Here is a 56,567-nt window from a genome sequence, read left to right on the forward strand (position 1 = left end):
GCGCAAGCAGGGACCCATACGCCGCGGCGGATGTGGTGAATGGGACTCGTCGTTCCAACATCGCGCACCAACAACCGTTCGTGGTTATGAGTCCCTGCTTGCGCAGGGACGACACTGAGTATGTTGCGCGGCCGGTGAGTCGAACGCTCGCATTCTCGCGACATGATTTGTCCGAGTCTTGCATCTCGTTTCGCCGCTCCGAAAGCAGAGGGCGCAGGGAAAGCCGGGTGCCGATCGCACCCATGGGTCCCGCGTAATGAAAAGCGCGGGAGGTAGGACCACAGGTGTAACCGGGAACAACCCGGCTTTCCCTGCGCGATGGTTTTACCGGCTTACTTCGTGCTCTCCCCGGCGAGACTGGGCTTGCTTGTCACCGCCTTCGCAAAATGCTTTCGCACCTTGCGACGGACACCTGCCGCTAGGGCGTCAGGACCACATGACTTCACCGTCCGCCTCAATCACGCGTCGTCTGTCGTGACCTCGGCGTCCACCGCATCTCACCGCAACACTCCTGACGATGCGCATGACGATGCGCAGCGCCCCTCGATCGGGTGAGACGGGCGAACCATACATTGAGTTTCCCTTCCGGTAAACCGAAATATTTTCCTGCCGGGGCTTGCCATGTCGGGCAACTCAGTGCGCCGCTTACCGTCATCACGATACGGGAAGGCTCCCTTGGAGCGCCTGCCGGTCTCGGAGCCGTGAAAAACCGAGAGTGCTGGCCGCAGACTGCAGCGGGCCATCTATCGAAGGCCCTGCTGCGCGGGCGTCACTCCACTTCCTGGACGACCGTACGGGTCTCGGGATCGACCAGCATCACGCGTTCGCCGGAATATACGTAACGATACTTGGTCAGCGACGGCCCCCAATCGGCTGGCACAGCTTCGAGTTCGACATCGCGCGGCACGGGCGATCCAACGACAATCTTCTCCCGCGTCTCGACGGGTCGGATCTTGTGCTCGGTGACGTAGCTGTGGATCCGCGTGCGATATTCCGGCTCGATCTGAATGACCGCGGTGTGCCCGGCTCCCGTTGTGGTAACCCTGTCTTGAGCGAATGCGCTCGTCGACGCCGCCAGAGCGACGGCGGAAATCAGCAGCAGCTTCTTCATGGTGTCCTCCTCGCCGCTCCATGCGGCGTTTCGAGAACCCTTCAAGGATAGCAAATGTTCCTATTGGGACTGCCGGTGCTGTCGCTCGACTCCGATCCCACGCGGCGTTCTCGCTAGTTTCGAAACACGAGGCAGCGCCCACCGATTGCCTCCAGTCGCGCGCAGAGCTGGTTGGCTCGCTCGCGGGAGGTCTCGGCGACCCGAAGCAGATACCAGGTGGCCGAGCCAGGCCCGGCCATATGCGATCTCAGAACAAGCGGCGCGCGATCGCCGAGCACGGATGCAAACCGCTTCTGCAATTGCTGGTAGTCGGCGAGCACCCTTGATTGCGACGGGCCGCCGGCCAATTGAAGGCCCCAAGGTCCCCACGCAGCTTGCTGCGCAATTGTCGCGGGCTCTTTTGGGCTCGCGGGCAATGCCCTGACGACATGCCGCGCACGATGTCGCCGCAGGCCATGGCGGCATCCGTGTGGACGCGATCCTCGACCGAACCCTGCGCCCATTCCTCGGCCGACTTGCCGGTAATGATCCTGACATAGGCGCGCGTTTCGCCCGGCAGGTTGCCGCGTCCCGCCAGCCAATCCTGAACACGCCGTGGGTCGCCATTGTAGGCGGCCGCCGCGAGGCCAAGATTACCGAACTGCGCGCGCAGCTCGCGGAGCCAGCGCGCCGATTCCTGCAACGCGGGTAACGGCTCGAACGGATCAGCCAGACCGCGCCAGCGCGCAGTTCCGGGCATGAACTGGGCAATGCCCTGGGCGCCAGCCCGGCTGACCGAGCCGGCATCGAAATTGCTCTCCTGCCAGATCAGCCGGGCGAAGAAATCCGGCGGCAGGCCGTTCCTTAATGCAGTCTCCTCCAATGCCTTGCAATATTGTTGCGGCCCATCGAGCTTTGGGTCCGGTTGCAGTGGCGGCGGAGACGGAGAGGATGCGGATTGACGCTCCAATGCCGATCGATCGGCCTCCGCGTTGTTCTCTCCGATATCCGGCTTCGGACGAGATGTTTCCGCCTGCGCCGGCTCGGCGCGTTGCGCGGCCGGCGTCACCGCCGGGTTGCCGACCGGTTCGGCGCCTGCGACGCGGACGAGCAGCAGAAGACAGGCCGAGGCGATGGCCGTTCGTGGAAATCGATGAATCCGCCACGGCCCGAAACTCGACTGCATGAAGCGATCATCAAAACGGAGACGTGTCCGCCCGGATCATAGCATCGGCACCGCTCGGCGGGCAGAGAATTTGGATGGGATCCGCAGCTCCGTCGCGCGGATGCGGCCACCTAGTGGTCGGACAGGCTGCCGACGATCGAGGCGCGGCGGGACAGCTCGATCCAGTTGCCGTCGGGATCGAGGATCATGGAAATCCGCGCGACCTCGCCGAGCGTCACCGGCGCGAGGCCTTCGCGCACGCCCTTGGCGCGCAGTTCCTCATGCACGGCGTCGATGTCGGCGACCTGCAAGGTGATGTAGCGCCAGCCGCGCGCCTGCCGAGTTTGATCGACGCTTGCGGCGCGATCTTCCCTGAGCAGGATCAGGCTGTCGCCGAGGCGAAACGCTGGGCCGCCCGACCATGATTGCTCGGCGAAGCCGAGGACATCGCCGTAGAACCTGCGGTGCGCGGCGAGGTCGCGCACCGCCATTGCGACGGCGATCCCGGTGATGCCGTCATGTCCGGGTGCGACCAGACAAACGCTGTTGCCGTCGGGATCGGCCATGCGCTGCGGCGCCGTAACGCCCTCGCGCGCAACGATCAGCTCGCGATAGCCGCTCGGTGCCGCATCAGGCAGCGGCTCGACATGATGGTTGAGCTTGATGACTGAGCCGTGCGCGTCGTGCCGATACTGCTTCTGCCCGCGCCGAATCGGCAGCACATGATCGAAGCGGAGCCCGGCATCCTGCTGCCAGAAATGCAGCATCGGCTTGAGATTGTTCGTCGAGAGGCCGATGTCGATCACATTCTTCGCGAGTTGCATTTGCCTGCCGCCCTCACACATAGTCTCCGCAACGGACCCGACTAGCTATGCGAGGATCAGGTCACTACGCAAGCACCAACGATCCGCGATCCTGAAGCTGTTGCTTTTCGCGGGTCGGCCGGCTGGCCGAGGCGCCCGTTTGGAGATTGTTGTATTGGCGCATTTGACGCGTTCTCTTCACGCGAACGGGTGTCCACTTCCTTCGAAAGCGCTCTAAGATCACTCGATGCAGTGAGGACCGAAATGCCTGCGAGCCTCGTTCAGACCTTTCGCGCTTTTGCCTACAATAATGCCTGGGCCAATCATCGCCTGCTCACGGCATGCGCCGGTCTCAGCCAGGCGGAGTTCGCGGCGGCGCGGACCGGGTTCTTCCCGAGCCTGCAGGCAACACTGAACCACATCCATGTCATCGATCTCTTCTATGTCGATGCGCTCGAGGGTGGCTGGCTCGGGCCGGCGGCATGGGCCAATGAGGTGCCCCACCCGTCGGTCGCGGCGCTGCAAGCCGCGCAGGCTGCGGTCGACCGGCGCCTGATCGCGCACTGCGAGGCGCTGACGGCCGGGCGGCTCGATGACGTCGTCAAGGTCAATCGCGATACATCGGTACAGACCGAGCGGCGCGACCGCCTGCTGATGCATCTGTTCCAGCATCAGATCCATCATCGCGGCCAGGCTCACGCGATGCTGTCCGAAACCACGGTCAAGCCGCCGCAGCTCGACGAATTCTTCGCCGCCGGCGAGGCCCCGCTCCGGGAAGCCGAGTTCACGGAGCTCGGCTGGAGCGAGGCCGCCGTGTGGGGCGGCTGAGGACGAGGTTCCGCTCACAATGGCCGTGCGGAGGGGTTCCCAATTCGGAACGAGGTCTTGAAACGGCCCGTCGCCACGCTCACCTGACGGTGTAACGTGGGGAACTCAGTACATGCCTTTTGCCAATCACCGGGGCCAGCGCATCCATTACACCGTCGAAGGATCCGGGCCGCTGATCGTGCTGCAGCACGGCCTGCTGCTCGACGCCGCGAGCTGGAAGCAATGCGGTGTGGTTGACGCGCTTGCCGATCGCTTCCGCGTGGTCTGTGTCGATTCGCTCGGACACGGCTTGAGCGACAAGCCCGCCGATCCCGAATTCTACGATCAGGCGCAGCGCGCCGGCGACATCGTTGCCGTGATCGACGATCTCGGCGACGAGCGCGCCCATGTGGTCGGGCATTCGATGGGCGGCTGGGTCGCGGTCGGCGTCGCCCGGTTTTCCCGGCGCGGCTGGCATCGCTTGCGATCGGCGGCTGGGACTTTCTCACCGGACTGCCGCGCGGCAATGCCGGCCCGCTGACCTATGGCGCCTTCATCACCTTTGCCCGTCGCACGGTGCCCGAGCTTGCCGAATGGGTGACGCCCGATCTCGAAGGCGGCGTGCGGGCCTGCTTTGACGCGCTCGGCCAGGTCGACGGCGCCAGGGACGCCGTGCTGTCCTCGCGCGTGCCGGTGCTGCTGTGGAACGGACAGGACGACGGACCGCATGCGCCGATGCAGCGTTTTGCCGCAGAGAACGGCCTGTATGCGATGTCGGTCCCGGGCGATCATCTCGGCGCGCTCTTGCAGCACGGCGCAGCGATCGGCCGCGGCATCGGCTCGTTCGTCGGGCGCGGCTAAACGGGCTCCGGCATCCCTGCGAGCAGCTTGTCGAGCGTGATCGGGTATTCGCGTACACGGACGCCGGTCGCATGATGAACCGCGTTGGCGACCGCGGCCGCGACGCCGCATATGCCGAGCTCGGCGACGCCCTTGGCCTTCATCGGCGAGGACATCGGATCGGTCTCATCGAGGAAAATCATGTCCTGGTGTGGAATGTCGGCATGGACCGGCACCTCATAGGCGGCGAGGTCGTGCGTGGCGAACAGGCCGTGACGCTTGTCGACCACCAGGTCTTCCATCAAGGCCGCGCCGACGCCCATGGTCATCGCGCCGATCACTTGGCTGCGGGCCGCCTTCGGATTGAGGATGCGGCCCGCCGCGCAGACCGCGAGCATCCGCCGCACGCGGATCTCCGCGGTGTCCGCATCCACGCCGACCTCGACGAAGTGAGCACCAAAGGTCGATTGCTGGTAGGTCTTGGCGAGATCGCCGTACTCGATGGCGTCCTCCGCCACGAGATCGCCTCCGGCTGCCGCCTGCGCCAGTGACACGCTGCGATTGCCGGACCGAACCAGGCCGTCGGCAAATACCGCCTCCGCGGAATTGAAGCCGAGCTTCTGCGCAATGGCCTCGCGCAGCTTGACGCAGGCCGCATAGACGCCGGCAGTGGAGTTGTTGCCGCCCCATTGCCCGCCCGAGCCGCACGACACCGGAAAGTCGGAATCGCCGAGCCGAACCGAGATCTCCTCGAGCGGCACACCCATCATCTCAGCGGCGGTCTGCGCGATGATGGTGTAGGAGCCGGTGCCGATATCAGTCATGTCGGTTTCGACCGTCACCCTCCCCCGCCGGTCGAGACGAACGCGCGCGGCCGATTTGGTCACGAGATTGTTGCGGAAGGCCGCGGCAACGCCCATACCGATCAGCCAGCGGCCGTCGCGGACCTGGCCCGGTTTCGGATTGCGCTTGCTCCAGCCGAACCGCGCGGCGCCCTCGTTCAGGCACTGCACGAGCTGACGCTGGGAAAAGTGCCGCTGCGGATGCTCCGGATCGACCTGGGTGTCGTTCGTGATGCGCAGCGCGACTGGATCGATGCCGAGCTTGTCGGCAAGCTCGTCGACCGCGATCTCGAGCGCCATCATGCCGGAGCTTCGCCGGGCGCGCGCATCGCGTTGCCCTCGGGCAGATCGAGCGCGGCGAGCCGCGTCGCCGTCATCCGGTTGGCGCCGGCATAGAGCAGCCGCGTCTGGCTCACCGCCATCTCGGGCTCGCCGCCGCTGACATTGCCGGACCAGCTTTCGTGGCCGATCGCGGTGATCCTGCCGTCACGCTCGGCGCCGATGCGAATGCGCTGGATCGTGGCTGGACGATGCGTCGTGTTGTTGAACATCAGCGGGCGTTGCAGCGCCACCTTGACCGGACGGCCTGCCGCGCGCGCCCCGAGCGCGGCGAGCAGCACGTCGGCGCGCAGGAACAGCTTTCCGCCAAAGCCGCCGCCGATATAGGGCGACACCAGACGGACGTTCTCCCAGGGAATACTAAGGGTCTTCGCCATATCCTCCGCGCCCCAGGCGATCATCTGGTTGGAGGTCCAGACCGTGAGCTTGTCGCCATCCCAGGCCGCGATCGACGCGTGCGGCTCCATCATCGCGTGGCTCTGATCGGGCGTGGCGTAGGTGGCATCGAGTTGCACCGGCGCCGCCGCGAAGGCGGCGGCAAAATCGCCGACCGCGGTGTCGGCCGGGCCGCCGAACGACGGATGCGGTGTAATGGCCTTGTCGCGCCCGGCGGCAAGATCGAACCGGCCGTCACCCTTCACGTAATCGATGCGGACCAGTTGCGCCGCGGCACGGGCCTGCTCGAACGTTCCGGCGACGACGATGGCGACGGCCTGATGGTAATGCGCGATCTCGGGTCCGCCGAGCAGCGGCGCCGCGTTGCGTTCGCCCTTGCCGAGCTTGCCGGCGTTCTCGGCCGTGACGATGGCGAGCACGCCGGGCGCCCCCTTTGCCGCCTCAAGATCGATCGCCGCGATCCGGCCTTTGCCGATGGCGGATCCGATCACGTAGCCATAGGCCTGGTTGGCCACGACGTCGTGTCGTTCATAGGCGTAAGGCGCGGTGCCGGTGGTCTTTAGCGGTCCTTCGATCCGGCTGGTCGGATGGCCGATCACCTTGAGCTGGTCGATCGGATTGAAGGTGGCGGGATGTTCAAAACGCATGATCTAAGCCCTTGATCTTAGCCCCTGGCCTCGCGCAGCACCGCCGCCAGCGCTCGCTCGGCGAGTGGCAGCTTGTACGCATTGTCCTTGGTCGGCTTTGCATCGGCGAGCAGCCGCGCCGTGACGGCCTTGGCGCCACGCGGCAATTCGGCTTCCGCCGCCTCGACCCGCCACGGCTTGTGCGCGACGCCGCCGAGCGCGACGCGGCCGGTGCCGTCGCCCTGCACGATCGCGGCAACAGAGACCAGCGCGAACGCATAAGAGGCACGATCGCGCACCTTGCGATAGGCTTGCGTGCCGCCGACAGGTTTCGGCAGCGCCACCGCAGTGATCAATTCACCGGGTTGCAGGGTGGTTTCGATTTCCGGACTGTCGCCGGGCAGCCGATGCAGCTCCGCGATCGGGATGCTGCGCGCGGCGCCGTCCGGCCGTACGGTCTCGACCACGGCGTCGAGCGCGCGCATTGCCACCGCCATATCGCTCGGATGGGTCGCGATGCAGGCCTCGCTGGCGCCGACCACCGCATGCTGCCGGCTGAAGCCGCCGATCGCGGCACAGCCGCTGCCGGGCTTGCGCTTGTTGCAGGGCAGATTGGTGTCGTAGAAATATGGACAGCGCGTTCGCTGCAACAGGTTGCCCGCGGTCGTCGCCTTGTTGCGCAGCTGGCCGGAGGCGCCGGCGAGCAGCGCGCGCGACAGCACGCCATAGTCGCGCCGTACGCGGGCGTCCGCCGCCAGATCGGTGTTGCGGACCAGCGCGCCGACCCGCAAGCCGCCATCGGCGGTGTCCTCGATCCGGTCGAGCGCAAGGCCGTTGACGTCGATCAGATGCGCCGGCGTCTCGATCTCGAGCTTCATCAGGTCGAGCAGATTGGTGCCGCCGGCAATGAACTTGGCGTTCGCGGTGCCGGCGGCAGCAGCGGCGGCTGCGCCCGGCGAGGTGGCGCGCTCATAGCTGAACGATCTCATGCGCTCCTCCCGGCGACCTCGCTGATCGCCTCGGCGATGTTGGAATAGGCGCCGCAGCGGCAGATGTTGCCGCTCATGCGCTCGCGGAGTTCGGCATTGGTCAATCGCACCGGCGCGTTGAGGTCGGCGGTGACATGGCTCGGGATGCCGGCCTTGACCTCGGCCAGCACGGCGACCGCAGAGCAGATCTGGCCGGGCGTGCAATAGCCGCATTGATAGCCGTCCTGCTCGATGAACGCCGCCTGCAGCGGATGCAGCCCGTCCGGCGTGCCGAGACCCTCGATCGTCGTGATCTCGTCGCCCTGATGCATCACGGCGAGCGTCAGGCAGGAATTGATCCGCCGCCCATCGACGATCACCGTGCAGGCGCCGCATTGGCCGTGGTCGCAGCCCTTCTTGGTGCCGGTCAAGTGCAGGTGCTCGCGCAGGGCATCAAGCAGCGTGGTCCTGGTGTCGAGCTCGAGCTGATGGGTTTCGCCGTTCACGTCAAAGGATACTCGCGTCATCACGGGCGCTCCGGTCGCAGCAGGTTGGGCGGCCGCAGGCCGCGGCGTCGCGATCGACGACGCCGCAAGCGAGGCGGCTCCCACAATCAACAGATGGCGCCGGGATAGTTCCAAACGTCCGGAGATCTGCATGCTGCTCTCCCTTCACGTGTCACGCCGAGCCGCGCCTGGCGAGGGGAACCGGCGATTCTCGCGCGCACCTGCCGGTCCATCGAGTGAATGCCCCGGCCCGCGGAATGTTTCTCGCGGTCGCCTGAACTCCTTGCGAGCGCTGCCGATCGTGGCGCGGGTCAGACTTGCACGGTGCCGGCCGGGCATGGCAAAATCCGGTTAACTGCCCTGCGCTGTTCTCATGCGCGCGCAAGGGGAAAAGCGATCCAGAACGCGCCTGAACCCTTGGGGCCTGCACGGGATGATGTAGGATAGCGGTCACGACCTCCACCGGCGACGATGCCGGCCGACCCTGGGACCGCTTGATGACCGCGCATGTCATAGTCACCGACGAAGCCGCCACACGCGTGATCCGGCTGCGCAGGCCCGAGAAGAAGAACGCGATCACCCAGGAGATGTTTCGCGCGATCAGCGACGCGATCGACAAGGCACAGAACAATCCGAAGATCCGCTGCCTGATCATCACCGGCGGCTCCGGCGTGTTCACCGCCGGCAACGACATCGAGGACCTGCTCGCGCAGGGCACCTCGACCGGCGAGACACCGCCCGCCTCCGATCTCGTCAAATTCCTGTATTCATTGGCCCACAATGTGAAGCCGATCATCGCCGCCGTCGACGCGTCGCGATGGGCATCGGCACCACCATGCTGTTTCACTGCGACTATGTGCTGGCCAGCAAGACCGCCCTGTTCTCGACGCCGTTCTCAAATTTCGGCCTGGTGCCGGAAGGCGCCTCCAGCCTGTTGATGCCGCGCATGATGGGCCACCAGCGCGCCTTCGCGATGCTGGTGATGGGCCGCACCATGTCGGCCGACGACGCCCGCGTCGCCGGTTTCGTCAACACCGTGGTGGCACCGGGCCATGCCGAGGTCGAGGCGCACAAGGTGGCGCGCGAGATTTGTGCGCTGCCGGCGGACGCAGTTGCGACCTCGCGGCGGCTGATCCGGCTGCCGCCCGAGGACGTCACCCGCCGCATCGAGCAGGAGAACCATTTGTTCAGCGAACGGATGCGCTCCAAGGAGGCGATCGCCGCCTTCAAGGCGTTCATGGCGCGCCCCAAATATTGAGCGAAGCGTCGGGATTGAAACGAAGCGTCGCAAATTTGTAGTGGCGTCGCGCCATGATCGTGTGTTCCATGATTGTGTAAGCCTTGGACAGGTCATGAGACAACCTCGCCCCACTCCCCTCGCCGCGCTCTGCGCGCTTGGCCTCGCCGCAACCGGCCCTTGCCTGGCGCAGGGCGTCGCGCCGGACGAGTTGCGCATTCTCGCGATCAACGATTTCCACGGCTATCTGCGGCCGCCACCCGGCGGCATCCGCATCACCGATCCCGCTGATGCGACCAAGAGGATCATGGTGCCTGCCGGCGGATCAGAGCGGGTCGCCACCGTGGTCAAGCAACTGCGCGAAGGCCACAAGAACAATATCTTCGTCGCGGCCGGCGACCTGATCGGCGCGAGCCCGTTTCTGTCGGCGATGTTTCATGACGAGCCGACCATCGAGTCGCTCTCGATGATGGGGCTTGCGATCTCCTCGGTCGGCAATCACGAATTCGACGAGGGCAAGGACGAGTTGCTGCGGATGCAGAATGGCGGCTGTCACCCGGTTGACAAGTGCCAGGGGCCGCACCCCTTCACGGGCGCCAAATTCCGCTATCTCGCCGCCTCCACGATCGACAAGGCCACCGGCAAGACCGTGTTTCCGCCCTACGAGATCAAGGAATTCGACGGCATTCCGGTCGCCTTCATCGGCCTGACGCTGAAGAACACGCCCAACCTGGTGTCGCCGGCCGGCGTCGCCAGCCTCGAATTCCGCGACGAGGCCGAGACCGTCAATGCGTTGGTTCCCGAGTTGAAGGCGAAGGGCGTCGAGGCGATCGTGGTCCTGATCCACGAAGGCGGCTTTCCGACCGGCGACTACAATGAATGCCCCGGGATCTCCGGGCCGATCATCGACATCGTCAAGAAGTTCGATCGCGCGGTCGACGTCGTGATCTCCGGCCACACCCACCAGGCCTATGTCTGCGAGATCGACGGGCGGCTCGTCACGTCAGGCGACAAATACGGCACGCTGGTCACGGCGATCGATCTGCAGCTCGACCCGAAGAGCCATGACGTGATCAGCGCCAAGGCCAACAACACCATCGTGAAGATCGGCGGCACCGCCAAGGATCCCGAGCAGAGCGCGCTGCTGGAATCCTATGACCGGCTGGCCGCGCCGATCGCCAACCGCGCGGCCGGCTCGGTCACGGAGACGCTGTCGCGCACGCCCGGCGAGACCGGCGAGAGCGTGCTCGGCGATATCGTCGCCGACGCGCAGCTCGCAGCGACCGCTTCGGAGCCGAATGGCGGCGCGGTGATCGCCTTCACCAACCCGGGCGGCGTGCGCACCGACATCGTTAAGCGCGAGGACGGCGCGGTCACCTATGCCGACATCTTCGCAAGCCAGCCGTTCCGCAACCAGCTGGTGACGATGACGCTTAGCGGCAAGCAGCTAAAGGACGTGCTGGAACAGCAATGGGCCGACCCGAAGCGGCCGCGCGCCCTGCAGGTCTCGAAAGGCTTTGCCTATGCGTGGGATGCGAGCAAGGGTGACGGCGCGCGCATCATCGCCGCACGGATGTCGCTCGACGGCAAACCGATCGACCCGGCCGCGAGCTATCGCGTAACCGTCAACAACTATCTCGCCGAAGGCGGCGACGGTTTCACCGTGTTCAAGGAAGGGACAGCGCAGCAGTTCGGCATCTACGACGTCGATGCGCTCTATGCCTACTTCAAGGCCAACAGCCCGGTCGGCCCGGCGGCCGGCAAGCGGATCGAGCGAATCAATTGAGCTAAGTGCGGGCGTTGGAACACCCGCCTATCTCCGTCATTGCGAGCGAAGCGAAGCAATCCATCTGTCCGCGTACGCGGTTACATGGATTGCTTCGTCGCTTCGCTCCTCGCAATGACGGCCAAAGGGTCGCGCTTTTTTGCCTTCCCTGCTGTCCCGAAAAGGTGAGGACCGGGTCATAGCGGGCCCTTTCCGCTGGGCCGGTAACCGCCTACATTAGAGCGTCCTCGCACGCGCCTCCATTGCGCCGGGAATTTGCATGACACTGCTTCTGACGCACTCCGCCTGCCTCGATCACCTGACCCCACCCGGACATCCCGAACGCCCCGACCGGCTGCGTGCGGTTGCCGAGGTGCTCGGCGAGGACCGCTTCAAGGCGCTGGTGCGCGACCTCGCGCCGGAAGGCGACCTCGACACCGTGCTGCTCTGCCATGGCGAGCACTATGTCGGCGAACTGCGCCACATCGCGCCGACCTCGGGCATGATCTATATCGACGGCGACACCTCGATGTCGCCGGGCACCTGGGAAGCCGTGATGCGCGGCGTCGGCGGCGCGGTGGCCGCCACCGATGCTGTCATGGAGGGCAAGCACCACAACGCCTTCGTCGCGGTGCGCCCGCCCGGGCATCACGCCGAGAAATCGACGCCGATGGGCTTCTGCTTCTTCGACAATGTCGCGATCGCCGCACGCCACGCGCAGCGCAAATACGGCATCAAGCGCGCCGCGATCATCGATTTCGACGTCCATCACGGCAACGGCACGCAGGACATCTTCTGGGCCGATCCGACCGTGATGTACTGCTCGACGCACCAGATGCCGTTATTCCCCGGCACCGGCGCTTCAGGCGAGCGCGGCGAGCACGACACCGTCGTCAACGCACCGCTCGCGCCCGGCGACGGCGGCGCCAAATTCCGCTCCGCCTTCGAGAACCTGATCCTGCCGCAGCTCGAGAAGTTTTCTCCCGAACTCGTCGTCATCTCGGCGGGCTTCGACGCCCATCACCGCGATCCCCTGGCCTCGATCAATCTGACGGGGGAGGATTTCGGCTGGGTCACCCGCAAGCTGATGGACCTCGCCGAGAAGAGCGCCGGCGGCCGCGTCGTCTCCGTGCTGGAAGGCGGCTACGACCTCGAGGGCCTGAAAGAGTCGGTGGCATCTCACGTCACCGCATTGATGGGCGCCTAAATCCCCGCCACAATACGCCCGCAAAAATTCGATTGATTCTGCGCCGGGGCAAGCATGGCCTGCGACAGGTCATGTTTGGACGACAAGATCCGATCACGGTCTGATCGGCGCACTGGGAACACATAATGGCCGAAAATACTCAAGCCGACGTCAAGAAGCTCTCCTTTGAACGCGCGATCGAGGAACTCGAATCGATCGTCAAGCGGCTCGAGGACGGCAAGGTCCCGCTTGAGGAATCGGTCGCGATCTACGAGCGCGGCGAGGCATTGAAGCGACGCTGCGAGGAATTGCTGCGCCAGGCCGAAGCCCGCGTCGACAAGATCACCACCGACGCCTCGGGCCAGCCGAACGGGACCGAGCCGCTCGACGTGCAGTAGCGCCACCGACCGCCGCGACCATGCGACAGGATGTCCGCCACGGCGGGCAATTGTTGCTGCGTATTTCCGTTGATCGATCACGCCGCGAGGGTGACCGCGGCGACCGGTGCGGCCGCGAATCCGGCCGTTCCGGACCGGCCGGTTGCCGCTAAAATGGCCAAATTGGAACCCGCCCCAAGCCCCAACCATTGAAAAGTCTAGGTTTTTCAAGACGGCGCATAGGAACCCTGCGCCGCCTATCGGGTTGGCTTTGGTTACGGCTTTGGTGTAATGCTTCCAGTTCTATGGGCATTTGAGGATGGCGGGCGGCCCGATTTTTCGGGCGGCATCCATCTCAAATGGTTCGACAAAACTGAACCGGGACGGGTGAAGAGCGACCAAGGTGATGCGTATCACGTGGTCCAATCCGGAGTGAATCTAGGCTTACAACCAGGCACGGTCTGCCGGGGCGGCACCCAGTGTCTGGCTTTCGCTGCGCGATGTGCGCGCCAACCCATCTCGCGTCGGGCGGTTCGTTCCGACAGGCAAAAATTGGAAATTCGCTGTGACCACATTTAGTAAAACGCCGCTTCTTGACACTATTCACACGCCCGATGACCTGCGCAAGCTGAAGGTCGAGCAGGTACGGCAAGTTGCCGACGAGCTCCGCCAGGAAACCATCGACGCCGTGTCGGTGACCGGCGGCCATTTCGGCGCCGGCCTCGGCGTGGTCGAACTGACCACCGCCATCCACTACATCTTCGACACCCCGCGCGACCGCCTGATCTGGGACGTCGGCCACCAGGCCTATCCGCACAAGATCCTGACCGGTCGCCGCGACCGTATCCGCACCCTGCGCACCGGCGGCGGCCTCTCCGGCTTCACCAAGCGCACCGAGAGCGACTACGATCCGTTCGGCGCCGCGCACTCCTCGACCTCGATTTCGGCCGGCTCGGCATGGCCGTGGCGCGCGACCTCTCCGGCGGCAAGAACAACGTTATCTCCGTGATTGGTGACGGCGCGATGTCGGCGGGCATGGCCTATGAGGCCATGAACAACGCCGGCGCGATGAATTCGCGCCTGATCGTGATCCTCAACGACAACGACATGTCGATCGCGCCGCCGGTCGGCGCGATGAGCGCCTATCTGTCGCGCCTCTACTCCGGCAAGACCTACCGCTCGCTGCGCGAGGCCGCCAAGCAGATCAACAAGCGTCTGCCGAAGATCCTCGCCAACCGCGCCAACCGCGTCGAGGAATATTCCCGCGGCTTCATGATGGACGGCGGCACGCTGTTCGAGGAGCTCGGCTTCTATTATGTCGGCCCGATCGACGGTCACAATCTCGACCATCTGCTGCCGGTGCTGAAGAACGTCCGCGACATGGAGACCGGTCCGATCCTGGTCCACGTCGTGACCCAGAAGGGCAAGGGCTACGGCCCGGCGGAGGCTTCCGCCGACAAGTACCACGCCGTCGTCAAGTTCGACGTCGCCACCGGCACCCAGGCCAAGGCCAAGCCGAATGCGCCGGCCTACCAGAACGTGTTCGGCCAGAGCCTCGTCAAGGAAGCCCAGAAGGACGACAAGATCGTCGCCATCACCGCGGCGATGCCGTCGGGCACCGGCGTCGACATCTTCAACAAGGCGTTCCCGGACCGCACCTTCGACGTCGGCATCGCCGAGCAGCACGCGGTGACCTTCGCCGCGGGCCTCGCCACCGAAGGCTACAAGCCGTTCTGCGCGATCTATTCGACCTTCCTGCAGCGCGGCTATGACCAGGTGGTCCACGACGTCGCGATCCAGAGCCTCCCGGTCCGCTTCGCGATCGACCGCGCCGGCCTTGTCGGCGCCGACGGCGCGACCCATGCCGGTTCGTTCGACAACGCCTATCTCGGCTGTCTGCCGAACATGGTGATCATGGCCGCCGCCGACGAGGCAGAAATGGTCCACATGGTGGCGACCCAGGTCGCGATCAACGATCGTCCGAGCGCGCTCCGCTATCCGCGCGGCGAAGGTCGCGGCATCGAGATGCCGGAAGTCGGCGTTGCCCTGCCGATCGGCAAGGGCCGCATCATCCGCGAGGGCAAGAAGGTCGCGCTGCTGTCGTTCGGCACCCGCCTCGCCGAGTGCGAGAAGGCGGCCGACGAGCTCGCCGCCCACGGCCTCTCCGCCACGATCGCCGACGCGCGCTTCATGAAGCCGCTCGACGAAGAGATGATCATGAAGCTCGCGCGCGACCACGAGATCCTGATCACCATCGAGGAAGGCTCGATCGGCGGCTTCGGCTCGCATGTCATGCAGTTCCTGTCCGACAATGCGATGCTGGACAGCGGCATGCTCAAGTTCCGCTCGATGATCCTGCCCGACGTGTTCCTCGACCACGACACGCCGGCGGCGATGTATGCCCGCGCCGGCCTCGACGCCAAGAGCATCGTTGCCAAGGTGTTCGAAACCCTCGGCAAGGACTACAAGACCGAGACCGTCAAGCTCGCGTAATCGCCTTCCACCTCTCCCCGCCGGGGAGGGGTCGGATCGCGAGCGATCCAGGTGAGGGGGTGAGGTCCCATGAAAGTGCATAACCCCTCACCCGCGCCTCCAGCGCGACCTCTCCCAATGGGAGAGGTTTCAGTCGATCTTGTCCTGGGCAAGTCCATGAGAATCTATCTGGCAGGTCCTGACGTATTCCTGCCGGATGCCGTGGAGATCGGCCGCCGCAAGGCGGAGGTTTGCGCCTATCACGGGCTGACCGGGCTGTACCCGCTCGACAACAGCATCAATCCCACCGTCGCCGGCGCCTCGCTCACCATCTTCAAGAGCAACGAGGCGATGATGGAGTCCGCCGACGCCATCATCGCCAATTTGACGCCGTTTCGCGGCCCCAGTGCCGACGCAGGCACCGTGTACGAACTCGGCTACATGGCGGGACGCAGCAAACTGTGCCTCGCCTATTCGAACGATCCCACGTCCTACGCCAATCGCGTGGCGCGGCTGAGCCAGGTCGTGCCGGCATCCGACGGACGCCTGATCGACGCGGAGGGGCTGACGGTGGAAGAGTTTGGATTGCCTGACAATCTGATGATGATGCACGCGCTCGATTTGCACGGCAGCCCGCTGGTGACGCCGCGGGAGCCCGCGGCCGACCTCTGGCACGACCTTACCTCCTTCGAGGCCTGCGTGCGGCTCGCCGCCGCGCAGCGCCGGCAGAGCGCCAAGTGAGCAAGTAGGTGAGCAAGTAAGTGAGCAAGCAGTGACCAAGGCGGGCGACAACGACAATAGCGCATCCGCCGGCAAGCGCATCGACGTGCTGCTGGTCGAACGCGGCCTGTTCGAGAGCCGGGCGCGGGCGCGCGCCGCGATCGACGCCGGCCTCGTCACCGCCGACGGCAAACCGATTGCGAAGGCGTCCGAGATCGTCGCCCCCGGCGCCACGCTCACGGCCGAGCCGGCGCATCCCTATGTCTCGCGCGGCGGCGTCAAGCTCGCCGGCGCACTCGAGCATTATCCGATCGACGTCGAGGGCCATGTCTGCCTCGATGTCGGCGCCTCGACCGGCGGGTTCACCGAAGTGCTGCTCGCCAATGGCGCGAGCCTCGTGTTCGCCATCGATGTCGGCCACGGCCAGTTGCATCCCTCGCTGCAGGGCCATCCGAAGATCGTCTCCATGGAGGAAACCGACATCAGGAACTACGAGGGCAAGCGACTGCCGGCGCGGCCCGATATCGTCGTGATCGATGTCAGCTTCATCTCGCTGAAGCTGGTGCTGCCGGTGGCGCTGTCGCTGGCGGCGGCTCCGATGCATCTGCTGGCGTTGATCAAGCCGCAGTTCGAGGCGGCCCGCAAGCACTCCAAGCGCGGCGTCATCCGCAACGCGATGGTACACCAGGATATCTGCGACGATATCGCAGCCTTTGCCGCTTCGCTCGGCTGCACCGACATCGAGGTGTTTCCGTCATCGATATCGGGCGGCGACGGCAATATCGAATTCTTCCTCGCGCGCGCGCGTGGCTGAGCTCGTCACCATCGATCATGTCGGCCACCGCGGCGACGGCGTCGCGATCGACGGATCGCAGTCGATCTTCGTGCCCTATACACTGGCCGGTGAAACCGTCGAGGTCGAGGACGTCCCCGGCAATCATCCCGACCGGCGGCGGCTGGTCCGGGTGACGCAGGAAAGCCCGGAGCGGATCGCGCCGTTCTGCCCGCATTTCGGCATCTGTGGCGGCTGCGCGATCCAGCACTGGAACGAGGCGCCCTACCACGCCTGGAAGCGCAACATCGTGATGGAGACACTGGCGCAGGCGAAGATCGCGACCGAGGTCGCGCCGCTGCGCGACGCCCACGGCGCCGGCCGCCGCCGCATCACGCTGCACGGACGCATGGGCACCCATGAAGTCCTCAAGGTCGGCTTCGCCGCTGCCGGCTCGCACGACATCATCCCGGTCGATCGCTGTCCGATTCTCGATCCCGTGCTCAACGGCGCGCTCGAGGCAGCCTGGGCCACGGCCGAGCCACTGATCTCGATCGGCAAGCCGCTCGACATCCAGGTGACGGCGACCGCGAACGGCCTCGACATCGACGTGCGCGGCTCCGGCGCACTGCCGACCAGCCTGATCACCACCTTGTCGCGGGTCGCCGAGAAACACCACCTGGCGCGGCTGACGCGGCACGGCGAGCTGGTGCTGCAGCGCGGCTCTCCCGAGATTGCGATCGGCAAGGCCAAGGTGGTGCTGCCGCCGGGCTCGTTCCTGCAGGCGACCGTCAAGGGCGAGGAGACGCTGGCGGCGCTGGTTCGCGAGCATTGCGGACGCGCCAAGCACATCGCCGATCTGTTCTGCGGCGTTGGCCCGTTCGCGCTGCGCCTCGCGGAGAAGGCGCGCGTCGCGGCCTTCGACAGCGACGCCGGTGCGATCACGGCGCTGCAGAAGGCCGCGCAATCAACGCCGGGGTTGAAGCCGCTCAAGGCCGAGGCGCGCGACTTGTTCCGCCGCCCGCTGATGCCGCAGGAGCTGCGCGACTATGACGCCGTCGTGTTCGATCCGCCGCGGCAGGGCGCGCAGGCGCAGGTCACCCAGCTCGCGGCGAGCAAGGTGCCGGTGATCGTCGCGGTGTCCTGCAATGCAGCGACATTTGCGCGCGACGCAAGGATCCTGATCGATGGCGGCTACAAGATTGCTGATGTCACACCGGTCGATCAGTTCCGCCATACGCCGCATGTCGAGCTGGTGGCGCGTTTCGCACGCTGAGGCATCGTTGCGCCTATCGCAGCGTGCGGTGGTCTCGCTATAATCCGCCTCGCATGTCCCACGATCCGCTGCTTGCGCGCATCATTCCCGTTCTCGCTGCTGTGCCCGGCGTTGCGGCGGCTCGCGGGCGCGCGGCACGGCGCATGACGCCTCTGATTACGATCTCGGCCTCTACTACCGGGATAGCGCGGCTCTCGATATCGATCGGTTGCGCGCGGCAGTCACGGGCCTGGTCGACGATTCCGCTGCCGTGAATGTGACACCAGTCGGCGAATGGGGACCGTGGATCGTCGGCGGCGCCTGGCTCGCGGTCGGCGGCCGCAAGGTCGACCTGCTCTACCGCAGCATCGAGCAGGTCACGGCCGTTATCGATGCCTGCCGCAACGGCGAGATCAGCATGCACTACCAGCCGGGCCATCCGCACGGCTTCTGCTCGGCGATCTGGATGGGCGAGATCGCGCTATGCCGTGTCCTGCATGATCCCGGCGGCCTCGTCGCGGCGATGAAGGCGAGGACCGCACCCTACGCGCCGGCGCTGCGCGATGCCCTGGTGCGGCGCTTTCAATGGGAAATCCTGTTCGCGATCGAGAATGCCGAGCTTGCTGTGCCGCGCGGCGACACTACGCACGTCGCCGGTTGCGCCTATCGCGCGCTGGCCTGCGTCGCGCAGGTGCTGTTTGCGCTGAACGGACAGTATCTGATCAACGAGAAGGGCGCGCTGGCGCAGGCTGCGAATTTTCCGGTGACGGTCCGGGACCTCGCCGCGCGCGTCGCCGAGGTCTGGCTGCGGATTGGCGCTGCGGACTACGCCGCCGCGTTGCAGGCGCTGCGGATGCTGGAGAGTGAGCTGCGGGACAAATCGGCAGAACCGTAGGATGGGTAGAGCGAAGCGAAACCCATCAAGCTGCGACCGCGCGGAGAAGGGATGGGTTTCGCTGCGCTCTACCCATCCTACGCAACGCTACCGTCCCCAGCGGTCCTGCCAGATCTTCTCGCCGATCGTGCAGCTGACCCGCGGCTCCTTCTCGGCGGTGCGCACGACCGGGCGCTCGGGGGTGCGGCCGGCGACTTCGAGCAGCAGCTTGGTGCGGATTGCTTCCTTGAATTTCTCGCGGTCCTTGATCGTCACCACGAAGGAGCCGGGCCCGCCGATCACGCAGTCCTCGTAGTAGTAGTCGAGGTTCTCGATATCCATCGTCGAGTAGGACGGCTCCTTCACCATGATCGGCAGGCCGTTGATGACGATGCCCTTGTCGAGCGCGGCATCGCGCGCCGGCGTGATCGGCGTGCCGTTGTTGTTGGGCCCATCGCCGGAAATATCGATCACGCGGCGAATACCGCGATGCGGATTCTCGTCGAACATCGGGATCGCGAAATAGATCGCGCCCGAGATCGAGGTGCGCGAGGCGCGGCGCACCGGCGTCTTCATGATCTCGGCGGAGACCGCGTCCGCCGATTCAGGGCCGTCGATCACCCGCCAGGGAATGATCACCTTCTGGTCGTTGGAGGCGGCCCATTCGAAATAGGTGATCGAGATCTTGCCGTTCGGGCCGGCCTTCAGCGCCTGCAGGAAATCCTTTGAAACGATGGCCTGCGCATAGCCCTCGCGCTGGATCGCGAGCTCGTCCATGTCCATCGAATAGGAGACGTCGACCGCGATGATCAACTCGATGTCGACGCTCGGTGTGGATTCCTTTTCAGCGACGCGATGGCCCACCTGGGTTCCCGGGCTGGGCGCGGCAACACCGGCCACATCGCCGCTGGCCAACATGCCCGCGACAAGCACCGCTCCGATCGAGACATACCAGCGCATTGCGGCCCTCCCGTCGTGTCCCGTTATGGTGACATGCAAATCAGGCGGCGAAAAGCGCAGATATCATCTGTCCTTCACATTCAGGTTAGAGCCCTGCAAGTTAGGCGCCTACAGGTTGGACATCACGCATGAGGCGACATGCGCCGTGCCGCTGCCGCAATGACGCCGTGCAAATCGAACGGTTCCAAGACATGCCGGAAGACGGTAGTCTTACGGAGCAATCGCGAGGGAGTGCGATGCCCGATACTGTCGTCAAGCCGAAAACCAGGACGAAGACCAAGGTCGAGCGGCCGCGCCTGCACAAGGTGATCCTGGTCAACGACGACTACACGCCGCGCGAATTCGTCGTCACTGTGCTGAAGGGCGAATTCCGCATGACCGACGACCAGGCCTACAAGGTGATGCTGACCGCGCATCAGCGCGGCGTCTGCGTGGTCGCGGTTTTCACCCGCGACGTCGCGGAGACCAAGGCGACGCGCGCCACCGACGCCGGCCGCGCCAAGGGCTATCCGCTGCTGTTCACCACCGAGCCCGAGGAATAGCGCGCCAGCGCCAGTTTGCCGCAGGCCTTGCCGCGCATTTTATCGATCGCAGCCACCCCTGCTTTAGGGATCGCATGGCACGTACGCGGCATGTCCGTCGCGCTGCGCCAACAATTGTCCCTGCGGAAGACCCGACCGGAAACCTCGTTCGGTCCGTTCCGCCCCCTGCCCGCTTTGCCCTGGCTCGTCATGGCGACGGCGATACGGATCGTCGCCTACGGCAAGCCCGGCCTGATGTTGCCCGCGATGGTGCTGACCGATGCTTGCGTGTTGCTCGCCTTCTTCGCGACGGCGCGGGACTCGATCCAGGCTTCCGGAGGCCGGTCGTCGCTTGGCGAACTGACGCTCGGAGAACAGATCAGGTTGTCGCTGTCGATCTGGTGGCGGATCACGCTCGTGATGGCGGTGGCGGCGATCGGAACCTCCGCGATCGGCTTCACGTCGTTCGCACCGAACCTGATGGCCGGCTCGATGGCATGGCTTTCGATCAATTCACCCATCTCGGCCGGTTCTGGAGTGCGGCGATCGCAGCCCTGGTGCTGATGATCATCGTCAACGCCGAAGGCAATGGCGGCCGCGTCGCGCTGTTTGCCGCCGTCAGGGACCTTGGCCGGCACGCGCTCTGGCTTGGCGCAGCGGTGCTCGTGCTTGGCGCGATCAACGTTGCGCTCGGCTACGGGCAGGAACTGGTGCGCACCGCGATCTGGCAATTCTGGCAGACATCGATGGTGGGCCAGCCGATCAAGAACCTGATCTACGTCGTCTTCATCTTTGGCTTCGCGATGCTGCGGCTGTGGATCACGCTATCGATTCTGACCTTCGGCCTGAAGCAGTCTTACGCGCGCGGCGGCTAGTCTCCTCACCGCTCCGCCGGCTGCGCGAGCTGCGCCCGCTGGCTCAGCGCGATGTCGGCGACGACCGCGCCCATCACCAGCGCGCCGCCGATCAGGGCGCGCAGCGACGGCACCTCGGCAAACGCCAGCCACACCCAGAACGGCATCAGCGGCGTTTCGAGGGTTGCGATCAGCGACGCCTGCGCGGACGGCAGGAATCTCGAGCCGACCGTAAACAAAGAGAGGCCGAGCCCGACCTGGCATGCACCGAACATCGCGAGCACGCCGAGATCGGCACCGCTGACCGCGCCGATGCCGAGCCCCAGCGGCAGGCTAACGGCGCTGCCGAGGAAGTTCGAGAGCGCCGCGGCTGCTATCATCGGCGTGCCCCTGTGCCGCCGGATCACCACCGTCATCAGCGAGATCGAGAGCACCATCACGCAGGCAAGCCCGATGCCCCTGTAATCCGTGATGCCCCGGGCGCCGCTGACGGTGATGGCGACGCCCGCGAGCGCGACGAGGCTCGCCAGCAATGTGCCCGGGCGCACCCGCTCGCGCAGCCAAAGCCAGGCGATCGCAGCGGCTGCAAACGGCTGCATCGCGATCAGGATCGCGACATTGGCGACGCTGGTCAGTTGCAGCGCCGGAATGAACGTCACCATGCCCAGGGTCGAGAGACCGGCCACCAGCCATCCGCTCAACGGCATCGCGACGAGATCGCGCGCGCCGCGCCGGCCTTGCGTCGCGACCAGGAACAACACGATCGCGCCGCCACCGAACAGCCCGCGCCAGAACAGGATGGTCCAGGAATCGAAGTGCAGCAGCCGGGTAAAGAACGGCGCGGTGCTCCAGGCGGCCGCGGCCGCCACGACCAGCGCAATCCCGGTGCGATGCTGCGCGTCCGTGTCAGTCACGACACACCGATGCTAGCTGGCCGCCGCAATCGGCGCTTCGTCGAACAGGCCATAGACCCGTTCCGCCTTCGAGAACCCCGCGATCGGAAACTCGCCGAGATCGCTCCAGCCGCCGTCGTGGATGCCGGCGAAGCGCTCGGACGCGACGACGGTGCGGCCGAGCCGGCCGGCGATCTTCTCCAGCCGCGCGGCGAGATTGACCGCCGGGCCGATGCAGGTGAAGTCGAGCCGGTTGCCGCCGCCGATATTGCCGTAGAGCACGCGCCCGAGATGCAGCGCGACCCCGAAGCGGAAGCGCTCGACGGCGTCACCATTGGCAAATTGCAGCGCCTCGACGCCGGCGCGGGATGCGCGCGCAGCCTCCAGCACCCGGGAGCAGACCTGCACCTCGTCGCCGAGATATTCGTCGACCGGAAACACCGCGAGCAGGCCGTCGCCCATGAATTTGAGCACCTCGCCGCCATGCTCGCGGATCGCGGTGACCTGGCAATCGAAATAGAGGTTGAGGATCTCCACGACGGTCTCGGGCGGCAAACGGTCCGACAGCGCGGTGAAGCCGCGCAGATCCGAGAGCCAGATCGCGGCATCCATCGTGTCGGCATGGCCGCGCCGGATCTGGCCGCCCATGATGCGCTCGCCGGCCCGGTTGCCGACATAGGTGTCGAGCAGCAGCGTGGCGGTGCGGCGCAGCGTCACGATCTCGATGTAGCGCGCCAGCGGGACAGTGATCGAGCGGATCGCATCGAGCTGCTCGTCGGTGAAGCCACCCGGCTGCCGCGTGGTCCAGCTCGAGGCGTTGGCGAAGCCGTCGGTGTAAACCAGCGGCACGGCGATATAGTCGGTGACACCTTCCGCCTGGAGATCCACGACGATTGGAAAGCGCTTGCTGGCGGGATCGTCCAACCGCGCGCGCACCTCAACACCTTGTCTGAAGACGATCGACAGGGGGCTGACGGCAAATTCCGGGGAGTCCAGGATGTTGTGATCGACGGTGCCGGTTTCGACCTCGGCACCCTGCTTCCAGAAGAAATGGCGGCCGTAGATCTCGGGATGCAGCGTGCGCACGAAGACGCCGACGCGCCACAGCGGCAGGCCGGCCCGCACCAGCCGTTCGCAGCACTCCGCCATCATCTGCGGCGGGGTCGGCGCCGACCGCGCGCCGCCGATCATCCATTCGATGATGTCCCGAAGCTCCGACGCGTTCATGGCAGTCCCCAAGGCGGTCTGGTACCGCCATTATATAGGGGATCAGCGCCCGGTCTGCCCGCGGTCGCGCAGAAAATGATCGGCCAGCACGCAGGCCATCATGGCCTCACCGACCGGCACGGCCCGGATGCCGACGCAGGGGTCGTGGCGGCCCTTGGTCAGGATGTCGGTATCGGCGCCCTTGCGGTCCACGGTCCGGCGCGTGGTCAGGATCGATGAGGTCGGCTTGACCGCAAAGCGCACCACCACCGGCTGGCCGGTCGAGATGCCGCCCAGCACGCCGCCGGCGTGGTTGGACAGGAAACGCGTTCCGTTGTTGCCGGTCCGCATCTCGTCGGCATTCTCTTCGCCTGACAGTTCGGCGGCGCCGAGCCCGCGCCGATCTCGACGCCCTTGACCGCGTTGATGCTCATCATCGCCGAGGCCAGATCGCTGTCGAGCTTGGCGTAGATCGGCGCACCGAGACCGGCCGGCACGCCTTCGGCAACGACCTCGATGACCGCGCCGATCGAGGAGCCGCTCTTCCTGATGCCGTCGAGATAGCTCTCGAAGAACGCCGCCTTATCCTTGTCGGGACAGAAGAACGGGTTGTTGGCGATCTCGTCCCAGTCCCACTTCTCGCGGTCGATCTTGTGCGGCCCCATCTGCACCAGCGCGCCGCGCACCTTGACCCCGGGCAGCACCTTGCGCGCGACCGCGCCGGCCGCGACGCGGGTCGCGGTCTCGCGTGCGGAGGAGCGTCCGCCGCCGCGATAGTCGCGCAGGCCGTATTTCGCTTCATAGGTGAAGTCGGCATGGCCGGGACGGAACTTGTCCTTGATCTCGGAATAATCCTTCGAGCGCTGGTCGGTGTTCTCGATCAGCAGCGCGATCGGCGTGCCGGTCGTGACCTGCACGCCGCTTTCCGGATGCGCCATCACGCCGGACAGGATCTTCGCCGCATCCGGCTCCTGGCGCTGGGTGGTGAAGCGCGACTGGCCCGGCCTGCGGCGATCGAGGTCGTGCTGGATCTCCTCGACCGTCAGAGGGATCATCGGCGGGCAACCGTCCACCACGCAACCGATCGCAACCCCATGGCTCTCGCCGAAGGTCGTGACGCGGAACATATGGCCGAAAGTATTGAAGGACATGGCGTGTCGTAACGCGCGGGGTCGGCAGCGTCAAACGGGTTTCATGACCCCAAAGACGTGGCCGACCAGGTGCCTTTAACTATATTTCTGCAGGCCCGCCGTGCCGAACACGTAGACCGCGCCCTGCTCGATCGTGAGGTCGGCCGCCGAGGCCGCCGTCTCGAAGCCGAGCGCAACCATCAGCGCCCGCGCCGTGCCGCCATGGGCGACGGCGACCGTGTCTGACGTCACCGAACCGTACCATTCGGTCATCCGCGCCTGCACGTCGACATAGCTCTCGCCGCCCTCCGGCGCGACCTGCCACTTCTCGGCCAGGCGGCGCGCATAGACGACGGGGTCCGCGGCCTGCGCCTGCGCCAAGGTCGAGCCCTCCCAGGTCCCGTAGGCGATCTCGCGCAGCCGCGCGTCGAGCGCGTAATCGCCCGGCGGCAGGCCAAGCTCGGTGCGCACCAGCTCCATGGTCGCGCGCGCCCGGATCAGCGGGCTTGCGACGAATGGCAGCGTCGTCTTGTCACGGCCATCGCGCGCCAGGAGATCGGCGAGGATGCGGCCGGCATGCACCGCCTGGGCACAGCCGCGCTCGTTGAGGGCGATGTCCTGCACGCCCTGAAGCCGGCCTTCGGCGTTCCACGAGGTTTCGCCGTGGCGGATGTAATAGATCGTCGGCACCGGCATTCCCGTAACGGCTGGTCCCTGTTGAGCGAGCTGTCGGGCGCCTGACCCAAGACTTCCGCGCTTCGGCTTCCACGCTTCGAATTTTTTCGGCTCGGAGGTACACCAGCACTTCGGCTGGCGACAAGCCCAAATCGGCCGCAGCAGAGGCGCACTGCGCGCAGGTCGGCGCGACCGGAATAGGCACGTCGTTTGGGTGTTATGTTTGACAAGGCGGCCATCGCCGCGACCATCGAAGACCGGATGCATGACCGCGTTTCGTCAAAGTGTCGAAGCCATGATTCCAGCGCTCCGCCGCTATGCGCGCGCGTTGGTGCGTGACACGGATATCGCCGACGACCTGGTACAGGACACGCTGGTGCGCGCGCTGCGCTCGGAGCGGCTGTTTCTCGGCGGCGACGTCAGGAGCTGGCTCTACACGATCCTGACCAATCTGAACAAGAACCGGCGGCGTTCGCTGGCGCGGCGGCCGGCCTTCATGCCGCTGCTCGACAACAATGCCGACGCCAGCGGCACCGAGGCCGAGGGCCGCGACATCGAGCGTGCGCTGTCGACGCTGGTCGAGGAGCAACGCTCGGTGCTGCTGCTCGTGATGCTGGAGGGCATGAGCTACCGGGAGGTGGCCGACATCCAGGGCGTGCCGATCGGCACGGTGATGTCCCGCCTCGCCCGCGCGCGCGCCCATGTGCGGGCCTCGATCGAGGGCCAGCGCCCGGCGCTGAGGCGGGTGAAATGATAATGTGCGCGATGGCAGACGTTACGATGAGCGATTTTCGAACAAGATTTGGCAGAGACGACTGATATGACCGACCCGAACATTCCCGTCACCGAAGACGAGCTGCACGCCTACGTCGACAACGAGCTGCCGGCCGAACGCCGCGGCGATGTCGAGGCGTGGCTCGCCACCCATCCCGACGACGCGGCACGGGTGCAATCATGGCGCGCGATGGCCGAGACGCTGCATGCGCGCTACGACGGCGTACTGGACGAGGCGGTGCCGAAGCGGCTCGAGCTCGAGCGGCTGGTGCGTCAGCCGCGCCGCTGGGTCTATGGCGCGGTAGCGGCGACGCTTGCCGCCTTCATCGCCGGCGGCGGCGTCGGCTGGATCGCGCGCGGCGCTACGGCTGCGCCCTCGACCTTCCAGAGCTTCACGCTCGATGCGCTCGATGCGCACCGGCTCTACGTGGTCGAGGTCCGCCATCCGGTCGAGGTGCCCGGCAGCGAGCGCGACCATCTGCAGCAATGGCTGACCAAGCGCTGCGGCTGGGACGTCCGCGCCCCCGACCTCAGCGGGCTGAAGCTGGTCGGCGGCCGCCTGCTGCCGGGGCCGAGCGGGCCGGCGTCGTTCCTGATGTATGAGAGCACGTCCGGTGAGCGCTTCACGGTCTACACCGCCAAGGCGAAGACCGAGGCGACCCAGATGCGCTACGCCGCGCAGGGCAGCGACGGCGCGCTGTTCTGGGCCGATCGCGGCGTCGCCTATGTCGTCAGCGGCGGCACCGACCGCACGCGCCTGACCCAAGTCGCGCAGGCGGTCTACGACCAGATGGAGAAGAACGGCGGCTGATCTCCCGTAATTTTACGGGAGATCACGTCGTGAAAATGTGCCGTTTCGAGTAAGTGAATCCAGCCTCACTCGGCGTCCCAATTCCGACATTGAAAATTTCGATTCGCGTCATTGCCGCGTCTCATTATCGCACCGGATGCTCACGCGAAGATGATCTGCGCCCGATCCGCCGATCGGCGCACGCGGCCTCGATTGGGGTTTTGTGTACCGCGCTGGTCCCCCTCTCGAGGCCGCACTCCTTTTTCCGCCATCCGGTCTGCACGCCGCAGACCTGGAGTTCGGACGGCCGGTCATCCTTTGACGCGCTCACGGCCCCGCGTCTACCCCGATAGAGTCCGGGGTAATTGCAGTTTCGCGTCTCTGGGGCGCGCTCCCGGCGGTCAGCGAGGTCGCTGCGCGGATTGTAGGGATTTCGCTCCCGCCACGTCTGCATCAATGCCTCAAGCTCGGCATCGTTCCCGTCGGGAAGGATGATGCGGGTCGTGACATACAGATCGCCGACAGCGCCCGCCTTCGACAGCCCCTTGCCCTTGAGGCGGAAGGTGCGGCCGCTGGAGGTGTTCTTCGGGATCGACAGCTCGACCGCGCTGCCGAGCGTCGGCACGCGGACCTTGCCGCCCAGCACCGCCTCGTAGAGGGTCACCGGCAGGTCGATCCGCAGATCGTTGCCGTCGACCTTGAAGAACGGATGCGGAGCGATCGAGATCGTGATCAGGAGATCGCCGGGCGGGTGGCCTTGCGCGGTGTCGCCCTGCCCCTTCAGCCGGATCTGCTGGCCTGCGGTGACGCCGGGCGGAATCTTGACGTTGAGCTCACGGCCGGTCGGCAGGCGGACGCGCTTGTCGCCGCCCCTGACCGATTCCTCCAGCGACACCGTCATGGCGACCGAAAGATCGAGGTCGACGCCGACCCCGCCGCCGTCAAATTCAAACGGGCTGGCTCGCCCCGTGCGGCCGCCAGCGCTGCCACGCGCGGCGTTGCCGAACATGCTGTTGAGGATGTCCTCGAAGCTGCCGCCGCCCATGCCGCCGCCACCGGGGCCGCCACGGAAGCTGTACTCGAAGCCGCCGCCCGGACCGGCACGGCCGCCGGCACCGCCGCCAGGGAAACCCTGGAAGCGCGGCTTGCCCTCGGCATCGATCTCGCCGCGGTCGAACTGCTTGCGCTTGTCCTCGTCGCCGACGATCTCGTTGGCCGTGTTGATCTCCGCAAAGCGGGCCGCCGCCTTCGGGTCATTATTGTTGTTGTCTGGGTGATGCTTCTTGGCGAGCTTGCGATAGGCGCTCTTGATCGTCGCAGCGCTGGCGCTCCGCTGCACCCCCAAGACCTCATAGGGGTCGCGCATCCGTCACGTCTCCTTCACGGGAAAATCAGTCCTGGCCGGGAACCCGTCCGGGCCCACTTTACCTTCATGTGGGGGCTCAGTGGCATTTTTGCAACTAGGCCGGTACCGGCTTCTGCCGGAACTCTCAGGACTTTCTCCAAGGCTTCAAACTATGGATTTCCCACCGCCCCTGTCCAGCCTTGCAGGCGGCTCCCTGCAGCCAGCTCTCGGTGGCTCCATTGACATAGCTGGCGAGGAAATCCCGGCACGTCTTACCGTCCTCGCCCGAATAGGCCTGGGCCAGCGGCGTCACCGAGCCGCGCGCGCCGGTCTCGGGATTTTCCCAGGGCTGGCTGGAATCCTTGTCGCCCTTGGTCAGCACGTCGGAGGCCGCGTTGCGGGCAAAGGCGAGATCGCTGTCGGTCGGCATGACGGCACTGACCTGGGTCGGACCGATCGAGCCCGTCACATCCTTGTCGTCCATCTTGGCGAAGGCATCGCTGCGCGACAAGCTGCAGCCGCTGGCGCCGACGCCGATCAGGATCAATGTCACCACCGCGCCCGCGGGGTGGATCGCCGATAGGCCAACGCGCCCCCATGCCCTATATAGGGCTAGAAACGCGCTCTCGGACGCGGGCGAACGCAAATCGGGACTCCTGACATGACCGACACGACCTCCATCAAACACCCGACACCGTTAACATCGGGTGATTTCACCGCGGCGGAGGAGCCGTTCGCCCTGTTCGCGGAATGGTTTGCGGAGGCGGTCAAGTCCGAGCCGAACGATCCGAACGCGATGGCGCTTGCGACCGTCGATGCCGACGGGCTGCCCGACGTGCGGATGGTGCTGATGAAGGGCTTCGATGCCGACGGCTTCGTGTTCTACAGCCACATTGCGAGCGCCAAGGGCCGCGAATTGGCCGCAAATCCTAAGGCCGCTTTACTGTTTCACTGGAAATCGCTGCGCCGCCAGGTGCGCATCCGCGGGCTGGTGACGCCGGTCGCCGATGCCGAGGCCGACGCCTATTTCGCCACGCGGCCGAAGCAGGCGCAGATCGGCGCCTGGGCCAGCAAGCAATCGCAGCCGCTCGAGAGCCGCTTCGCTTTCGAGCAGGCGATCGCCAAGGTCGGCGCGAAGTATGTCATCGGCGAGGTGCCGCGGCCGCCGGGCTGGAGCGGCTGGCGGATCACGCCGCAGCGCTTCGAGTTCTGGCACGACCGGCCGTTCCGCCTGCACGACCGCATCGAATTCCGCCGCGATGACGCCGGTCACGCATGGTCGAAGGTGCGGCTCTATCCCTGAAAACCCGCGACTGTCATGGAAGGGCGAAAGCGCGAAGCGCGTCTTCGTGTAAGATGACCCGGCCATCGACGTCCCGATCCCCTCTTCGTTCGAAGACGTCGATGCCCGGCACGGTGCCGCGCATGGCGAAAACGAAAGAAACCGTCGATGACCCGCCCATCCAATGCACCGCGGCGCACGCTGCTCCTGACCGGCGCGAGCCGCGGCATCGGCCATGCTACCGCGATCCGGTTCTCATCCGCAGGCTGGCGCGTCATCACCCTCTCGCGGCATGCGTTTCCAGAGGTCTGCCCCTGGGGCGCCGGACCCGAAGATCACATCGAGGTCGACCTCGGCAGCCATGACGACACCGTGCGCGCGATCTCAGAGATCCGGCAGCGGCTCGATAACGATGAACTGCATGCGCTGGTCAACAATGCCGCGATCTCGCCGAAGGCCGTGGGCGGCGGCCGGCTCGGCACCATGGACACCGACATCGAGACCTGGACCCATGTTTTCCACGTCAACTTCTTCGCGCCGATCATGATCGCGCGCGGGCTGATCGAGGAATTGAAGCATGCCAAGGGCGCGGTGGTGAACGTCACCTCGATCGCCGGATCGCGCGTGCATCCGTTTGCCGGCGCGGCCTATGCGACGTCGAAGGCGGCGCTTGCGGCGCTGACGCGCGAGATGGCATCGGACTTCGGCCGCGTCGGCGTTCGCGTCAACGCGATCGCCCCGGGTGAGATCGATACCTCGATCCTGTCGCCGGGCACCGAGAAGATCGTCGACCAGCAGATCCCGATGCATCGCCTCGGCACCCCGGACGAGGTCGCCAAGATCATCTACGTGCTATGCACGGAAACCAGCTCGTACGTGAACGGCGCCGAGATCCACATCAATGGTGGCCAGCACGTCTGAGCTTTGGCTTGGATGTTCGGGGGAGAGAGCTTCGAGGCGATCCCGGCCGCCGCCGCGGCCGTAGTGCAGGGATTGCTTCGATCGCAGGCGTAACGACGCAGACGAGGCTTCTGCCTCCAGAAGGCCTCAGCCTTTAGTCCGCATAGAACCGACGCGACTTCTTCTCAGTCCGCCGCAGCGCGACGTCATTCAGCGCGCTGGAGCAGTCGTCTTCGTCCTCGCCATCAAGCAGCGCAGCGTCACAGTAACGGCAAAGTCTCGGCGAGATCGCCTGCACCTTGCCTGCTGCGCGGTCCTGTTGATAGCGCGCAAAGTCGATGACGTTACGCCGTGGCGTTATGATCTTCTCAACCATTGCTGTCCTCCGGCTTCGAGGCAGGCGTTATCGCAGACAAGTTTCGCCCAAACGTTCAGCGCAACGCTCAAATTTTAGGAGAGGAAATAAGGCAGAAAACACGTCCCAAAACGCGACGTATGGAACTGCCTTACAGCCACTTTTTCCACTTGAAGATCCAGTAGGGAACGATCGCCGCGACCAGCATCAGTACCAGTGCGTATGGATAGCCGTGGGCCCACTCGAGTTCCGGCATGATCTTGAAATTCATGCCGTAGATCGAGGCAATCAGCGTCGGCGGCATCAAGACCACCGCCATCACCGAGAACAGCTTGATGATGTTGTTCTGTTCCAGATTGACCACGCCGAGCATGGCGTCGAGCACGAAGGTGATCTTGTTGGAGAGATAGGAGGCGTGGTCGGTCAGGGACGCGACGTCACGCTGCATGGTCTTGAGCTGCTCCCGCATGTCCTTGGACCATTTCACACCTTCCACGATCGCCGAGAGGAAGGTGACGAGGCGGCCGATCGAGACCAGGCTTTCGCGCACCTTCGAGGTCAGGTCGCCCTTGCGGCCGATCGCGATCAGGATCTGCGAATATTGCTTGGCGTGGCCGTGACGCTCGCTCTCCGGCTCGAAGATGTCGTGGGAGACCTGGTCGATGTCGGCCCCGCAGCGCTCCAGGAGGTCGGCGCAACGGTCGATCACGGCATCCAGCAGTTCCATCAGCACCTGCTCGCCGGTGATGCTGGGAGAGCAGGCGCGGGCCAGCTTGTTCTCGACCAGCGCAAACGGCTTCGGCAGGTCGTAGCGCACCGTCACCAGCCGATGGCTGGTCAGGATGAAGGTGACCGCCGTGGTGCGCGGCATGTCGGTGTCAGACTGGCACATCAGCGTCGCGGTCATGTAGCGGGCGCTGTTCTCGATGTAGAGGCGGCTCGAGATTTCGATCTCCTGCATGTCCTCCCGGGTCGGAACCGCGATCCCGGCGAGCTTCTCGACGGCCCGATCCTCCTCGACGGTCGGGTTCACCAGGTCGACCCAGACCGCGCCCTCCGGCAGCGCGCCGAGGTCGGTGGCGGCCGCCTTCTTGAGCGAAAAATCGGAGGGAACGAACACCGACAGCATCACGAACTCCACAAAACAGGGCTGGCAGGACCCGCCGACTTAGCGCGATTCTGGCTGGCGCTTCATGACCGGGGCATTAACCGGGCGTCCATATTTGTGGCAGCCGGGTGGCAGTGATGGAGGTCCGACTCCGACGACCGTTGCCTGTTTGCACAAAAAATCGACCCACGCCAGAACAGTTGCGGCAAAAAAGCCACAGATCACGTCCCGCGATGCGGGAAAGCCATCTAAAGTCTGGGAAGAATGGCGGCTTTCAGGCAATAATGCCCCTCATGGAATCGTGGCGTTTGGGGCGTAATGTTGGCGCTTTCGGGCGCGGGTTTTCGATTGGAATGTAATCATGTCGTCGCTCAAAGTTACCCTCGGGATCCTGACCGCGGGCCTGATGTTGTCGGGCTGCATGCAGGCCACGACCTACGAGGCAACCAATACCGCTGCCTTCAAGCCGCGTGACAAGGAACTCCTGGCCAAGACCACCTACGTCAAGACGCCGGTCGCTGAACCGTTCCGCCGCGCCATCGTCGAGTATCACCGCAAGGAAGCCCCCGGCTCCATCGTGGTCGATTCCGACAACCATTACCTCTATTACGTGCTGAACGACGGCAAGGCGATCCGCTACGGCATCACCGTCGGCGAAGAAGCGATGGCCTGGTCCGGCATTGCCAAGGTCGGCAGCATGACCGAATGGCCGGCATGGCACCCGACCCCCGGCGAGATCTCGCGCCTCGGCGTTCCGACCTTCGTGGCGCCCGGTCCGGACAATCCGATGGGCTCGCGCGCGATGTATCTCTACTCGGGCGGCAAGGACACGCTGTTCCGCATCCACGGCACCAACCAGCCGGAATACATCGGCTCGTCGATCTCCTCGGGCTGCATCCGCATGACCAACGAGGACGTCATCGACCTCTACAACCGGGTCAAGCTCGGCACCATCGTCGTGGTGCTCGAGCCGAAGCACGGCGATTCGCCCTACAAGCCGCAGATGGCGCTGCAGGGTGCCGGCGGCACCACCTACTGATCCCAATCACATCGCAATCGCGATCAAAGGCGCCGGCTTTGCCGGCGCTTTTTTGTTGGCTGCGGCTTGGTCTCGGGCGCGCGGCTGGGTGCGGCCGCCGCATCATCTGATTGCGCCGCATCCGGCTCATCGGCCTTGCCGTGGTCGGCCTTGGTGGCGTCCGGCCTGGATGCATCCGATTTCGCGGCGACCTCGCGCGGCGGCGCCTCGTCCGGGCGCTCGGCCGGCAACAGCGGCGCGACCTGTGGCAGCGGATCGTACACGTTCCACTGGCAGATCCGGTAGTTGCTGCGGCGCTCCGCGAGGTCGAGATGGATGTGGTCCTCATGGTACCAGTCCGAGCCCGGACCGAGCACGGTGGAGAAACGGGCGCAGACCGAATGCAGCACGGTCTCGCGAAGATCGCGCGGCACGCTGCGGTCAGTCAGCGAGATCGACTTGCCGTTGGCGAGGCCGAAGGCGCGCACGTCGAGCGCATTGGCGCGGCCATGCTCGGAGAGCTGCGCGCCGACAACGCGGTTGCGGCCGCGGCACTCGAACGAGTCGAAATTGTCGAGATTGCTGATCCCGCCCCCGAGGCGCTGCGCCAGCGGCGCGATATCGGTGCGGACCCAGTCGGCAACCGCGCTTGCCATCTTGCAGCGGAGGATCGCCGCGGGCTTGACCGCGACCTTGCGCTGGTCCGGCAGCACGATGGCCTCGAGCCGGACCAGATCCTCGCCGCCGCAGCCCCCGGCGCCGTGAATGTCGGGAATGCTCGGCGCGATCGCGATCTCCTCGGTGAGTGCCAGCCGGCAGGCCGACAGCTGCGGCTTGGCTGGCTCGGCCGGCTTGGCCGCTTCGGCAGGCTTGGCCGCCTCGCTGGGCCTGGCAGCCTCGGCAGGCGCGGCTGGAGGCTGCGTCTCGGCCGCCGGCGGCTCGGCTGCGGCAGGCGCATTAGCTGCCGCGGGCGCGTCAGCGGGGCGCGGCTTCGGCAGCGGCACCGCTGAACGGCGGACCACCTTGTGCGCCCTGTGCGGCCGGGTGCCGAACAGATCGTCCCACGGAAAGGTGGGCGCGCCGCGGGCGGCCTGCGCGGGCTGCGCTTGCGTGCCAAGGGAAAGCGAAAGGCAAAGCAGCGCAGCCGCGGCGGTAACCATTGCCGCGCCCCCGCGGCGAAACGCGCCATCAGGCCATTTTCGGCTTGCTTTCTCCGCGCTACAGTTCATGTCAGTTCCATGATTTTACTGTCGGCCGTCCAAGATGCCGGCAGATCATGCGTGAGGATCGAGGAGGGATTTGCGTATGCTTGGTTTGATGCAAGATTGGCCCTTGCTGTGCCACAAGATTATTGAGCACGCCGCCAAATATCACGGCACGCAGGAAGTCGTGACACGGTCGGTCGAAGGCCCGATTCATCGCACCAACTACGCCGAAATCCATGCCCGCGCGCTGAAGGTCTCGCAGAGCCTTGAACGCGACGGCATCAAGCTCGGCGACCGCGTCGCCACCATCGCCTGGAACACCTGGCGCCACCTCGAGGTCTGGTACGGCATCATGGGGATCGGCGCGATCTGCCATACGGTCAATCCGCGCCTGTTTCCGGAGCAGATCGCCTGGATCGTCAACCACGCCCAGGACCGCATCGTCATCACCGACCTCACCTTCGTTCCGGTGCTGGAGAAGATCGCAAGCCAGCTGCCGAGCGTCGAGCGCTACGTCGTGCTGACCGACAAGGCGCACATGCCGCAGACCACGCTGAAGAACGCGGTCGCCTATGAGGACTGGATCGCGGCATCCGACGGCAAGTTCGAGTGGAAGACCTTCGACGAAAACACCGCAGCTGCGATGTGCTACACCTCCGGCACGACGGGCGATCCCAAGGGTGTACTTTATTCGCACCGGTCCAACGTGTTGCACGCGCTGATGGCCAACTCGAAGGACGCGCTCGGCACCTCCGCCTCGGACACAATGCTTCCGGTGGTCCCCTTGTTCCATGCCAACAGCTGGGGCATCGCCTTCTCCGCCCCGTCGATGGGCACCAAGCTCGTGATGCCGGGCCCGAAGCTCGACGGCGCCTCGGTGTACGAGCTGCTGTCGACCGAGAGGGTCACCCATACCGCCGGCGTCCCCACGGTGTGGCTGATGCTGCTGCAATACATGGCCGCCAACAATTTCAAGCTGCCGGATCTGCAGATGGTCATTTGCGGCGGCTCGGCGATGCCGCGCTCGATGATCAAGGCCTTCCTCGACATGGGCAGCCAGGTGCGCCACGCTTGGGGCATGACCGAGATGAGCCCGCTCGGCACGCTGGCCACGCTGAAGCCGCCGTTCACCGATCGCAGCGGCGAGGAGCGGCTCGACATCCTGCAGACCCAGGGCTATCCGCCGTTCGGCGTCGAGATGAAGATCACCGACGATGCCGGCAAGGAGCTGCCGTGGGACGGCAAGACCTTCGGCCGCCTCAAGGTCTCGGGTCCCGCGATCGCCAAGGCCTATTTCCGGGTCGATGCCAACATCCTCGATGATGCCGGCTTCTTCGACACCGGCGACGTCTCGACAATGGACGAGCACGGCTACATGCGGATCACCGACCGCTCCAAGGACGTGATCAAGTCCGGCGGCGAATGGATCTCCTCGATCGATCTCGAGAACCTCGCGGTCGGCCACCCCGCAGTCGCGGAGGCCGCCGTGATCGGCGTCCATCATCCCAAATGGGACGAGCGGCCGCTCTTGATCGTGCAGCTCAAGCAGGGCCAGAGCGCCACGCGCGAGGACATCCTGAAGTTCATGGACGGCAAGATCGCCAAATGGTGGATGCCCGACGACGTCGCCTTCGTCGAGGGCATTCCGCACACCGCGACCGGCAAGATCCTGAAGACGGCGCTGCGCGACCAGTTCAAGGACTACACCTTCCCGACCGCCGCGGCGTAGGCGAGCTATCATCCTCCCCTGGAGGGGGAGGATCGGTTCGCATGAAGCGCAGCGGAATGCGAACCGAGGTGGGGTGAAAGTCCGTCCATTGAGGCAGTGTCCGTGCTGAGGGATCACCCCACCCCGCCGCTCATTTCATTCGCGTCGACCCTCCCCCTCCAGGGTAGGGTGAATAGCACCGCCCAAATCCCTTGAATTCGCCGCAGGACCGTGGTCTCACACGGTCATTGGCGGCGGCTGAGGTCGCCGGGGATATCAACCGGCAGATTTTTCGACGATGGCGCGCAGGTTTTCCGCTCCCTACCAGCAGGAGCCCGTGTCCGGTCTCGCCACCTGGTCGCGCAACCTCGCCATCTTTTCCGTCGTCGCGGTGGTGGTCTCGATCCTCATCGTCCGGTTCGGGTTCCTGGAGGTCAAACCGGCGCTCGCGACCTTCTTCGGCGCGCTGGGCCTTGCCGGCCTGTCGATCCTGCTCGGCCTCGCCGCCTTCGCCGCGATCTGGCAGAACGGCACCCGCGGCATGGGCCGGATCCTGCTCGCGTTCCTGATCGACGCCGCGATCCTCGCTTACCCGGCCTACCTGACCTACCAGTACCGCAAGCTGCCGCGGATCTACGACGTCACCACCGACGCGATCGACCCGCCGAAGTTCGAGGCGCTGGCACGGCTGCGCACCGGCGAAGGCACCAACCCGGCCGCCTATGCCGGCCTCTATTCCGCCGAGAAGCAGCGCGCCGCCTATCCCGATATCGAAACCGTCGAACTGGAAGCCCCGGTCGACCGTGCCTATGAGATGACGCTGCGGCTGGTGAACCGGCGCAAATGGCTGGTCATCGACGCCCGCGCGCCGCAGCCGCCGCGCCGGATCGGCCGCATCGAGGCGGTGGCACGCACGCCGATCATGGGCTTCCGCGAGGACGTCTCGATCCGGGTCACGCCCGACGACGAGGATTCGCGCGTCGATATCCGCTCCGCCTCGCGCTATTTCGACACCGATCTCGGCAGCAACGCCGCACGGGTCAAGAAGCTGATCGAGGACCTCAACACTGCGGCCGACAACGAAAACGCCAAGCCGGCGAAGAAGGCGGCCCCCGCGGCGCCGAAGGCGCCGCCGGCGAAGACGGTGAAGAAGTGACGCACTAGCGTCATTCCGGGGCTCGCGAAGCGAGAACCCGGAATCCATCGAGCCTCAGAGTTCGCGGTTCGATGGATTCCGGGCTCGTGCTTCGCACGCCCCGGAATGACGGCCGATCACACCATCCGGTACGTGCCGCCGATCACCGGATCGCCATCCGTCGCGACAACGCCGCGCGCGACCAGATCCTCCAGATGCGCCAGCACGGAATAACCGGCGGCGTTGGCGAGGCGCGGATCGAGCCCGATATAGATCGCCCGCACCATGGTCGGGATGTCGGCCTCGCCCTTGCCGAGACGGTGCAGGATCGACGCCTCGCGCGCCCGGCGATGCCGCGCCAGGAAGCGGACAAAGCGTGGGCCTTCGGGAATCTCCGGGCCATGGCCGGAGAAGTAGATCTGCTCGGGGCGCTGCTCCAACCGCTCCAGCGAGGCCATGTAGTCGATCATCGAACCGTCGGGCGGCGCCACGATCGAGGTCGACCAGCCCATCACATGGTCACCGACGAAATTGATGCTGCGCTCGGCCCAGGCGAACGCCAGATGGTTGGCGGTGTGGCCGGGGGTGGCGACCGCCTCCAGCGCGAAGCCCGCGCCCTCGATGACGTCGCCGTGCTTGACCTCGATGTCGGGCCGGAAATCGCGGTCGGCGCCGGATTCCGGATTGTGCTTCTCGCTCTCGAAGCGCGGCCGCGAGGCGCGGTGCGGCCCCTCGGCATAAACCGGCGCGCCGGTCGCGGCCTTGATCCGCGGCGTGTTCGGCGAATGGTCGCGATGGGTATGGGTGACCAGGATGTGGGTCACGGTCTCGCCCTTGACCGCATCGAGCAGCGCTTTCGCATGCGCCTCGTCGTCGGGTCCGGGATCGATGATCGCGACCTTGCCCTCGCCCACGATGTAGCTGACCGTGCCGGTGAAGGTGAACGGGCTCGGATTGTTGCAGAGGACGCGGCGCACGCCGGGGCGGACCTGCTCGACCACGCCGGGCTTCAGCGGAAAGTCGCGGTTGAACGGGATGTCGTCGTTGTCGGCCATGGGATCCGATTCCTTGTGAGCCGTCATCCTGAGGTGCGAGCTCTTGCGAGCCTCGAAGGATGTCGGGCACGAGCCGGGCCGTTCATCCTTCGAGGCGCGCCAAAGAAGGCGCGCACCTCAGGATGACGGAGGCAAGAGCTTACGAGAACGCCTGGATGCCGGTGATGGCGCGGCCGAGGATCAGCGCGTGGACGTCGTGCGTGCCCTCATAGGTGTTCACCGTCTCGAGGTTCGCGGCGTGGCGCATCACGTGATACTCGATCTGGATGCCGTTGCCGCCGTGCATGTCGCGCGCCATGCGGGCGATGTCGAGCGACTTGCCGCAATTGTTGCGCTTGACGATCGAGATCATCTCCGGCGCCATCTTGCCCTCGTCCATCAGGCGGCCGACGCGCAGGCTCGCCTGCAGCCCGAGCGCGATCTCGGTCTCCATGTCGGCGAGTTTCTTCTGCACCAGCTGGGTGGCGGCGAGCGGCCGGTTGAACTGCTTGCGGTCGAGCGTGTACTGGCGCGCACGGTGCATGCAGTCCTCGGCGGCGCCGAGCGCGCCCCAGGAGATGCCGTAGCGGGCGCGGTTGAGGCAGCCGAACGGGCCCTTGAGGCCGGAGACGTTGGGCAGCAGCGCGCTTTCCGGCACCACCACGTTGTCGAGCACGATCTCGCCGGTGATCGAGGCACGCAAGCTGAGCTTGCCGCCGACCTTCGGCGCCGACAGGCCCTTCATGCCCTTCTCGAGGATGAAGCCGCGGATCTGGTTGTCGTGCGCGGCGGACTTCGCCCACACCACGAACACGTCGGCGATCGGCGCGTTCGAGATCCACATCTTGGCGCCGTTGAGCCTGTAGCCATCGGCGACCTTCTCGGCGCGGGTCTTCATGCCGCCGGGATCGGAACCGGCATCCGGCTCGGTCAGGCCGAAGCAGCCGACCCATTCTCCGGTCGCGAGCTTGGGCAGATACTTCTTGCGCTGGTCTTCGTCGCCATAGGCGTAGATCGGATACATCACCAGCGACGACTGCACCGAGTTCATCGAGCGATAGCCGGAATCGACGCGCTCGATCTCGCGTGCGACGAGACCATAGGCCACGTAGCTCGCATTGGCGCAGCCATATTCCTCGGGCAGCGTCACGCCGATCAGGCCGAGCTCGCCCATCTCGTTGAAGATCTCGCGATCGGTCTTCTCTTCCAGATAGGCCTTGGTGACCCGCGGCAGCAGTTTGTCCTGCGCATAGGCCCGCGCAGTGTCGCGGATCAGGCGCTCGTCTTCGGTGAGCTGGTCGTCGAGCAGGAACGGATCATCCCACTGGAAGCTGGCGGCAGCCGGCTTGTCCTTGGCCTGGGGGCGCACGCTCATGAAACATCCTTTCGCATCGTCACTCGGAAATTGGCGGATAAATTAAAGCGCTATGCTGCGAAGCGCAATTGGTGATCCTCTCACTGTCATTCCGGGATGGTGCGCAAGCACCAGACCCGAAATCTCGAGATTCTCGGTGCGCAAGTGCGCACCTGAGGGTTCGATGCTGCGCATCGCCCCGGAATGACAGTACTAACCGTCGAACTTTTCGTTCGACACGATCTCGATGCCGAAACCGGATAACCCCTTGTAGTCGTGCACCGACGACGTCAGATGCCGGATCGAGGTGATGCCGAGATCGCGCAGGATCTGGGCGCCGACGCCGACCTCGCGCCATTGCTTGTTGCGGTCGGCCTCTGCCGTCTTCTGCTCGCTGACGGGCTGGACCGGAACACCGGCGGCACCGTCGCGCAGATATACCAGCACGCCGCGGCCGGCATCCTTGAAGTGCCGCAGCACGGCTTCCATCCGCGCCGGCCCGGTGAACAGGTCTTTCACGATGTTGGGCTTGTGCAGCCGGGTCAGCACGTCCCGGCCATCGCCGATGCCGTTGTAGACGAAGGCGGCATGCATGATCTCGTCGAACGGCGAGCGATAGGCATAGCCCTGCAAGGGGCCGATCGGGCTTTCGGTGGTGAAGGTCGCGACCCGCTCGATCAGCTTCTCGCGCGCCTGGCGATAGGCGATCATATCAGCGATCGTGACATGCTTGAGCTTGTGGGCGGCGGCGAACTTCGCGACTTGCTCGCCCTTCATCACGGTTCCATCGTCGTTCATCAGCTCGCTGATGACGCCGACCGGCGGCAGGCCGGAGAGGCGGCACAGATCGACCGCGGCCTCGGTATGGCCGGAGCGCAAGAGCACGCCACCGTCGCGCGCGATCAGCGGAAAGATGTGGCCCGGGCGCGCAAAATCATTGGAGCCGGCGTTCGGATTGGCGAGCGCGCGGCAGCAGGAGGCGCGTTCCTCGGCGGAAATGCCGGTGCCGCCATCGGGCTTGTAGTCGATCGAAACGGTGAAGGCCGTGGTGTGGTTGGATTCGTTATGCGCCACCATCGGGTCGAGCCGCAGCCGGCGGGCGTCCTCGGTGGTGATCGGCGCACAGACGATGCCGGAGGTATGGCGGATGATGAAGGCCATCTTCTCCGCCGTGCAGAACGACGCCGCGACGATCAAATCGCCCTCGCCTTCCCGATCGTCATCATCGGTGACGACGACGAGTTCACCCTTCGCAAAGGCTTGCAGCACTTCCTGGATCGTATCGGCCATTGTCCTGACATCTCGCTTTATGCAGGCAGTGGATTAGCCGGGTTCCGATGTCAGCGCCAGTATCATTATGCAACCCGCCATGCGTCCGGCAGGCATACCAGGACCGGGGACGGCCTTCGTTTCCTGTTTGATTTCTTGTTTGAACTTGAACCCGCCGGAAGACCGATGCCCACTTTTCCGGATCATGCTGAGTAGCCCCGGATGGAGCGAAGCGCAATCCGGGGGTGTTTCCGCGTGCGTGGTCCCGGATTTCGCTTCTCTCCATGGCTGCGCAATCGCGCAAGCGAAGGCGCGCCTGACGGTGCAATCGCGCAAGTGGATGTACCCCTTAAGGCAGCACCTCGCGCCGGTCGCTGAGTTGGGCGTCCAGCTCGGCCCGCTTGTCGTCGAGCAGGCCGGCGTCGGCGGCCTCGATCACCGAATAGAGCTCGGCGGCGTCGCTGAGCCGGGTCACCGTCACATAGTCGGCGCCGGCCGCGTAGAGATCGTCGACGCCGGTCAACAGGTCCGCGGTGGCGACGATCCGCGCGGTCGGATTGAGGGCGCGGACGTGGCGCACCAGCTTCTCATTGTCGGCGCCGACCAGGAGGAAATCCGGCACGCTCAGGATGATGATCTCGGCCTTGCCGATGCCGGCGTGCACCAGCGTATCGACATTGCTGATGTCGCCGTAAATCACATGCATGCCGCGGTCGGACAGCGTGCGGAACACCAGCGGGTTGAAGTCGATGACGCTGATCTGCTCGAGCAGCGACTGGTTCTGCCGCTCGATCTGGCTGATCAGCGCGCTCGCCGCGCGGAAAAAGCCGAGGATCACGATACGCCTGATCTCACCATGGCCGCCCTCCTGCCCGGCCTCTCCGCGGCCCTCGCCCACATGGTCGAGATCGCGCAGCCCGATCCGCTTGAGCGGCCCGATCAGGCCGCGCACGATCTGGTCGCTGCGGCCCATCGCGAAGGTCGAGAGCACCGCCAGCACCACGAAGGCGAACGAGGCCGCGCTGGCGGTTTCGGTGCCGATATGGTTGGCGGCAACGCCGGTCTGGATCACCACCAGCGAGAACTCGGAAATCTGCGCCAGATTGATCGCCGGCAGCAGGCTGGCGCGCAGGCCCTGCTTCATCAGATAGAGCGGCGTGAACGTCGTGACCAGGCGGCTCACCACCGTGAAGGCCGCGATGACCAGCGCCAGCCAGATCACCTGCAAGCCCGGGATCGGGATCGTCATGCCGAGCGCGACGAAGAACAGCGTGATGAAGAAATCCCTGAGCGTCGTGACCTTGGCGGTGACGTCGAGCGCGTAGGGAAAGGTCGAGATCGACACGCCGGCGACCAGCGAGCCCATCTCGCGCGACAGATGCAGCCGTTCGGCGATCTCGCCGATCAGGAAGCACCAGGCGAGCGCGCCGAGCAGCACGAGCTCGGGCCGCCGCGCGATCTGGTGGAACAGCCGCGGCAGCACGTAGCGGCTCAGCACCAGCGCGGTCGCGACCAGCACCGCGACGCGAGCGATCGACAGCAGCACGACGCCGATCTGCAGATTGTCCAGGCTCGGCTGCACCGCCAGGAACAGGATCGCGAAGATGTCCTGCAGCACCAGCACGCCGAGCGTGATGCGGCCCGGCAGCGTATCCAGCTCGCGCTTCTCGTACAGCACCTTGACGATGATGACGGTCGAGGACAGCGCGCAGGCGACGCAGAGATAGATCGCATCGAACTTGCCGCCGCCGACCGCAAGCCCGATCCCGGCAAAGAACGCCACGCCGATCAGGCAGCCGCCGATCAGCTCGCCGGCGCCGGCGAACAGGATGACCTTGCCGGCGCGGATGATCTTCTTGAGGTCGATTTCCAGCCCGATCATGAACAGCATGAAGATCAGGCCGAGCTCGGAGATGACGCTGATCGATTCCTGGGACTTGACCCAGCCCATGCCGAATGGACCAATGAAAAAGCCGGCGATAAGGTAGGCCAGTATCAGCGGTTGCCGGGAGAAATGGGCGAGCAGCCCAATCCCCCAGGCAAGCAGGATACAGAGCGTGATATCGGGAATCAGTTCATGCATGCGTCAAAGACTTCCTGTTGCCGCAACCTAGAGGGCCGGGCGTGAGGATCAACCGAGCAATGTGTCACATCCGCGCAGGTGGCATTTTTCTGGCAGTTTTGCTCTGCCTGCTCACCGGGAGAGTGACCGAGGCGCTAGCACAATCCTCGGCAAGTATTGAACAAAATTTCGCGAACTCGCTGACCGCGGTGCCATCGGAAGGTCTCACCGCCTCCGGTGCATTCTACGTGCCGGTGTATTCCAGCGTGTCGATGAGCCAGGGCAAGCTCAGGGCCGATTTCTCGGTGACGCTCAGCGTGCACAACGCCTCCGAAACCAGGCCCCTGGTGCTGAAGCGGATCGCCTATTTCGACACATCAGGCAAGATGGTGGAGAGCTACCTCAAATCGCCGATCGCGCTAAAACCGTTCGCGACCGTCGAGGTCGCGATCGCCACGACCGATACCCGCGGCGGCACCGGCGCGAATTTCGTGGTCGATTGGGCGGCCGCAGGCGAAATCGCGGAACCAGCGGTCGAGGCCTTGATGGTCGGCAGCGTCGGCGCCGGGCACTATGCCTTCATCAGCCAGGGTCGCCCGATCCGGCTGACCGGCAAGAATTGAATTGAACTGACTTCACGGAAGGCCGCTTCCCGCGGGCCTTCTCAACGACAACAACACGGAGCGAAACGTCCATGTCCACCTCAGCCCAGTTCGACTTTGCACCTTTGCTTCCGGCCGGCCTGCCCGCGCCGGCCGCGCGCTGGACCGGGCTTGCCAAATACAGCTTCGTCGGCGGCAACAACGATCCCGACCAGGTCCCGGTCGACGGGCTGCTGGAAGCGGTCAACGCCGTGCTGAAGCGCGAGGGCAGGAATCTGGCGACCTACAATCTCGCGCACGGGCCGCAGGGCTATCTGCCGCTGCGCCAGTTCCTGACCGGGAAGCTGAAGCGCGATGCCGGGATCGCCTGCACGCCCGACGAGATCATGATCGTCTCCGGCTCGCTGCAAGCGCTCGACCTGGTCAATCAGACGCTGCTCGCCAGGGGCGACACCGTACTGATCGAGCAGGAGACCTATCAGGGCTCGCTGAATCGGCTGACACGGCTCGGCGTCAAGGCGGTCGGCATTCCTCTCGATGGCGACGGCATCAGGATCGATGCGCTGGCCGCAGCGCTCGCCGATCACAAGCGGCGCGGCATCACGCCGAAATACATCTACACCATCCCGACCGTGCAGAACCCGACCGGCTCGATCCTTCCCGAGGGCCGCCGCGCCGAGATGCTCAAGCTGTCCAAGGAATACGGCGTGCCGATCTTCGAGGATGATTGCTACGCCGACCTGATCTGGAACGGTGAGCGGCCGCCTGCGATCTATGCCATGAGCCAGCATGGCGGCGTGATCCACATCGGCTCGTTCTCGAAGTCGATCGCGCCGGCGCTGCGGGTCGGCTTCATCGTCGCACCGTGGGCGATCATGTCGCGGATGCTGCCGCTGAAGACCGACGCCGGCTCCGGCGCGCTGGAGCAGATGGTGCTCGCGGAATACTGCGCGCCGCATTTTTCGACCCATGTGCCACGGCTGACAAAAGGCCTGCGCGCCAAGCTCGACACGCTGATGGAAGCGCTGAACGAGCAGTTCGGCACCGCGGCCGAGTTCGAGGCGCCGAAAGGCGGGATCTTCCTCTGGGTCAAGCTGCCCGACAATGTCGACACGCTGAAGCTCTACCAGGCGGCGCTGGCCGCCGGCGTCTCGATCAATCCGGGACCGGAATGGTCGACCAGCAAGGCCCATTCCGGCAGCCGGCTCCGTCTCTGCTTCGCCAGTCCCTCGCACGACCAGATCCGCGAGGGCGTCGCCGTGCTGGCCGAGGTCTGCCGCAAGGAGTTCGGCGTGCCCGCGCGCAGCAGCAATGTGGAGAAGCGCGGCTAGCGCTCCCCGCTCGGCAAGATGGATTGCTTTGTCGCTACGCTCCTCGCAATGACGGCCAGCTATCTCGTCATTGCGAGCGAAGCGAAGCAATCCATCTCTCCACTTGCCCCTCACCGCACCGAAAATGGCGCCTGATAGGGCCGGCCGAACGGCACGCCGTTGACCACGGTCTGCACCGGCTTCAGCTGCAGATTGCCGTCGCGCTTGTTGTTGCGGGTGTCGACGAAGGTGACCGGGCCCTCGACCAGGTCCATGATCGCGACGTCGGCGGGCACGCCGCGCTGCAATGTGCCGATCTTCGGGGTGCGGTTGATGATCCGCGCCGGCACCGAGGTCGCCATCGCGACGACCTGATCCAGCGAGGAGCCCATCGCCAGGAACTTGCTCATCACGTTCGGCAGGAACGGGATGCCGGGCGAATTGCCCGAGAAGACGTGGATGTCGGAGGAGATCGTGTCGGGCGTGCAGCCCGCAGGGATCGCGATCTCCGCCACGGTGAAATCGAAACTGCCGCCGCCATGGCCGACGTCGAACAGCACGCCGCGCTGCTTGGCCGCGAGCGCGGCCGGCAACAGCTTGCCGTCCTGCACGATGTTGGTAAAGGCGCCCGACATGTTCGGCGCGCCGGAGTAGGCGTGGGTGAGGATATCGCCCGGGCGCAGCAGATTGAGGATGTCGGACATCAACTCCTTGGTCTCGACGCCGCCGATATGCACCATCATCCGCGCCGGCCAGCCGCACATCTCGCAGGCCTGGATGCCGCGCTTCAGCGGCTCGATGCCATGCTTGAAGATGACGTTCTCCGACATTCGCACCTTGACCCCGATCAGGAAGTCCGGGTTCTCGGCGAGCGCCATCGCGCAGGCTTCGACCTGGGCGTTGTCGATGTTGTAGAGCTCGGCCACCGGGAAAGCCGACAGGCCGTTATTGGCGATGTGGACGAAGGCGTAGATCCGCGCCCGCGACTGCGCCACGATGAAGCGCCGCAGCGCCGCGAGATTGTTGACGCCGGCATCGCCCGCCGAAACCACCGTCGTGGTGCCCTGGAATTGCACCAGCTCGTCGGCGGGAATGCCGATCGCCGAACCATAGGGGTAGACATGGCAGTGCAGATCCACGAGGCCCGGCATCACCAGCTTGCCCGACGCGTCGATGGTCTTGCTGGCACGCGCAGCCGGGATCTCGTCCTCGATCGCTTCGATGAAGCCCCAGCGGATGCCGATGTCGCGCTTGCCGCGCAGCGACTGGCTGGGATCGATCACGTCGCCGCTCTTGATCACGAGGTCGAACTTGTCGTCCGGCCCCATCGCCGCAGCGGCCGGCCCTGCGATGACGCTCGCGGCGGCGGATCCCGTAGCTTTCAAAAAATCCCGGCGTGAAAATCCACTCACGGCAACGTCCCCCCGAACATTGATTTTTATGGCGCGATGATGCGTCGGACGCGGTGGTTACGCAAGACCACCTGAACAACCGTTCAGAAAACTCCGCCGGTTCCTGAGGAACGTTTCGATGACTGCACGGTTTTCCCCTCGCATCATTTGAGGAGGATGAAATGAAAAAGATTGGTTTTGTTCTTGCGGCGATTGGTACGCTTGCAGTGGCCGTTCCGTCGATCGCGAGCGCCGAGACCGTCGTGATCAAGCGCGGCCATCACCATCACTGGGATCGTGGTTGGGGCGCGCGCGCCGAGATGCGCCATGACCGTGGTTGGCATCGCGGCTGGCATCATGACCATGACCGCACGGTCGTGATCCGGCGCGATCGCTACTAAGGAATCGAGACCGAAGACCTGCAAACACGAAAAGACCGACACAACGGAAAATGGCTCCTCGCGGAGCCATTTTCTTTTTCAACATTCGTATCGGATGGTCGACGGCTCAATCCCACGCCGGAGCAAAGCCCGGATTGACGCAGCGCATATCCTTGCGCAGCGCGGCGATCGCCTTGCGGTCGTCGTCGTCGAGCCTGACCTTCAGCGCGTCGAGATTGGCCTGTTGGCTTTCGGCGCGTGAGGCTTTCGGGATCGCCGCAACGCCGTCCTGATCGAGCAGCCATTTCAGCGCCACCTGCGCCGCGGTCGCATCATGCTTGCGGCCGATCTTCGCCAGCGTTTCGTCGGTCGCGAAACGTCCCTGCGCCAGCGGACAATAGGCCACCAGCGGGATCGATTTCGCGGCGAGATATTTCCGCACCGGCGTCTGGTCCAGCATCGCGTGATATTCGATCTGGTTACAGGCAATCGGCGCCTTGATGTCCTCGACCACGGTCCTGAGCAGCGCGGTGGTGAAATTGGCGACCCCGATCGCGCGGGTGCGGCCCTCTTCCTTCAGCTGCATCACTGTCTCGAACACGGCCGGCAGCTTCATGCTCCGCGACGGCCAGTGCACCAGATAGAGATCGACGTGATCGAGCCGCTGCTTGTTCAGGCTCGCGTCGAACGCCTTGCGGATCGCATCCGGCGCCAGGTTCTCGTGCCAGACCTTGGTGGTCACATGCAGGTCCTTGCGCGCGACCTTCGCCGCCGCGATCGCCTCTCCGATCGCCTCTTCGTTGCCGTACATCTCGGCGGTGTCGATGTGCCGGTAACCGAGCCCAAGCGCGCTCTCGACCGCCGCACGGCAGGTATCGCCCTGCATGCGGAAGGTGCCGAGGCCGAGCTGCGGCAGGCTGATGCCCTGTGTTTGCAGATTTTCCATGGATAGCTCCTGACGCGTGGGACGCCGATGAAATCGACGACGTCACGCCAGCAAATCGCTTTGTGGGAATGAAATTGGCAGAACTGCCGGTGCGTAGTCTGCCCGCAAACCGGCCCTGCGGGCAAGGCGCCCGGCAATCAAGATGTCGCGACGGAATTACAGGGATCCAGGGCGCGGGTTCATTGGCACGCAGCCAAATACGGATGGATGCGAGCTTGACGAATGCGATCAGCAAGATTTGGACGATCGGCATTTCCGAGATGCCGTTACCGGACATGCTGCGGCATGCCAAAAATCAACGCAAATGGGCCCATAGCTGACACCGACCACTTGGCGTAGGATTGCGCGATCCACGTCAAGCATTCCCTCAAGGTCGGTTTCACACTCCTGTCATTTTTCCTGAGCAGCAGAAGCGCAACATCGATCGCCTTCCATCACCACAAAAAGAATCGGAGCACCAGGCAATGCGTTCGATCCGTTCTTTAATCAATTGGGCTCTCACGATCGTCGTTTTGTATTTCATGTGTTTCAACCTGCAAGCCAACGCCGCGCCACGCTGGCCGTTGCCGGAGGGTATAAAGTCGGCAGAGGTCAATGGTTACGACATGGCGTATCAGGAGGCGGGCTCTGGCCCAATCATCGTCTTGGTGCACGGGTCGCTGGCCGACTACAGAATCTGGAACGCCCTCGTTCCGGCTTTTGCCAAACGCTTTCACGTTATCGCCGTCTCCTTGCGTCACTATTATCCCGAGAAGTGGGACGGTAGCGGCAACGATTTTCCTTTGAACAACACGCAGACGACGTCGTGGCGCTGATCAAGAAATTGAATCTTGGACAGGTGCATCTGCTCGGCCATTCGAGAGGAGGTGGGGTCGCCTTGACCGTGGCCAAAACCCATCCGGAGGTCATCAAGACATTGATCCTTGCTGACTCGGTCGGTTTGGAGGCGCTGCTCCCCGACACGCCCGAGGCTCAAAAGACTGCGCAGGTGACCCAAGAGCGCATCGATACGCTTCGTAAGAATCTTGCCGCAGGCAATGTTGAGCTTGCTGCGCAGGTCTTTGTCGACTCGCTCAGCGGGCCGGGGGCTTGGGCTACGCGAACCCCCGCACAATGAGAGCGGTTGTTTGACAATTTAGGTACCGCGGCGCAGCTGGGCGTGGCCCCTGCAACGAGCTGCGAGCAAGTAGCAAAATTCAATTTCCCAATTCTGATCCTGCACGGGGAGAAGAGTCCGAAGAACTTTTATGCCATGTCGGCGGCCATGCGAGACTGCAAACCAATAGCCGAGCCGATTGTTGTACCCAACGCCGCGCATATCATGTTTATCGATAATGCTCCCGTCTTCAATGCGGCAGTGTTCGGCTTCCTGTCTCATGACTGACTGAGGGGTTGAAAACCACTCGACGCATCCGAAGATGCATGGAGCGCAAATATGCGCTCCTGGCCGATCGCGTCGTTTCGCTGTTTTGCAACAATATACCGGCTACCGGGGCACAGCGGACTCTGACAAGCCGTCGGCCCGGCGCGCCTACGTGTTCACGGCCTAGATGTGCTGCGTCATGATCTGGCCGGGCCGCGCGTCCGGCCGCGGCTCGATGTCGACCGACCAGAGATCGTGGTCGTCGACGTCCTTCAGCGTCACCGTCATCACGCCGGTCCTGCCGTCGATGTCGACGCGGCCGAAGAATTGCAGGCCGAAGCAGGGCGCGAGATTGTCGCCCTGCTCGGCCGAGCAGCCCTTCTGGTACATCGCCTTCGGGCCGAAGGTGTTATCGAGCTCGCCGGGCGACCAGGTGCCGGCATGCAGCGGGCCGGAGACGAACTCCCAGAACGGCTCGAACTCCTGGAACACCGCGCGGTTCGGATCATAGTGATGCGCGGCGGTGTAGTGCATGTCGGCGGTGAGCCACACCGTGTTGCGGACGCCGGCGCGCTTCATGAACGACAGCAGATCGGCGATCTCGTGCTCGCGCCGCTCGGGCGGCCCGTCGCCGAGCGCGACCGCATCGAGGCTGATGAGCCCGATTGGCAGATCGGCTGCGATCACCTTCCAGGTCGCATCCGACGCCACCAGCTCGCGCTTCAGCCAGGCAAGCTGGCTCGCGCCGAGGATGAACGCCTGGTCCGGATCGCCCTGCTTGTTCCAGTCGGAATCGCGGTAGGAGCGCATGTCGATGATGAAGACATCGAGCAGCGGCCCGTAGGCGATCTTGCGATAGACCCGGCCGTCGCGCTCCGGCATCAGCCGCATCGGCATGAACTCGTGGAACGCGCGGCGCGCCCGCGCCACCAGGCGCGAGCTGCCGTCCGCGTCGTAGCCGGTCGAATCAGCGGTGCCGATCGGCGACCAGTCGTCGGCCACCTCATGGTCGTCCCATTGCGCAAAGACAGGCACTTCGGCATGGAAGGCGCGGAAATTCTCGTCGAGCCAGTTGTATTTGTAGTTGCCGCGAAACTGCTCAAGAGTCTGCGCAACAACCGATTTCTCCTCGGTGACGATGTTGCGCCAGACTTCCCCGTTGGGGAGCTTCTGCTGCGATGGCACCGTGCAATCCGCATAAATGTGATCGCCGGAATGGATGAAGAAATCCGGGCGCTCATTCAGCATGGTGCGGTAGCTGCGCAAGCCGCCGCGCGCGGGATCGATGCCCCAGCCTTGCCCGACGACGTCACCGGACCAGACGAAGGAGACCGAACGGCGGTCGAGCGGCGCGGTGCGGAAATGCCCGACCCGGCTCTCGCCTGATAGGCCCTCGCGGTCCTCGAAGCGCACGCGGTAGAACAGGTCCTGGCCCGGCGGCAGGCCATCGAGCAGCAGTTTGGCGGTGAAGTCGCGCTCCGGCAGGGCGTCGGCGGTTGCGGTGCGCAGGATGGTGGCGAAGCTCTCGACCGCATCACATTCGATGCGCATGCGCGCGGCGCGATCGGCGCGGGCCCAGATCACAGCGGAATCACTTGCGACGTCACCGGACTGGATGCCGGCGATCGAAGGCCGATCCGCCGCACGGCTCAGATAGGGTCTTGCCAGCGCGCCCAATCCCGCCAGCGCGGCGGTGGACGCCGAGCGCACCAGAAGCTGACGCCGGGTGAGGCCTCGCCGCCTCGCGGAGATCGCAGTCGGCATACGGTAACCTTCGTCGAATCCTGACGAGGGTTTTGCCTGCGCCGTTTGACTCCGGACTTACAGTTTCTTGACTCTCCGCCGACGGTTTTGCGACGGCGGGATGACTCTCGGGGGAGAGATGGCAACGGCGTCTCACCCGTCATCCTGAGGTGCGAGCGGAGCGAGCCTCGAAGGATGAATCGGCCGCAGACGGGCCGTGCATCCTTCGAGACGCGCGCAAGAGCGCGCTCCTCAGGATGACGGGGTTGGTATGCGAACGCGTGCGTAGGCCGGCGTGAGACACCGCCGCGGCCGCGCCTCACCGCTGCCAGTTGCAGATGCCGCCGGTGCGGCACGGCCAGGTCTGGATCCGGGTGTCGCGGGCTTCCGCATTGAGCGGGTTGGAATGCCGGCGCGCGAGCTTGGCGCGGGCGGGAACGTGCGCGAGCGCGCGCTTCCGCTCATGCGGCGCCGCCTCACGAGGCTCCGTCACCCTGGTCGTCCGCACGGGCTTCTGCCGCTCGACCTTCGGCTCCTCGACCTTCGGCTCGACGGCTGCATGCTGATCCGGACCATGATCGTTCTTGGCCTCGACTGGAACCGGCTCGAACTGCGCCGGCGGGCCAAGCGGCTTCGGCGACAGCACGGCTCGGGAGAGATCGAGGCTGAAGAACTCGCTCGGGCGGTAGTCGTCAGCAAACGCCACGCCACCCAGAGCCAGGCACGCGGTACAAACAGTTGCAACGAAAACGCTTTTCAGGACCGTCAAAAGGGCCTCCTGAAATCACTCGAACAGAACAGCCATCATGTAGGGACCCGGCCACGCGAATCCAGCCGCAGGTTGCGGGCAAGGTTACCGGTCAACGATGGCAGCAGGGGAAAAGTTCCCGCTGCCCACCGCCTGGCCTATTCCGCCGCCTGCGCCAGCGGCTGGCCGATCGCGCGCTCCAGCCGCGCGCATTCGGTGCGATAGCGGGCGACGTTGCCTTCCTTGATGTGGCCATAGCCGCGCACGAGGTCCGCAGCCTTCGCCAGCGCCACGAGGCGCGGCAGATCGAGCGGCTTCTTGCCGTCGAGATGACGCAGGATCATCGCGGAATAATCCACCGGCAATGCGCGCTCCATCTTGCGTTCGGCGGTGTAGCCGAAGATGTCGAACGCGGTGCCGCGCAGGCCCTTCAGCCCCGCCAGCAGGCCGAACGCCTTGAAGATCCACGGCCCGAACTCACGCTTCTGCAAACGCCCGGTGACGGGATCGCGCTGCGCCAGCAGCGGCGGCGCCAACAGGACCTTCAAGCCGGAATTGCCCTCGAACTGCTCCCTCAAGGCCTTGCTGAATTCGCCGTCGGAATAGAGCCGCGCGACCTCGTATTCGTCCTTGTAGGCCATCAGCTTGAACAGGCCTTTTGCAAAAGCCTCGGTCAGGTCCTGCGATCCCGGCGCTGCCGCGGCTTCGGCCGAGCGGACCCGCGCGACGTCGTCGAGATAGCGCCTGGCGTAGGCCGCATCCTGATAGTCTGTGAGGAATTTGGCACGGAACGCGATCGCCTCATCGAGCGTCTTCTTGGCCGGCGCGGCACCGGCGCTCTTGAACCGCGCAGCACTGACCACGCGCTGCAGATCGTGCGCGGCGAGCCGGCCCCACGAGAACGCGGTCTTGTTCAACTCGATGGCGGCGCCATTGAGCTCGATCGCCCTCAGGATCGCCTCGAGCGACAGCGGGATCGCGCCGCGCTGGAACGCGAAGCCCAGCATGAAGGCGTTGGTCGCGATGCTGTCGCCCATCAGCGCGGTGGCAAGCCCGGTGGCATCGAGGATGTCGAGATCACCCGGCGTTACCGCGCCGTTCAGCGCGTCGCGCATCGAGCTGGCTTCAAAGTCGATATCGGGATCGATCACGAAGCTCGCGGTCGGCAGCAAATCGGCGTTGACAACGGCACGGGTGACGCCGCGCTCGGCGCGGCTCAGCGCCGGCACGCTGGTGGCGACGACGAGGTCGCAGCCCAGGATCAGATTGGCATTGCCGGGCGCGATGCGGACCGTGGTCAGCATGTCGGACGCAGGCGCGAGCCGGACATGGCTCATGACCGCGCCGTTCTTCTGCGACAGGCCGGTGAAGTCGAGCGTCGAGCAGGCGAGCCCCTCGACATGCGCGGCCATGCCGAGCAGCGCGCCGATGGTGATCACGCCGGTGCCGCCGATGCCGGTGATCAGGATGTTGTAGGGAGCGCTCAGCGCGGCCGCGGGCGGCGTCGGCAGGTCGGCGAACAACGCCTTCGGATCGGCCGCGGTGCGATCGGCCTTGCGCAGCTTGGGATCCTGCACCATCACGAAGCTCGGGCAGAAGCCCTCGATGCAGGAGAAATCCTTGTTGCAGTTCGACTGGTCGATGCGGCGCTTGCGGCCGAGCTCGGTCTCCAGCGGCTGCACCGAGACGCAGTTCGACGCCACCGAGCAGTCGCCGCAGCCTTCGCAGACGCGCTCATTGATGAAGACGCGCTTGGCCGGATCGGGAAACAGCCCGCGCTTGCGGCGGCGGCGCTTCTCGGCGGCACAGGTCTGGTCGTAGATCAGGACGGTGAGGCCCTCGATCTCGCGCAAGGTGCGCTGCACGGCATCGAGCTCGCGGCGATGATGGATGGTGGCGCCGGACGGGAAATAATTGGCGGGATATTTGTCGGGATCGTCGGAGACGATCGCAAGCTTCTTGGTGCCCTCCGCCCAGACCTGATGCGCGATCTGCGCCACCGTGAAGCCGCCCTCGGCGGGCTGGCCGCCGGTCATCGCGACCGCGTCGTTGTAGAGGATCTTGTAGGTGATGTTGACGCCGGCCGCGGCGGCCGCGCGCAGCGCCAGCAGACCCGAATGCGTATAGGTGCCGTCGCCGAGGTTCTGGAACACGTGCTGTTCGCTGGTGAACGGCGCCTGCCCGATCCAGCTCACGCCCTCCGCGCCCATATGCGAGATGGTCTGGGTGTTGCGGTTCGGCACCGACAGCGCCATGCCGTGACAGCCGATGCCGGCCATGGCGCGGCTGCCTTCGGGAATCTTGGTCGACGAATTGTGCGGGCAGCCCGAGCAGAAATACGGCGTGCGCGACAGCTTCGCGGCGCCCGTGCCCTCGGCCGGGCGATCGAACGCCTCGAGTTTTGCGAGGCGCTGCTCCAGCAGCGGACTGCGATGGCCGAGCTTGCGCAGCCGCGCCACCACGGCGGCCGCAACCATGGTCGGCGTCAATTCGCCCTCGCTCGGCAGCAGCGGCGCGCCGCTCTCGTCGCGCTTGCCGACCACCGACGGACGCCTCGACGCGTCCATGTTGTAGAGGATGCGGACCAGCTGGTCCTCGATGAAGCCACGCTTCTCTTCGACAACCAGCACGTCCTGCAGGCCCTCGGCGAAGGCGCGCGCGCCATTGGCTTCAAGCGGCCAGGTCAGCGCCACCTTGTAGATGCGCAAGCCCAGCGCTTGCGCCTCGGCATCGGTGATGCCGAGATCGGCGAGCGCCTGGCGCAGGTCGAGATAGGCCTTGCCGGTCGCCATGATGCCGAGCCGCGCCGGCCTGGAATCCAGCACGATGCGATCGAACCGGTTGGCGCGGGCGAAGGCGGCGACCGCCTCCATCTTGGGCCCGTGCAGCCTGCGCTCGGCCTCCAGTGGCGGGTCCGGCCAGCGGATCGAGAGCCCGTCCGGCGGCATCTCGAAATCGTCGGGCATGATGATCTTGATGCGATCGGGATCGCTGACGATCGAGGCCGAGCTTTCCACCGTCTCGGAAATCGCCTTGAAGCCGACCCAGCAGCCGGAATAGCGCGACAGCGCGAAACCGAGGATGCCGAGGTCGAGATAGTCCTGCAGCGTCGCCGGATTGACCACCGGCATCAGCGCCGAGGCGAACACCTGCTCGCTCTGATGCGCCAGGGTCGAGGACTGGCAGCCATGGTCGTCGCCGGCCAGCGCGATCACGCCGCCATTCGGCGAGGTGCCGGCGGAATTGGCGTGCTTGAGCGCATCGAGCGAGCGGTCGACGCCGGGGCCCTTGCCGTACCAGATGCCGAATACGCCATCGACCTTGGCGCCGGGGAACATGCCGACCTGCTGGCTGCCCCATACCGCCGTCGCCGCCAGGTCCTCGTTGAGGCCGGGAACGAAGGCGATGTCATGCTCTTTGAGGAAGGATTTCGCCCGCCACAACGCGTGGTCGTACATGCCGAGCGGGGAGCCGCGGTATCCAGAGATGAAACCCGCGGTGTTCAGCCCGTGCGCGCGGTCGCGTTCGCGCTGCAACATGGGCAATCGGACCAGAGCCTGGGTACCGGAGAGGAAGATTCGCTTTGTGTCCAACCGGTACTTGTCGTCCAGTCCAACGTCCATCAACGCCATCAGTCTCACGCTCCCCGTAGATCCGTCGCGCCGGTCCGAACCGGTCTCATTGTCGTGCGCATGATCATGCATCAGCATGCACTGATTTTGTTATGCATCAACAGCCCCGTTTCCATGGCCGCAGCACATATCTCGATGTTGCGCTTGCGAGGCCTTGCTGCTCTGCGAGGCCTTGTTGCTCTGCGAGGCCTTGCCGAACCCCGGCATCTTTGAAACGGTGGCGCGCAAAGGGAGACCAAGGATGATTAAAGTCGAATCCGCATTCACGACGGAAATCGTGGAGAATGGCGATCTGCTGGTGGGTCCCTGGCGCAGCCCGAAGCAGATGCTGCAGGCCCAGACCTACGACTCCCACGCTTCGATCCACGACGATGCAACCGCGCAGAAGCTCGGCTTCCGCGGCGGCACCATCGAGGGGCCGACCCATTTCAGCCAATTCGCGCCGCTCGGCGAACGGATCTGGGGCCGCGCCTGGTTCGAGACCGGCTGCCTGTCCGCGCATTACCGCAACCCGGTATTCGAAGGCGAGGAAGTACGGGCCCGGATCGAGAAGCCGAAGCCGGGCCAGACCGTGTGCACCATCGGGATGATCAAGCGCGACGGCACCGAGATCCTGCGTGGCACCGCCTCGATCGACGGTGACGGCACCGAGACGGCGCTCAGCCGCAGGCTCGGCGAATTGAAGCCGCTGACCGATCCCGTGATCCTCGCCGACATCAAGGTCGGCATGAAGACGCCCCGGCAGGCGATCAAGATGGATTTCGACCAGAACATGGGCGACCTCTATCCGTTCTCGCTCGCCGACAAGCTCAAGGTGATCACCGAGCCCTCGGATGGCTACTACGCGCAGGAGCACAATCCGTGGGGCCGCGCCGTCATCCCGATGGAGATGCTGAGCGTGCTGTTCCAGTACCGCGCCCGCGAGGACCGGCTGCCGGTCCGCGGCCCCGCCGTGGGACTGTTCGCCGATCAGGAAATCCGGCTGCTGCGCGGGCCGCTCTTCCCCGGCGAGACCTATTGGGTCGAGCGCGAGGTCGTCGCCCTCTCCGGCAGCAAGCGCACCGAGAGCATGTGGGTGCGCTCGACCGTGTTCGATGCCGACAACGCCGTGGTCGCGACCATGCTGCTCAACGGCGCCAGCATGAAGGACTCCTACGCCAACTACGCCAGCGAGCACAAAGCGCTCTACGGCTGAAGCGCTAGAGCATGATCCGGAAAAGTGCGAAGCGGCTTTCCCTCGCGACAAACGCGCAGCGTGTGCGCGGAGATCATGCTCAAACGATGAACTAAAGCGCGATGACGATTTCTCATCCCGCTTTAGCCGCTCCGTTCCGCAAGCCGCCGAACCAAGGACAACAACAATGGCCCGCCTGCCCTATCTGGAAGCCGATCAGGTCGCCCCCGAATATCGCGACATGCTCAAGCGCAACACCAATCTGCACAAGCTCCTGGTCAACTCGCCGGACATGGCGCGCGCCTTCAACGGCATCGGCGGCTACATCCGCTTCAAGAGCAAGCTCGACCCGCGGATGCGCGAGCTTGCGATCCTACAGGTCGGCTGGCTCGAGAAGTCGGAATACGAGTTCACCCACCATGTGAAGATCGGCAAGGAGTTCGGCGTCACCGATGAGGACATAAAGGGTCTGATTGCAGAGACCGACGGCAAGCCGTCGCAGCTCGAACCCTTGGCGAAAGCGATCCTCAAGGGCGCCCGCGAGATGGTGCGCGAACTCGCGATGTCGGACGCGACCTTCGCCGAGATCAAGCAACATCTCTCCGACGAGCACATGACCGACCTCGTGCTGACGATCGCATTCTACTGCGCCGTGGTGCG

General features: G+C 65.1%; 52 protein-coding genes and 5 pseudogenes (1 of these 57 running past the window's edge). 31 read left to right on the plus strand and 26 right to left on the minus strand.

Features of this window, described 5'->3' with window-relative positions:
• Positions 1 to 769: 769 nt before the first annotated feature.
• The 4 genes from AKN84_RS23910 to AKN84_RS23920 all read right to left on the minus strand — a co-directional run bounded on the left by AKN84_RS23910 (position 770) and on the right by AKN84_RS23920 (position 3,079).
• Positions 770 to 1,111, minus strand: coding sequence for a DUF1236 domain-containing protein (locus AKN84_RS23910; protein WP_050423057.1), 342 nt, complete (start codon positions 1,109 to 1,111; stop codon positions 770 to 772).
• 113 nt (positions 1,112 to 1,224) lie between these two features.
• Positions 1,225 to 1,431: a hypothetical protein gene (locus AKN84_RS50755; RefSeq protein WP_430649925.1), complete on the minus strand. Its 207-nt coding sequence runs from the start codon at positions 1,429 to 1,431 to the stop codon at positions 1,225 to 1,227.
• Positions 1,359 to 2,276 (minus strand): lytic transglycosylase domain-containing protein, encoded by a 918-nt coding sequence (locus AKN84_RS23915; protein WP_050423058.1) that lies wholly within the window; start codon positions 2,274 to 2,276, stop codon positions 1,359 to 1,361. The genes AKN84_RS50755 and AKN84_RS23915 overlap by 73 nt, the downstream gene beginning before the upstream one ends.
• Before the next feature lie 110 nt (positions 2,277 to 2,386).
• Positions 2,387 to 3,079 (minus strand): VOC family protein, encoded by a 693-nt coding sequence (locus tag AKN84_RS23920; RefSeq protein ID WP_050423126.1) that lies wholly within the window; start codon positions 3,077 to 3,079, stop codon positions 2,387 to 2,389.
• A gap of 243 nt (positions 3,080 to 3,322) precedes the next feature.
• Between AKN84_RS23920 and AKN84_RS23925 the strand changes: the two genes are divergently transcribed.
• From AKN84_RS23925 to AKN84_RS49270, 3 genes are all read left to right on the plus strand, one after another.
• Positions 3,323 to 3,886, plus strand: a complete 564-nt coding sequence (locus AKN84_RS23925) for a DinB family protein (RefSeq protein ID WP_050423059.1) — start codon at positions 3,323 to 3,325, stop codon at positions 3,884 to 3,886.
• Positions 3,887 to 3,998: 112 nt separating this feature from the next.
• Positions 3,999 to 4,406 (plus strand): alpha/beta fold hydrolase, encoded by a 408-nt coding sequence (locus AKN84_RS49265; protein WP_244485451.1) that lies wholly within the window; start codon positions 3,999 to 4,001, stop codon positions 4,404 to 4,406.
• A gap of 35 nt (positions 4,407 to 4,441) precedes the next feature.
• Complete coding sequence (locus AKN84_RS49270) at positions 4,442 to 4,726, plus strand: hypothetical protein (protein WP_244485453.1); 285 nt, start codon at positions 4,442 to 4,444, stop codon at positions 4,724 to 4,726.
• On the opposite strand, the pseudogene paoC reads toward AKN84_RS49270, so the two are convergent.
• The 3 genes and pseudogenes from paoC to paoA form a co-directional block, all read right to left on the minus strand.
• Positions 4,723 to 6,929 (minus strand): annotated as a pseudogene (paoC, locus tag AKN84_RS23935) (aldehyde oxidoreductase molybdenum-binding subunit PaoC). The gene AKN84_RS49270 and the pseudogene paoC overlap by 4 nt on opposite strands.
• Before the next feature lie 17 nt (positions 6,930 to 6,946).
• The gene (locus AKN84_RS23940; protein ID WP_050423060.1) at positions 6,947 to 7,897 is read right to left on the minus strand and encodes an FAD binding domain-containing protein; all 951 of its coding nucleotides are present in this window, start codon (positions 7,895 to 7,897) and stop codon (positions 6,947 to 6,949) included.
• Positions 7,894 to 8,535 (minus strand): aldehyde dehydrogenase iron-sulfur subunit PaoA, encoded by a 642-nt coding sequence (gene paoA / locus AKN84_RS23945; protein WP_050423061.1) that lies wholly within the window; start codon positions 8,533 to 8,535, stop codon positions 7,894 to 7,896. Before paoA ends, AKN84_RS23940 begins: the two co-directional genes overlap by 4 nt.
• Positions 8,536 to 8,879: 344 nt before the next feature.
• Between paoA and AKN84_RS23950 the strand changes: the two are divergent.
• From AKN84_RS23950 to AKN84_RS23990, 9 genes and pseudogenes are all read left to right on the plus strand, one after another.
• Positions 8,880 to 9,640: pseudogene (locus AKN84_RS23950) on the plus strand (enoyl-CoA hydratase-related protein).
• Positions 9,641 to 9,734: 94 nt separating this feature from the next.
• On the plus strand, positions 9,735 to 11,405 hold the full coding sequence (locus tag AKN84_RS23955; RefSeq protein WP_050423062.1) for a bifunctional metallophosphatase/5'-nucleotidase: 1,671 nt from the start codon (positions 9,735 to 9,737) through the stop codon (positions 11,403 to 11,405).
• Between the two features lie 259 nt (positions 11,406 to 11,664).
• On the plus strand, positions 11,665 to 12,591 hold the full coding sequence (locus tag AKN84_RS23960; RefSeq protein ID WP_050423063.1) for a histone deacetylase family protein: 927 nt from the start codon (positions 11,665 to 11,667) through the stop codon (positions 12,589 to 12,591).
• Between the two features lie 125 nt (positions 12,592 to 12,716).
• On the plus strand, positions 12,717 to 12,968 hold the full coding sequence (locus AKN84_RS23965; RefSeq protein WP_050402357.1) for an exodeoxyribonuclease VII small subunit: 252 nt from the start codon (positions 12,717 to 12,719) through the stop codon (positions 12,966 to 12,968).
• Between the two features lie 544 nt (positions 12,969 to 13,512).
• Positions 13,513 to 15,440 (plus strand): annotated as a pseudogene (dxs, locus tag AKN84_RS23970) (1-deoxy-D-xylulose-5-phosphate synthase).
• Positions 15,441 to 15,596: 156 nt separating this feature from the next.
• Entirely contained in the window at positions 15,597 to 16,160 is a 564-nt protein-coding gene (locus AKN84_RS23975; RefSeq protein ID WP_050423064.1) for a nucleoside 2-deoxyribosyltransferase, read from the plus strand.
• A gap of 31 nt (positions 16,161 to 16,191) precedes the next feature.
• Entirely contained in the window at positions 16,192 to 16,953 is a 762-nt protein-coding gene (locus AKN84_RS23980; RefSeq protein WP_050423065.1) for a TlyA family RNA methyltransferase, read from the plus strand.
• Entirely contained in the window at positions 16,946 to 18,187 is a 1,242-nt protein-coding gene (locus AKN84_RS23985; protein WP_050423066.1) for a class I SAM-dependent RNA methyltransferase, read from the plus strand. Before AKN84_RS23980 ends, AKN84_RS23985 begins: the two co-directional genes overlap by 8 nt.
• 250 nt (positions 18,188 to 18,437) lie before the next feature.
• Positions 18,438 to 19,061: a DNA polymerase subunit beta gene (locus AKN84_RS23990; protein WP_244485455.1), complete on the plus strand. Its 624-nt coding sequence runs from the start codon at positions 18,438 to 18,440 to the stop codon at positions 19,059 to 19,061.
• 87 nt (positions 19,062 to 19,148) lie between these two features.
• On the opposite strand, the gene AKN84_RS23995 is transcribed toward AKN84_RS23990, so the two are convergent.
• The gene (locus tag AKN84_RS23995) at positions 19,149 to 20,000 is read right to left on the minus strand and encodes a DUF1194 domain-containing protein (protein WP_050423067.1); all 852 of its coding nucleotides are present in this window, start codon (positions 19,998 to 20,000) and stop codon (positions 19,149 to 19,151) included.
• A 236-nt stretch (positions 20,001 to 20,236) separates the two neighbouring features.
• Between AKN84_RS23995 and clpS the strand changes: the two genes are divergently transcribed.
• From clpS to AKN84_RS49280, 3 genes are read left to right on the plus strand one after another with little or no spacing between them, the layout of a single operon-like run.
• Complete coding sequence (gene clpS / locus AKN84_RS24000) at positions 20,237 to 20,542, plus strand: ATP-dependent Clp protease adapter ClpS (protein ID WP_021076758.1); 306 nt, start codon at positions 20,237 to 20,239, stop codon at positions 20,540 to 20,542.
• A gap of 15 nt (positions 20,543 to 20,557) precedes the next feature.
• Positions 20,558 to 21,085 (plus strand): hypothetical protein, encoded by a 528-nt coding sequence (locus AKN84_RS49275; protein ID WP_244485457.1) that lies wholly within the window; start codon positions 20,558 to 20,560, stop codon positions 21,083 to 21,085.
• Positions 21,019 to 21,396 (plus strand): hypothetical protein, encoded by a 378-nt coding sequence (locus tag AKN84_RS49280; RefSeq protein WP_244485459.1) that lies wholly within the window; start codon positions 21,019 to 21,021, stop codon positions 21,394 to 21,396. Before AKN84_RS49275 ends, AKN84_RS49280 begins: the two co-directional genes overlap by 67 nt.
• 5 nt (positions 21,397 to 21,401) lie before the next feature.
• Here AKN84_RS49280 and AKN84_RS24010 read toward each other — a convergent pair whose 3' ends face one another.
• The 4 genes and pseudogenes from AKN84_RS24010 to AKN84_RS24025 form a co-directional block, all read right to left on the minus strand.
• A complete protein-coding gene (locus AKN84_RS24010) occupies positions 21,402 to 22,289 on the minus strand; it encodes a DMT family transporter (RefSeq protein ID WP_050423068.1) in 888 nt (295 codons plus the stop codon).
• A gap of 12 nt (positions 22,290 to 22,301) precedes the next feature.
• Positions 22,302 to 23,495 carry an adenylate/guanylate cyclase domain-containing protein gene (locus AKN84_RS24015; protein WP_050423069.1) on the minus strand — a complete coding sequence of 398 codons (1,194 nt, stop codon included), beginning with the start codon at positions 23,493 to 23,495 and terminating at the stop codon, positions 22,302 to 22,304.
• A 42-nt stretch (positions 23,496 to 23,537) separates the two neighbouring features.
• Positions 23,538 to 24,625, minus strand: a pseudogene (gene aroC, locus AKN84_RS24020) (chorismate synthase).
• 75 nt (positions 24,626 to 24,700) lie between these two features.
• Complete coding sequence (locus AKN84_RS24025) at positions 24,701 to 25,300, minus strand: histidine phosphatase family protein (protein ID WP_050423070.1); 600 nt, start codon at positions 25,298 to 25,300, stop codon at positions 24,701 to 24,703.
• A gap of 244 nt (positions 25,301 to 25,544) precedes the next feature.
• Here AKN84_RS24025 and AKN84_RS24030 point away from each other — a divergent pair, with 244 nt between their 5' ends.
• Together AKN84_RS24030 and AKN84_RS24035 are read left to right on the plus strand one after the other, a co-directional pair.
• Positions 25,545 to 26,033: a sigma-70 family RNA polymerase sigma factor gene (locus tag AKN84_RS24030; protein ID WP_050423071.1), complete on the plus strand. Its 489-nt coding sequence runs from the start codon at positions 25,545 to 25,547 to the stop codon at positions 26,031 to 26,033.
• A gap of 66 nt (positions 26,034 to 26,099) precedes the next feature.
• Positions 26,100 to 26,864 (plus strand): anti-sigma factor family protein, encoded by a 765-nt coding sequence (locus tag AKN84_RS24035; RefSeq protein WP_050423072.1) that lies wholly within the window; start codon positions 26,100 to 26,102, stop codon positions 26,862 to 26,864.
• A 385-nt stretch (positions 26,865 to 27,249) separates the two neighbouring features.
• On the opposite strand, the pseudogene AKN84_RS24040 reads toward AKN84_RS24035, so the two are convergent.
• Positions 27,250 to 28,209 (minus strand): annotated as a pseudogene (locus AKN84_RS24040) (DnaJ C-terminal domain-containing protein); the annotation flags it as partial.
• 124 nt (positions 28,210 to 28,333) lie between these two features.
• Entirely contained in the window at positions 28,334 to 28,744 is a 411-nt protein-coding gene (locus AKN84_RS24045; protein WP_244485461.1) for an RT0821/Lpp0805 family surface protein, read from the minus strand.
• Positions 28,745 to 28,849: 105 nt separating this feature from the next.
• Between AKN84_RS24045 and pdxH the strand changes: the two genes are divergently transcribed.
• Entirely contained in the window at positions 28,850 to 29,491 is a 642-nt protein-coding gene (gene pdxH / locus AKN84_RS24050) for a pyridoxamine 5'-phosphate oxidase (protein ID WP_050423073.1), read from the plus strand.
• A gap of 147 nt (positions 29,492 to 29,638) precedes the next feature.
• A complete protein-coding gene (locus AKN84_RS24055) occupies positions 29,639 to 30,391 on the plus strand; it encodes an SDR family NAD(P)-dependent oxidoreductase (protein WP_050423074.1) in 753 nt (250 codons plus the stop codon).
• 133 nt (positions 30,392 to 30,524) lie between these two features.
• Here AKN84_RS24055 and AKN84_RS24060 read toward each other — a convergent pair whose 3' ends face one another.
• Positions 30,525 to 30,746 carry a hypothetical protein gene (locus AKN84_RS24060; protein WP_050423076.1) on the minus strand — a complete coding sequence of 74 codons (222 nt, stop codon included), beginning with the start codon at positions 30,744 to 30,746 and terminating at the stop codon, positions 30,525 to 30,527.
• Positions 30,747 to 30,876: 130 nt separating this feature from the next.
• On the minus strand, positions 30,877 to 31,854 hold the full coding sequence (locus tag AKN84_RS24065; RefSeq protein WP_050423128.1) for a magnesium transporter CorA family protein: 978 nt from the start codon (positions 31,852 to 31,854) through the stop codon (positions 30,877 to 30,879).
• Between the two features lie 340 nt (positions 31,855 to 32,194).
• Between AKN84_RS24065 and AKN84_RS24070 the strand changes: the two genes are divergently transcribed.
• Complete coding sequence (locus AKN84_RS24070; protein ID WP_050423077.1) at positions 32,195 to 32,872, plus strand: L,D-transpeptidase; 678 nt, start codon at positions 32,195 to 32,197, stop codon at positions 32,870 to 32,872.
• A 23-nt stretch (positions 32,873 to 32,895) separates the two neighbouring features.
• On the opposite strand, the gene AKN84_RS24075 is transcribed toward AKN84_RS24070, so the two are convergent.
• Positions 32,896 to 34,080 carry an extensin family protein gene (locus AKN84_RS24075; protein ID WP_050423078.1) on the minus strand — a complete coding sequence of 395 codons (1,185 nt, stop codon included), beginning with the start codon at positions 34,078 to 34,080 and terminating at the stop codon, positions 32,896 to 32,898.
• A 76-nt stretch (positions 34,081 to 34,156) separates the two neighbouring features.
• On the opposite strand from AKN84_RS24075, the gene AKN84_RS24080 reads away from it, so the two are divergent.
• Positions 34,157 to 35,785, plus strand: a complete 1,629-nt coding sequence (locus tag AKN84_RS24080) for a fatty-acid--CoA ligase (protein ID WP_050423079.1) — start codon at positions 34,157 to 34,159, stop codon at positions 35,783 to 35,785.
• 277 nt (positions 35,786 to 36,062) lie between these two features.
• The gene (locus tag AKN84_RS24085) at positions 36,063 to 36,920 is read left to right on the plus strand and encodes a DUF1499 domain-containing protein (protein WP_050423080.1); all 858 of its coding nucleotides are present in this window, start codon (positions 36,063 to 36,065) and stop codon (positions 36,918 to 36,920) included.
• Positions 36,921 to 37,036: 116 nt separating this feature from the next.
• On the opposite strand, the gene AKN84_RS24090 is transcribed toward AKN84_RS24085, so the two are convergent.
• From AKN84_RS24090 to AKN84_RS24105, 4 genes are all read right to left on the minus strand, one after another.
• Positions 37,037 to 37,954: an MBL fold metallo-hydrolase gene (locus AKN84_RS24090; protein ID WP_050423129.1), complete on the minus strand. Its 918-nt coding sequence runs from the start codon at positions 37,952 to 37,954 to the stop codon at positions 37,037 to 37,039.
• A 139-nt stretch (positions 37,955 to 38,093) separates the two neighbouring features.
• Positions 38,094 to 39,308, minus strand: coding sequence for an acyl-CoA dehydrogenase (locus AKN84_RS24095; RefSeq protein ID WP_050423081.1), 1,215 nt, complete (start codon positions 39,306 to 39,308; stop codon positions 38,094 to 38,096).
• Positions 39,309 to 39,500: 192 nt separating this feature from the next.
• Positions 39,501 to 40,577, minus strand: a complete 1,077-nt coding sequence (gene ribB, locus AKN84_RS24100) for a 3,4-dihydroxy-2-butanone-4-phosphate synthase (RefSeq protein ID WP_050423082.1) — start codon at positions 40,575 to 40,577, stop codon at positions 39,501 to 39,503.
• A 328-nt stretch (positions 40,578 to 40,905) separates the two neighbouring features.
• Positions 40,906 to 42,639: a cation:proton antiporter gene (locus AKN84_RS24105; protein WP_050423083.1), complete on the minus strand. Its 1,734-nt coding sequence runs from the start codon at positions 42,637 to 42,639 to the stop codon at positions 40,906 to 40,908.
• Positions 42,640 to 42,698: 59 nt separating this feature from the next.
• Between AKN84_RS24105 and AKN84_RS24110 the strand changes: the two genes are divergently transcribed.
• Positions 42,699 to 43,241 carry a DUF3124 domain-containing protein gene (locus tag AKN84_RS24110; protein WP_050423084.1) on the plus strand — a complete coding sequence of 181 codons (543 nt, stop codon included), beginning with the start codon at positions 42,699 to 42,701 and terminating at the stop codon, positions 43,239 to 43,241.
• 71 nt (positions 43,242 to 43,312) lie between these two features.
• A complete protein-coding gene (locus tag AKN84_RS24115) occupies positions 43,313 to 44,551 on the plus strand; it encodes an aminotransferase-like domain-containing protein (RefSeq protein ID WP_050423085.1) in 1,239 nt (412 codons plus the stop codon).
• A 110-nt stretch (positions 44,552 to 44,661) separates the two neighbouring features.
• On the opposite strand, the gene AKN84_RS24120 is transcribed toward AKN84_RS24115, so the two are convergent.
• Positions 44,662 to 45,942 (minus strand): amidohydrolase family protein, encoded by a 1,281-nt coding sequence (locus tag AKN84_RS24120; protein WP_050423086.1) that lies wholly within the window; start codon positions 45,940 to 45,942, stop codon positions 44,662 to 44,664.
• Between the two features lie 161 nt (positions 45,943 to 46,103).
• Here AKN84_RS24120 and AKN84_RS24125 point away from each other — a divergent pair, with 161 nt between their 5' ends.
• A complete protein-coding gene (locus AKN84_RS24125) occupies positions 46,104 to 46,322 on the plus strand; it encodes a hypothetical protein (RefSeq protein ID WP_050423087.1) in 219 nt (72 codons plus the stop codon).
• A gap of 106 nt (positions 46,323 to 46,428) precedes the next feature.
• On the opposite strand, the gene AKN84_RS24130 is transcribed toward AKN84_RS24125, so the two are convergent.
• Entirely contained in the window at positions 46,429 to 47,247 is an 819-nt protein-coding gene (locus AKN84_RS24130) for an aldo/keto reductase (protein WP_050423088.1), read from the minus strand.
• Here AKN84_RS24130 and AKN84_RS45940 point away from each other — a divergent pair.
• Genes AKN84_RS45940 through AKN84_RS24145 form a run of 4 tightly spaced genes read left to right on the plus strand, consistent with a single transcriptional unit; the run spans position 47,229 to position 48,631 of the window.
• Entirely contained in the window at positions 47,229 to 47,567 is a 339-nt protein-coding gene (locus AKN84_RS45940; protein WP_128971109.1) for a hypothetical protein, read from the plus strand. The genes AKN84_RS24130 and AKN84_RS45940 overlap by 19 nt on opposite strands.
• A 21-nt stretch (positions 47,568 to 47,588) precedes the next feature.
• A complete protein-coding gene (locus tag AKN84_RS24135; protein WP_128971110.1) occupies positions 47,589 to 48,062 on the plus strand; it encodes an alpha/beta fold hydrolase in 474 nt (157 codons plus the stop codon).
• Entirely contained in the window at positions 48,053 to 48,364 is a 312-nt protein-coding gene (locus AKN84_RS24140; RefSeq protein ID WP_050423090.1) for an alpha/beta fold hydrolase, read from the plus strand. The genes AKN84_RS24135 and AKN84_RS24140 overlap by 10 nt, the downstream gene beginning before the upstream one ends.
• A 6-nt stretch (positions 48,365 to 48,370) precedes the next feature.
• Positions 48,371 to 48,631, plus strand: coding sequence for an alpha/beta fold hydrolase (locus tag AKN84_RS24145; RefSeq protein WP_050423091.1), 261 nt, complete (start codon positions 48,371 to 48,373; stop codon positions 48,629 to 48,631).
• A 162-nt stretch (positions 48,632 to 48,793) separates the two neighbouring features.
• Here the strand turns inward: AKN84_RS24145 and AKN84_RS24150 are convergent, their stop codons facing one another.
• From AKN84_RS24150 to AKN84_RS24160, 3 genes are all read right to left on the minus strand, one after another.
• A complete protein-coding gene (locus AKN84_RS24150; RefSeq protein ID WP_050423092.1) occupies positions 48,794 to 50,374 on the minus strand; it encodes an alkaline phosphatase D family protein in 1,581 nt (526 codons plus the stop codon).
• Positions 50,375 to 50,672: 298 nt separating this feature from the next.
• Positions 50,673 to 51,059 carry a hypothetical protein gene (locus AKN84_RS24155; protein WP_050423093.1) on the minus strand — a complete coding sequence of 129 codons (387 nt, stop codon included), beginning with the start codon at positions 51,057 to 51,059 and terminating at the stop codon, positions 50,673 to 50,675.
• A 200-nt stretch (positions 51,060 to 51,259) separates the two neighbouring features.
• Positions 51,260 to 54,733 carry an indolepyruvate ferredoxin oxidoreductase family protein gene (locus AKN84_RS24160; protein WP_050423130.1) on the minus strand — a complete coding sequence of 1,158 codons (3,474 nt, stop codon included), beginning with the start codon at positions 54,731 to 54,733 and terminating at the stop codon, positions 51,260 to 51,262.
• Positions 54,734 to 54,974: 241 nt separating this feature from the next.
• Between AKN84_RS24160 and AKN84_RS24165 the strand changes: the two genes are divergently transcribed.
• Both AKN84_RS24165 and AKN84_RS24170 read left to right on the plus strand, forming a co-directional pair.
• Positions 54,975 to 55,928, plus strand: a complete 954-nt coding sequence (locus tag AKN84_RS24165; protein WP_050423094.1) for a hotdog family protein — start codon at positions 54,975 to 54,977, stop codon at positions 55,926 to 55,928.
• Positions 55,929 to 56,094: 166 nt separating this feature from the next.
• Positions 56,095 to 56,567, plus strand: partial view of a carboxymuconolactone decarboxylase family protein gene (locus AKN84_RS24170; protein ID WP_050423095.1) — the 5' portion only. It continues 82 nt past the right edge of the window; only the first 473 of its 555 coding nucleotides appear in the window; it begins with the start codon at positions 56,095 to 56,097; its stop codon lies off the right edge, out of view.

The organism is Bradyrhizobium tropiciagri (genome assembly GCF_001189845.1).
In the GTDB taxonomy this organism is placed as follows: Bacteria; Pseudomonadota; Alphaproteobacteria; order Rhizobiales; family Xanthobacteraceae; genus Bradyrhizobium; species Bradyrhizobium tropiciagri.

What these genes read in the sequence shown, in the direction of transcription:
- AKN84_RS23910 (WP_050423057.1), bottom strand. Translation starts at nt 1,111, where the DNA reads ATGAAGAAGCTGCTGCTGATTTCCGCCGTCGCTCTGGCGGCGTCGACG.
- AKN84_RS23915 (WP_050423058.1), bottom strand. Translation starts at nt 2,276, where the DNA reads ATGCAGTCGAGTTTCGGGCCGTGGCGGATTCATCGATTTCCACGAACG.
- AKN84_RS23920 (WP_050423126.1), bottom strand. Translation starts at nt 3,079, where the DNA reads ATGCAACTCGCGAAGAATGTGATCGACATCGGCCTCTCGACGAACAAT.
- AKN84_RS23925 (WP_050423059.1), top strand. Translation starts at nt 3,323, where the DNA reads ATGCCTGCGAGCCTCGTTCAGACCTTTCGCGCTTTTGCCTACAATAAT.
- AKN84_RS49265 (WP_244485451.1), top strand. Translation starts at nt 3,999, where the DNA reads ATGCCTTTTGCCAATCACCGGGGCCAGCGCATCCATTACACCGTCGAA.
- AKN84_RS23940 (WP_050423060.1), bottom strand. Translation starts at nt 7,897, where the DNA reads ATGAGATCGTTCAGCTATGAGCGCGCCACCTCGCCGGGCGCAGCCGCC.
- paoA (WP_050423061.1), bottom strand. Translation starts at nt 8,535, where the DNA reads ATGCAGATCTCCGGACGTTTGGAACTATCCCGGCGCCATCTGTTGATT.
- AKN84_RS23955 (WP_050423062.1), top strand. Translation starts at nt 9,735, where the DNA reads ATGAGACAACCTCGCCCCACTCCCCTCGCCGCGCTCTGCGCGCTTGGC.
- AKN84_RS23960 (WP_050423063.1), top strand. Translation starts at nt 11,665, where the DNA reads ATGACACTGCTTCTGACGCACTCCGCCTGCCTCGATCACCTGACCCCA.
- AKN84_RS23965 (WP_050402357.1), top strand. Translation starts at nt 12,717, where the DNA reads ATGGCCGAAAATACTCAAGCCGACGTCAAGAAGCTCTCCTTTGAACGC.
- AKN84_RS23975 (WP_050423064.1), top strand. Translation starts at nt 15,597, where the DNA reads ATGAGAATCTATCTGGCAGGTCCTGACGTATTCCTGCCGGATGCCGTG.
- AKN84_RS23995 (WP_050423067.1), bottom strand. Translation starts at nt 20,000, where the DNA reads ATGCGCTGGTATGTCTCGATCGGAGCGGTGCTTGTCGCGGGCATGTTG.
- clpS (WP_021076758.1), top strand. Translation starts at nt 20,237, where the DNA reads ATGCCCGATACTGTCGTCAAGCCGAAAACCAGGACGAAGACCAAGGTC.
- AKN84_RS49280 (WP_244485459.1), top strand. Translation starts at nt 21,019, where the DNA reads ATGGCTTTCGATCAATTCACCCATCTCGGCCGGTTCTGGAGTGCGGCG.
- AKN84_RS24015 (WP_050423069.1), bottom strand. Translation starts at nt 23,495, where the DNA reads ATGAACGCGTCGGAGCTTCGGGACATCATCGAATGGATGATCGGCGGC.
- AKN84_RS24025 (WP_050423070.1), bottom strand. Translation starts at nt 25,300, where the DNA reads ATGCCGGTGCCGACGATCTATTACATCCGCCACGGCGAAACCTCGTGG.
- AKN84_RS24030 (WP_050423071.1), top strand. Translation starts at nt 25,545, where the DNA reads ATGACCGCGTTTCGTCAAAGTGTCGAAGCCATGATTCCAGCGCTCCGC.
- AKN84_RS24035 (WP_050423072.1), top strand. Translation starts at nt 26,100, where the DNA reads ATGACCGACCCGAACATTCCCGTCACCGAAGACGAGCTGCACGCCTAC.
- pdxH (WP_050423073.1), top strand. Translation starts at nt 28,850, where the DNA reads ATGACCGACACGACCTCCATCAAACACCCGACACCGTTAACATCGGGT.
- AKN84_RS24055 (WP_050423074.1), top strand. Translation starts at nt 29,639, where the DNA reads ATGACCCGCCCATCCAATGCACCGCGGCGCACGCTGCTCCTGACCGGC.
- AKN84_RS24060 (WP_050423076.1), bottom strand. Translation starts at nt 30,746, where the DNA reads ATGGTTGAGAAGATCATAACGCCACGGCGTAACGTCATCGACTTTGCG.
- AKN84_RS24065 (WP_050423128.1), bottom strand. Translation starts at nt 31,854, where the DNA reads ATGCTGTCGGTGTTCGTTCCCTCCGATTTTTCGCTCAAGAAGGCGGCC.
- AKN84_RS24070 (WP_050423077.1), top strand. Translation starts at nt 32,195, where the DNA reads ATGTCGTCGCTCAAAGTTACCCTCGGGATCCTGACCGCGGGCCTGATG.
- AKN84_RS24075 (WP_050423078.1), bottom strand. Translation starts at nt 34,080, where the DNA reads ATGAACTGTAGCGCGGAGAAAGCAAGCCGAAAATGGCCTGATGGCGCG.
- AKN84_RS24080 (WP_050423079.1), top strand. Translation starts at nt 34,157, where the DNA reads ATGCTTGGTTTGATGCAAGATTGGCCCTTGCTGTGCCACAAGATTATT.
- AKN84_RS24085 (WP_050423080.1), top strand. Translation starts at nt 36,063, where the DNA reads ATGGCGCGCAGGTTTTCCGCTCCCTACCAGCAGGAGCCCGTGTCCGGT.
- AKN84_RS24090 (WP_050423129.1), bottom strand. Translation starts at nt 37,954, where the DNA reads ATGGCCGACAACGACGACATCCCGTTCAACCGCGACTTTCCGCTGAAG.
- AKN84_RS24095 (WP_050423081.1), bottom strand. Translation starts at nt 39,308, where the DNA reads ATGAGCGTGCGCCCCCAGGCCAAGGACAAGCCGGCTGCCGCCAGCTTC.
- ribB (WP_050423082.1), bottom strand. Translation starts at nt 40,577, where the DNA reads ATGGCCGATACGATCCAGGAAGTGCTGCAAGCCTTTGCGAAGGGTGAA.
- AKN84_RS24105 (WP_050423083.1), bottom strand. Translation starts at nt 42,639, where the DNA reads ATGCATGAACTGATTCCCGATATCACGCTCTGTATCCTGCTTGCCTGG.
- AKN84_RS24110 (WP_050423084.1), top strand. Translation starts at nt 42,699, where the DNA reads ATGTGTCACATCCGCGCAGGTGGCATTTTTCTGGCAGTTTTGCTCTGC.
- AKN84_RS24115 (WP_050423085.1), top strand. Translation starts at nt 43,313, where the DNA reads ATGTCCACCTCAGCCCAGTTCGACTTTGCACCTTTGCTTCCGGCCGGC.
- AKN84_RS24125 (WP_050423087.1), top strand. Translation starts at nt 46,104, where the DNA reads ATGAAAAAGATTGGTTTTGTTCTTGCGGCGATTGGTACGCTTGCAGTG.
- AKN84_RS24130 (WP_050423088.1), bottom strand. Translation starts at nt 47,247, where the DNA reads ATGGAAAATCTGCAAACACAGGGCATCAGCCTGCCGCAGCTCGGCCTC.
- AKN84_RS24150 (WP_050423092.1), bottom strand. Translation starts at nt 50,374, where the DNA reads ATGCCGACTGCGATCTCCGCGAGGCGGCGAGGCCTCACCCGGCGTCAG.
- AKN84_RS24160 (WP_050423130.1), bottom strand. Translation starts at nt 54,733, where the DNA reads ATGGCGTTGATGGACGTTGGACTGGACGACAAGTACCGGTTGGACACA.
- AKN84_RS24165 (WP_050423094.1), top strand. Translation starts at nt 54,975, where the DNA reads ATGATTAAAGTCGAATCCGCATTCACGACGGAAATCGTGGAGAATGGC.